The sequence below is a fragment of the Chitinophaga sp. 10T418 genome (assembly GCF_056394125.1).
Genome location: NZ_JBFTHG010000005.1, coordinates 403,699 through 461,369 on the forward strand (window position 1 = coordinate 403,699; position 57,671 = coordinate 461,369).

The window sequence follows — 57,671 nt, forward strand, 5'->3', positions numbered from 1 at the left end:
ATGCCTAATACCGGGATCATTAAATAGTAAAGTGAAGGGCGCATAACAGGAGAATTTTAACTTTATACGCCGAAGCAGGAAAAGGTAACCTTTTCGATTTGTTAAAATCAGCGAGACCTTTATAACATGATGAATAGATGCTTTTTTATTTAGTACCTTTATTATTCATCTTTTTAATCATGCCCGCACTTCCTCAGAAATATCAATCCAGGAAAGCAGAAATTACCGCTACATTTATTGAAGCTGTCAACAAACATATTGATCAGATCATGGATGGCAGCATTGATCAGATGTATCATATTAAAGACTTTGCCAGCCAAATGTTCATTCATCCGGTGCACCTGAGTAATACCATTAAGCTGCATACCAATCATGCACCCTGTTATTTTTTTGAGAAGAGATTGATGGACGAGGCCCGGAAGATGCTGGCGCATTCAACGCTCACAATTACAGATATCGCCGACAAACTGACTTTCGACAATTCTAATTTTACCAAATTCTTCAAACGATTTGAAGGGGTCACGCCTTCGCAATACAGACTGCAACATGCGAAGCCTTCATCAGAAGTAGCGTTGCAGGTAAATAGGTTTTAAGAAGAAAAAATTATTCAGTGGTTTGTTGTCAAACAGATCTCCATCATCGAAATAAAACCCGTTGGTAAATTCTGTTTTTGAATTCAGTTGTATTTTCCCGGAGGCATGTTCTACTATAAAATACACGGGAATGATCACATAATATTTTCCACTCTTACCCGTAAACTTATTCCAGCGTATATCCAGCTCCTGCAAACGAAAGAAGCGTGGTTTCAGATCTCCGGCCACATTAGTGGAACAATCCAGCTTCGTGATTTCACCATGATCAATTTCCGCCTTTAAGGAAAAAGCAAGGCTGGTACCTCCGGTTTTCATGGGGATGAGTGCCGTATCCATAAACCGGCTTAACAGCTGATAAGTGTTGTTGAATGAGGCGGGCTGCTGAGCTTGAGCACTGACAGCGGATAACACAATGATGATGGGGAGGACAATGATATTGAAACAGCTAAATCTCATAGTACCTGTTTTCATATGACATGAAATAACGTTAACGCCTATCCTGTTTACTTATAGTTAAGTTACGATTTCTTATGGCTAAAAAGATCGCAGCCGGATAAAAAACCGGATTTAAAACAGATATAATTGAATGGCATTTCCTTTCATATGGCAGGTAAATATTATCTAAACAACAGGGATGATATCTTAGCCGGTTAAAACGACTAAGATATCATCCATTTTATCAGGCAGTTACCGGTTGCGGCACCGCCTTAATACGCTTACGATGCAGGTAATGGGCCACACCTATTTCGATACAGGGGATAGCAAAAATGAGAAGAAAGGTAATTAATACACCTTTTTGCAGGCCTTTGAGAAAATGATCTACCTGTATCAGGGCAATGTTTACAAACAGCCCACCGTTTATGATGGAAGCGATTTCTGTTTGCATCAGGTCAGCGCTCACCTCTTCATGAAGACCCAGCTTTTCCGTCAATAATTTCCTGATATATTTTTTGATGACGAAAGCAATACCCGCTCCTTTGGTGGTACGAAGCATGAAAGCCGCCAGCTTACCTTGTACACCATCCAGAGAGGCGCGTTGTTCCAGGGTTTTGCCATATACGTCATATATCACTACTCCTACCGTATCTATCAGCTGGTTGGAGGTCAGACCGGCAATGGAAGAAGCGCCCCCCTGCTTGGCACCGAACATGTGCTTTATTGCGCTGTTAGCCTGTTCATCAAAGATAGAAGGTACATGCTTCGCATATACGCCTGCATGCGTTTTAATGTCTTTTCGCACGCTGTTAAAGAAGCCCCACTTAAAACCAAAAAATCCTGCCAGCAGTGGCAACAGGATAAAATAAGTATAGGCGATGAACCGGAGTACTTTATGGGAACGGTCAATCAGGATGTGTTTACGTAATAAAATAACCAATACCAGGGCAACAATAAAAGCTAGCAGTCCAGTGAGAATTGCACCCCATATAAAGGTAGCAGGGTTCGTAAATTCTCCTATCAGGTTGAAATAATTAACAACGGATTTCATGGGCGGTAAAAATTTAGGCTGCAATATAATAGAAAATGTCAGTGTTCTCTATGAAACGTGGGGTATTTATCCGCACCAGGTCTGCTGCGGATAACTATTCACGGCTGCAATACCTCCCATCATCCCTACGGTAAGCGGCAAATTAATTTGGCGGAAATAAAAAAAGTCCTACTTTTACATACCAAATGGTCGGTTTTTTTATGAATGATTCAAAGGAACTTATTCTCACTGCTTCTTTAAAACTCTTTTTACAGAAAAGCTTTAAAGAAGTGACGATGAAAGAGATAGTAACGGAAACAGGGCTGTCGAAAGGTGCATTCTATCACTATTTCAGCAGCAAGGAACAGGTGTTTGAAGAAGTCATTAATTATTTTTATGGAGATGTAATGACCGTGAAATACGCTTCTTTTCCGAAAGACTCACTACGCGATTTTTATAATGAATATATCGCGCATATTGAGCGGCAGATGAAGACGGCCAAATATATGATAGGAGCTGATTTTACAACGAATCACTATATGCTCATTTTCGATGCACTGAAAATCCTGCCAAATTTCAGAGCAGAACACCTGGAGCGGCAAAAAGAGGAACTAAGGGCATGGACCGATATCGTAAAAACATCCAGAAAAAAAGGAGAAATCAAATCTGCCATGACAGACATTCAAATTGCCAGACTGTTTATTTATACCGGTGATGGTATTGGGATTAACGCCATCGTAACTGATTCAATGCATAAAGCAGCAAAAGATATACAGCCTCTTTGGGATGGATTATTTAACGCCATAAAAGCATAATTACGCAGGCTACTGCCATTTGCTGAAAAGCATAGCAGTAGCGGGAAGATGGAAATAGACACATCATCATCCCTCACAACGGAATTGATAACGATTCCATTTTTTTAGGCTTAAAAACATACCGACTGGTCGGAATTATTTCCGTACGGATATCCATGTGCCAACAAATTGCAATCCAGCAGCAATGAATGTCCGGACACCGAAGGTGATAATACCAGGTCTAGTAACAGCGTTATCCAATACCGGCCAACAAGATCATCATTTTTTTCATTTACAAAACAAACCGATCGTTCGGTTTATATTTAACGATCAAACTATTCACATGAAGAAGAAGCCATTAAGACTGCTGATCATTTCCCTGATAGCCGTGGTTGCAGCAGGTACAGGTGTTTATTTCCTGGTAAAATCCAGGTCCTTCACCTCCACAGACAATGCACAACTGGACGGCGACATTGTGACCATCCGTTCCGGTGTAGCCGCCTACATAGATGCCATCCACTTTACCGATAATCAACCGGTGAAAAAGGGTGATACCCTGGTGCTACTGAATACAATAGCCCTGCAAGCCAAAGTACAACAGGCAGTGGCACTGCTGGAAAATGCAGAACAAAACCTCAGCGCCTCAGATCTGAAAGCGCTGGCCAGTAGCCAAAGCGCTAACGCCTCCCTGCAAAATGCAGCCTCCGACAAACAAACCATTGCCGCCGCTGCCGCCAATCTTGAAAAAGCGAACAGAGACCTCGACAGATCTCTCCAATTGCTTAACATCAAAGCCACCACGCAGGAACAACACGAAGCGGTTAAAACCACTCTCCTACTGGCAAAAGCAGATTATGAAAAAGCAATAAACAAGGAACAAAGCACCATGACCACCTCTATCGGTTTGCAAACCCAGGCCAAAGCTGAACATCAGCAAATATCCGCTACCCAGGCACTGGTGAAGCAACGACAGGCTGAACTGAAACTGGCGCAGGAAGAACTCAGCCACGCCTATGTAACCGCTCCCTTTGATGGTTTTGTAACGAAACGCGCTATCAAAGAAGGACAATACATCAGCATCGGACAAACACTCTGCGCGATGATAGATAACCAGCATTTATGGGTGACGGCCAATTTCAAGGAAACAGAGCTACATAAAATCAAAACTGGTCAGCCGGTGGAAATAACGCTGGATGCCTATCCTGATGCTCCTCTCCGTGGCCATGTAGCCTCTTTCAGCGGCGCTACTGGCGCCAAATTTTCGCTGCTGCCTGCGGATAATGCTACCGGCAACTTCATTAAAATCACGCAGCGTTTCCCCATCCGCATCGCCATTGATCACTTTACACAGGATAAAGGCAGTTCCCTTTTTCCCGGCCTGAGTGCCTTCGTGAAGATTAATATCCAATAACATGACTACCACTACTGCACTACCTCCTATCACTTATCCTACCGGCTCCGCCAGATGGATATTGCTGATCACCGCAATTTCCTGTGCCGTACTCGAACTGATTGATACCACTGTGGTCAATGTATCCCTGCGCGAAATCAGTGGTAATATCGGTGCTACCACTACCGAAATAGCCTGGGTCATTACGGCCTATAGTATTGCAAACGTTATCGTGATTCCGCTCTCCGGCATGTTGTCTAATTTGTTTGGCAGAAAATTATACTTCACCTCCTCCGTAGCCCTCTTTACCTTTTCCTCCTTTATGTGCGGCTGCTCCGGCAACCTTTGGATGCTGGTCTTCTGGCGCTTCATACAGGGAATTGGTGGCGGTGGTATATTATCTACCTCCCAAAGTATTATCATGGACGCCTTTCCACCGGAGGAAAGAACTACCGGCCTGGTGATCTTCGGATTGGGCGTCATCCTAGGCCCTTCTTTTGGTCCCATCCTGGGCGGCTACATCACCGATAACTTTTCCTGGCACTGGATCTTTTTCCTGAACGTACCTATTGGTATCCTGGCGGCCAGTCTTTCCTGGAAATTTGTGCAGGACCTTCCCGGCATTACCAAACCAAGAATAGATGTATGGGGGATCCTCTTCCTGACCATCGGCATTGGCTCCCTCCAGTATATCCTGGAAGAAGGCACCACCGCCGACTGGTTTTCCAGTAACGAAATCACCTTCTTTTTCATCCTTTCCATTATTGGCCTGGTGGCCTTTGTAATCCGGGAACTACGCATCGACTACCCCGCCGTAAATCTTCGTCTGTACCGGAATTTCAACCTGGCCATGGGCAGTACCATGAACCTGATTGTAGGTATTATCATGACCGGCACCCTCTTTATTTTCCCCCTCTTTGTACAGGTATCACTGGGCTGGACGGCTACACAAACCGGCGCCTTCATGATTCCGGGTATGCTGGTTACCATTATCGGGATGATCATTGCAAAGAAAACCATGGAAAAAGGTATAAACCCTAAAATCATTATCCTGACGGGATTAGCATGTACCTGCATCTACCTGGTCATGCTGTCATTTTCTTCGCCTGATTCCAATAGCAGCAATTTCTTCTGGCCGTTTATGATACGCGGCGTAGGCGCTGTAATGATGGTGATGCCCGTAATGGGACTCGCCACGGCTGGTCTTAATGGTAAAGACCTCGCGCAGGCGATTGGTTTATCCAATATGTTGCGGCAGCTGGGAGGTGCGCTGGGCGTAGCATTGCTGAACATCTACCTCAGTCATGAAAATGCATTTGTGCGAAACAATATGATCCCGGCTATCAATCCATACAATCCGATAAGCGCCGATTATGTCAATGGTCTTACCCAAAGTATGGCCAGCCAGAGCTATGGACCCGATGAGTCAACACAGCTGGCCTGGCAGCTCACGGATGCCACTTTAAACAAACAACAGCTGCTGGTCAGTTACAATCATGGATTTATGGTGGTCGCATTGATTATGTTGCTGGCGGTCCCCCTTATCCTGATGATCCGGTATAAAAAATCAAATGTCCCTGTTGCGGTAACAGATGCGCATTAACCTGGTGGATTCAGACACCACTTACAAATACAAATCAATGAAACGTTTTTTTCTCATGATACTTTCAGGCATTGCACTCAATGCCGGTGCACAAACAGGCAGCCCTGTCAACGTAAGCCTGCAACAAGCCATCAATATGGGTTTGGCCAACCGCTATGATATACAGGCCAACAAATACAATATCACCCTCGCGGATAATGCCTTGCAGAAAAGCAAAAAAGAATGGTTGCCGGATATCGGCGCAGATGGAAACATCCGGTACAATACCCAACTGCAGGCGACTTTTATTCCACCCGGTTTCGGAGGACTGGATAAAGCGGAGCTGCTGGCACTCGGCGCCAAAAACGCAACCATACTGGGTATTGAGCTGCAGCAACCAATATTACAACCCACGCTTAACACCGACATAAAAATTGCAAGGAATAACTTCGCCCTGCAAAAAGAAAAAAACAGGTCGGATGAAATCAATATCAAAATCCAGATTGCCACCGCCTATTATAATGTATTGCTGAAAGGGTTACAACAACATATTGCCAGCCAGGATGAACAACGCTTCCACGAGTATTATACGCTGGCTGCCGGCAAATATCATCAGGGCGCCCTCATTGAAACAGATTACCTCCGCGCCCAGCTGGACTATGAAAATGCAAAAATCACCACGGTGAGCGCCACCCAGAATTATGCACTCGCCATGAACGGATTGAAATACCAGGTAAACATTCCTGTTACGGACTCGCTAACGTTAACGGATACACTAGGTATCAATGAAACGCCTGCCATACCGGAAAATGACAGCTATCTGAACAGAACAGAGATCAAACAACTGCGGCTGGAACAACAGGATATTCAACTACAGCTACGCAAAGCCCGGCAATTTGCCATTCCATCCATATCGATTATGGCCAACTATTCTCAGCAATATTTATACAACGACTTCAACTATACCCAACATGAATGGTGGAGTCCATTCAGTTATGCCGGTATGAAAATAAGTATTCCTATCTCCGGCAATATTAAAAACCAGCATAACATCCGGAATTATCAACTTAAAACACAACAATCCACTGCTCAGCTGCAACAGCAAACCGCCGATGTGTTGTTCGACATACAACAGGCGTCCACAGAACTGAATAACGCGCTCTTGAATATGCAGACTACCCGCAGGAATTATGATCTCTCTGAAAAAATTTATCAACAACAACAAAAGGAATTTGCGCTGGGAAGTTTTGCCTATAACAACTTACTCGAAACGGAAAGGTCCATCAGCTCAGTAGAACAGCAATATATTAAAACGCAATACGATTACCTGATGGCACAGATCAGGTATAAAAAAGCGATTGGCGGGTATTGATAAGGGGGGTACTATCCGGGAAGAAGGCTTCCCGGATAGTGTTGCATTATAGCTCCAGTGGTGCATCGGGATCACTGATGACTTTCCCGGTGAATTCTTCTATCAACTGTAACGTTTCCGTTGGAGTAACAGCGGTCCCACATCTTGATACGGTGACAGTCACCAACTGTTTTGCCGTTATAAGCGGGTGAGGAAAATCAGCGTCTTCATATTCAATTCCCAGTCGTTCCTCCATAGAAAAAAGGAGATCCACGAATCCTGCGTACCAGTTATTCCTGGCCAGCAGTTCTGTTGTTTTCGCGATTGTTTCCGGCGCATTAATTTTTACAGTCCCACAACGGTCGCATATCACCTCCGGCAGCAGCATGTCTGAAACCTTGCGGTGATGGCGGGCGCCACATTGCGCACAAATATCTAACCAGGGACCCATGAATCAGAATTTAACCGTTTTACCGGTACGTACTGATTCCCTGGCTGCGGTGAGAATACGTACCACAATTACATTATTGGCAGGTGCGTACAAACCGTGATCCGGCATTTTAATACTGCCGTTCAGTACATCGATCAGGTAGCGGAAAGGATCTTCATATACCGGTACATCCGTAGCCGTTATATGCCTGGTAATGGCAGGCGTGCGTTCATTATTACGTTGTACCAGGGTATTTTTATCAGCAGCTATCAGGTATCCTTTATCTCCATATATTTCCATGTCTTTACGGCTGAAGGTCCAGTTCCAGGAGGCTTGTATGGTACATTGCGCATCGCCGTAATCTACCAGGATGGTGGCATCATCTTCTACTTTGGGATATACCAGTGGTTTATAGTGACGGGCGACTGCTGTAACGGATACGGGCAAACGATTTTTCATGAGGTGGGTCATCAGGTTGGCGCCATAGCAGCCAAAATCCATCAGTGCACCACCACCGTTCAATACAGGATCGGTGAGCCACTGCAGGAATTCAGGACCGCAGCCAATTTCTTTGGGTCCCTGGTGCCCGTCATTTATGGTTACTTTTCTTACCTGCCCTGCAAAACTACTATCGTTCAACAGTTGAAACGTTTTAGCTACGGAAGGATACCAACTGGTTTCATAGTCGGTGAGTAGCCGGATATGATACCGGCGTGCCAGCGAGTCCATCCACAGGGCATCTGTTATGGTAGTGGCCAGGGGCTTTTCCACCATCACATGAATATGCCGGGGGGCAGCCGCTTCCACCGCTTCCCTGTGTGCTTTAATAGCGCCAAAGGCCAGCACTGCTGCGGGCTTTACCGCATCCAGCATTTGATCAAGACGGGTATAGAATAAATTTTCGGGAAGATGGTATTGTTTAGCCCGGAGCTTCGCCAATGCGATGTCCGGCTCGTAGATGCCGACAATCTGAATATCACCTTTATCGGGGCGGCCTAATATAAAAGCAGCATGCCCGTGAGATACACCGGCTACGGCTACACGTAGTGGCTGTGCCATGATGCTGCCAAAGACATGCATCAGTAATAGAGTAAGTAAAACAGAACGCATTCCTAAATCTAGGAAATATGTTCTGTTTCTAATAGCACAAATCAGTAAGAAGGTTTCCAGCCTTTGCCTTTCCAGTAATCTATCACCGGCAGATAAGGTCCATACTTATGCTGGGCTGTAGAAAAGGTATCCGCAAAAGGTCCTTTATCATAGTCGATTGCCTTCTCTTCTATATGCGGATAGTCGAAGTTCTTTACATCCGGGCGGTGATGCCTGCTGTCGTCATTTACAAAAGCGGCAATATCCATGGCTTCGGCATCAGAGAGGAAGGGTTTATCCCAGGTAGCCTTATCGTAAGGCATATTGGCTTTTAGCCACTGTGCCTGCTTAATTACGCGGTGCATGCTGGAACCTGGCTGATAGCCATACCGGCCCCATAGCGGTGGATAGGTATAAGTAACTTTATCATTACGCAGCTGCCCCTCTCCTTCGGCGCCATGGCAACGGGCGCAATGTTGTACGTATAATTTTTCGCCACGTTCCGGGCTGGCGGCTACATCCGGCAGGGTGACCTCCAGGTTTTTGACGCCTTTGGAGGGCTTGTCCTTCGGCACAAAGCTATTGATCCACCTGAAATAAGACAGGAAAGCGACCATCTCTTTGCTATCCAGTGGCAGCGGGCGACCGTTGTGCGGACGGGTAACACAGTTGTTGACCCTTTCTGCCAGCGTCAATACATGCCCTTCTCTGGCGCGGTACTGGGGATAATGCTCATGGGATAACATGAGGTTGAAAGAAAATGGTTTGGTACCTCCTTGTTGATGACAGTTGGTACAATTCATTTTATTGCCCAGGTATTTGCCGTTAATACCTTCAGGCCCTATATAGTAGGCGGTATTATACATTAGTTCCTGGCCATACCTGACAGCCTCCCCGTATTTATCGTTGGGTATAGCGGCCGAATCTACCTGGAGTAATACCGCTGTTACTACATTCTCCTTTTTCTCCTCTTTTTCTGCGCTCTTTACATTCGACTGGCAGGAATAAAAAACAATAGCAGCGGTGGCCATGACGAAACCGCCCGTAACAAGTCTCTGTATTTTCTTCATAACTGCAGAGGTATTTATCTTCCTGAAAATTAATTAACAATAAAAGAAGGCAACTGCTCCGGGGAAATAAATTCCGCACGGTAGGGAATAAAATTACAACGCAGGCGCCAGAGTGGCGTCCCTTGCCGGTCTGTAAGCAATACGGTATTCCGTTTGGAACAACATTGCAATATGCTGTTATGGTCTACGAGGTAAGCGCTGCCCATCCTGTCATTGAACAGGTAAGCAGGTATGGGGGAACGAAGGGTGACGGTAGCTGTTTTAGCGCCCTCGTTCAGATGAAAGGCCAGTGTTTGCGATTGTTGACGGGATACTCCATTGTCAAATAACATCAGGTCGTTTTCAGCATTCATATGCACTGCATGACCCATATCGAAAGCGGCGGAATCCGGGAAGCTGAAATCCCCGTTTCGCCCGAACTTCCAGATAACTTTGCCGGTGCGGGCATCCAGTTTCCAGATCTGTCCGTTGTTATAAAAAGAGATCAGGTAATTACCGTCTTTATCATAACTCAGGCTATTGGCATGCATCCAGTCCAGGCGATTACTCATGATATCCTTATCGGCAGCTGGTTCCAGTGCATCAAACACCGTCCACTCCCATAGCTTATGCCCTTTGCGGTCCAGCACCAGGATCCCGTCACTACGTACCGTATCACGCGGGCCGCCTCCCCGTGACGAGAGATCAACCATCCGTTCTACCGTATTTAACAGTACAATATTATTGTCCGGGTTGAGCAGTACTTCATGGTGTGCATTGGCAATAAAATCTGCCTGGCCTTTCTGCAGGTTGCGCAGGGTGTCGCCGTTGAAGGATAACTCCATGATCTGGTTGCCATAGCTGGTCGCATATTCTTTGTTCCCAAGAATGCAGAGTAATGTTTGGTGTGTGGTAAAGTGTGCCGTTTTAAAACCGGTCCCTTTTACCTGGTGATACCACACCACACCACCCCGGGCATTCAACAGGTACAAAACACCTGGTTCATCGCGCTGACTGAGTAATATATACCCTTCTTTAAAACGGGCAGGTATTTTTTCCGGTTGCATACTATCCACACTAAAAGCGTCCTGCAGCCAATAAGGCAATGGTGCTTTTTTATCCGGATGATGGCAGGCAGCGGATGCTATCAGAAAGGCGAGTAAAACGAGGTAATGTTTTTTCATTTGTTGTGTTTAGCGAAGGAGATCGCCTTCGGCGATTGTCTTTGCCAGGATTATACTGATGTTGATGATTTAATTTAGCATTGTGATATTTATAAAACAGGGTCTTCTAAAAAAGGATAGTCAGTTATTTAAGCTAAAAAATCAGTATAATCCTGGTAAAGACAAAATCCGTGGGATCTTACTTCCAAAGCGCGTTCTGTGTTGCTTTGGGATTAGATTTCAATTCACCTGCCGGTATTGGAAAAACAAAGTGTTTCGCCTGGAAAACGTTGGCGCCTTGTTTCTGATGCGCTGTCAGCAAAGCTGCCAGTTGAGGCGCGCTTTTATTCCATCTTCTGATATCATAAACACGGTTTTGTTCAAAGAACAATTCGAGTAGTTTCTGATGATCAATTTCAGCGAGGATTTCAGGTTTACCAGGCAGGTCTGCTGCTGTTTTAACTGCCAGCCCGGCTCTTGCCCTGATTTTGCTGATGTCGTCGATAGCTTTGCCATTATTACCGTTTTGAGCTGCTGCTTCGGCACGCAATAACAGTATTTCCGCAAAACGTACCACGCGGTAGTTAGCAGTAGAAGGCGTAGGGCCCCAATAGTTGTCGGCGTTTGCTACACTACGCCATGCGCTCGTACCTTTCTTAATCAGGAAACGACCGTTGGTAGTGGTATCCAGTGGTGTATCCGGATACAGGCGTACTGTTTTGGAGAGCGCAGACGTCCAGAGCTGGTCAAAGGTTCGTCCATCATACCAGGTCACATCCGCTTCACCCAGTGTGGAATGTTTCCACATCAGGGAAGCATACATTCTTTTATCAAATTTGGTATCAGCACCCGCAGGGCGTTTTTCTTTCACAAACTCCTTTACCAGGTAATTGGAAGGTACATATTTAAACCATCCGCCACCAGCCGGGGGCCCGATAAACTGCGGCAGGTAGTTGTACATCGGCGAATTAGGCGACTCTGTGCTCCAGGCACCGTACTGGTCACCTATGGGAGCAAACGTCCATTCAAACACCGATTCCGTATTATTTTCATTTTTGTCGGTAAAATTATCTTCGTAATTATCCACGAGTGCATAAGCATAGGGAGGTTTGAAAAGCAGGTCGAAAGTGGTCTCTGCTTTTGCATAATCTTCCATAAACATATATGCTTTACCCAGGTAAGCAATGGCGGCGCCACTGGTTACCCTGCCCAGTTCTTTGGGATCACGTTTTTCCGGGAGCCCTGCCTTTGCGTCTGTCAGATCAGCCACTACCTGTTGCCATACTTCCTCCTTCGTACTGCAGGGAGTCGCATAACCATCGGTCGTTTCCAGCGGTGTGGTTCTCAACGGTACCCCGCCCCAGTTGGAAGCCAGGATATAATAAGATAAGCCGCGCAGAAATTTAGCTTCTGCCATGTAGAGGGTTTTCTTCTCCTGACTCATATTGATAGTCCCTATCTTCGACAACAAGAGGTTGGCGCGATGTATACACTGATACGTGTTGCTGAAGATACCGCTCAGATCACCATTATTTTCATCGTTGGAGAAAGTAGCCACCCCCCAGGTGCCGGGTTCTTCTCCAGGCAGCGTGAATACATCATCTCCCAACGCATTAATATCCTGAATGCCCTGGTAGGAACCCCAGTATCCGTAAAGCGAAGAGCGCAATGGGCTGTAAGTGGCACCCAGTGCAGCACTTACGCTGGACTCATCTTTCCAGAAAGTTGCATCAGTAATTTTATTTGGATCGGTTTGCTTCAGAAATTCTTTCTCGTTGCAACCGGCAACTGTTGCCAGTACCAGCGTGAGTGCACTTATATATTTAAATGTTTTCTTCATGTTGCAATGCAATTAAGCGATTAAAATGTAAGATTCAGACCAAACAAAACAGTGCGGGACAGCGGATATACATCCCATGAATTGTCCATACCTCTTGCCAATGCACCACCTCCGATATCCGGATTGTAGCCTTTATATTTTGTGATAGTGAACAGGTTTTCTCCGGAAGCAAATAGTCTTACTTTGTCGATACCCCATTTACCCGTCAAACCTTTAGGCATAGTATATCCAAATTCCAAACGCTTGAAACGCAGGTAGGAACCATCTTCCAGCCATCTTCCACTATTTTCGCGATTGTTATTATTAGGATCAGATAACGTGAAACGTGGGAAGTTGGAATGATTTTCAGGCGTCCATGCATTCAGCACATCTGTAGAAAAATTCGTGACTTCGTTCATTTTATCCATCCACTTTCTTCTTGCATTATAAATTTTATTGCCGGTAACTGCTTCCAGGAAGAGGCTCATATCAAAACCTCTCCAGGAGAGATTAGYAGATAAACCCAGGTTCAGTTTAGGGAACGGGCTACCTAAGTTTTGTTCATCCTGGTTATCGATGATACCATCGTTGTTATAATCTATGTAACGGATATCGCCAGGCTGTGCATTAGGTTGGATCAGTACACCATTTTTACTGTGTGCTGCTACTTCTTCTTTGGAATTAAAGATGCCGTCTGTTTGAATAAGGAAGAAAGCACCAATAGGATAACCTACTTTTGCTCTCGAAATACCACCAAATTCCTGCCTTCCCGAGCCAATGTTGATCGCCGTCATTTCATTGGAAGTATGTGCAAGATTGAATCCGAGGCGATAGTTCAATTCTCCTTTTTTATCAGTGTATTCCAGAGATACTTCGTATCCTTTATTCTCGATGACGCCGGCATTGAGCGTAGGGGAACCGGTTTTGCCCACTGAAAGCGGGAAAGGCACATTTAGTAAAACACCGCTGGTTTTCTTATTGAACACATCAAAAATGACGAACAATTTATTATCGAGGAAGCCTGCGTCTACGCCGACATTAGTAATCTTGGTTTCTTCCCATGACAAATCTATCGGAGAAGCATAGCCGCTGGCAGTAGCACCTGGCCACAATACACCACCCTGTACATAGTTAAGACCGCTGGTAATGCTGTTTTGTGTTAAGTAGTTACCAATTTCCTGGTTACCCAGTACCCCCCAGCTACCACGGAGTTTTAAGGTATTTACAACAGGAGTGATACCAGAGAAGAAATGCTCATTATGTATATTCCATCCGGCAGAGAAAGATGGGAAAGAACCATATTGATAATCTGTTGCAAAGCGGGAAGAACCATCTCGTCTTACGGAAGCGGAAAACAGGTACCTGGAATCATAGGAATACATGATACGGGCAAAGCGGGAAACCATACTGTTGGTGCTGGCAGAACCATCATTTCTCTGGGAGGTAGCCAAGCCTGCGCCCAGAACGGAAGTACCTATTGGCAAATCATCCCGGGATGCGCTGAAGCCTGATGATATGTTCTTCTGTGCAGTATAACCGATCAATGCATCGATGTTGTGTTTACCCAGTTTCTTCGTATAGTTAAGGGTATTTTCCACCAACCAGGAATTATTGGTACTGGTAGATTGTGACAGGTCCGGTAATGGATTAGCGGAGTTACCATCGTCAAATGCGCCTGTATAAGTACGGGAGTTACTTTGTGCTTCGGTAAGCCCTACATTGAATTTATATTTAAGTCCCTCTATCAGCTTTACTTCTACAAAAGCATTCGCCAGCAGGGAAAGGTCTTTGGAAGTATTGTCTATGCTTTCCAGGCGGGCAACAGGATTCGACAGGTTCTTCATAAAAGTTGGCCTTTTGCCATAACCACCCAGACTATTTGCAGCATCGTAAATGGGAACGGTAGCAGGCATCATCAGTGCACTGCCCACAATGCTATGCACAGCATCTCCACCACCAGGGTTGTTGCGGGTAGCTCCTCTCTTGATGATAACTGTTTCACCAACACGCAATCTTCCTTTATTATACTCCGTTTTCACCCTGAAATTAGCAGCGGAATAGTTCGTATTAATGATGGTACCATCTTCTTTCAGGTAACCACCGGATAAGTTATAGGTAAAGTTCTGGGATCCGCCGCTGAAATTTACGTTGGTGCGGGTTAAAAAAGCTTGTCTGAAAATAGCATCCTGCCAGTTGGAGTTAGCACTTTTACTATCGTAAGCGGGAATGCCGGTGATATTGGCGCTCATCAGTTTGGTCCATTGTTCCCCGTTGAGTAAGCTCATTCTTTTGGGCACAGATTGTACACCAAACCAGGTGTCTACTTCCAGTTTGGGCACGGATTCTTTGCGGCCACCTTTCGTGGTAACGAGGACTACGCCGTTTGCGGCGCGGGAACCATAAATACTGGCGGTAGCTGCATCTTTCAATATTTCAATGGATTCCACATCATTGGGGCTTACACCATCAATATTATTTACAAATACACCATCTACAATATACAGGGGGGCGTTGTTACCGAGTGTGCTCATACCACGGATGGTAATGATCATACCTGCACCAGGCGCGCCACTGGAAGATTCAACAGATACACCGGGTACACGGCCCTGGATGGCGGAGCTGATATTCTTTGATACGTTTGCACTGATGTTACCTACTCTCACGGAGGAAACAGCACCGGTTACGTCTTTTCTTTTCTGGGTACCATAACCTACTACTACCAGTTCCTCTGTTTGCACTGCTTTAGGTTTCAGGGCAATATCGAGTGCACCGGCCTGTGAAACAGATTTTTCTACTGTTTCATAACCAATAAAGGAGATGACCAGTACACCACCATTTTCGGGGAGCTGCAGGGTATAATTACCTTTTGCATCTGAGCTGGCTCCTTTGGTGGTGCCTTTCAGCTTTATGGAGGCGCCGGTCAGCGGTTCCTGGGTAATGGCATCGGTGATTTTACCGAATACGGAGATGTTAGCCACGGGTTGCGGAGCCTCTTCGGTTTGTTCCTTCGTTTTTACAGAAAGGATAATAGTATTATCAACAATACTGTAATTGAGCTTTTTATTAAGCAAACATTTGCCCAATACGTATTCCAGGTCAGCCTGTACTACGGCAACAGATACTTTATCTGCCTGCTCCAGCATTTCAGTATTATAAAAAAAGGTATATCCGGTTTGTTTCCGGATTTCCCTGAATACCTTAGACAATGCCACATTGTGCATGTTAAGGGTTAATTTTTGCGAGTAACCGGTTGCACTTACCTGCATAGCCAGTACCAGTAGCAAAAAGGCAGCTAGTTTCATAACTTTCAGCATTTGCGCGAATACCCTACTGTTGGGGTATTTGCCAGCATGTCTAAATAGCATAGATTTGTTAAGTTTTTGGTGAGCGTTAAGCTGTTTACGTCAAATTAAGCGCATAACATGCCCGCCAGACATTTCAGCCGGGAACGTTGCCGCGTTCCCGGTTTTTTTTGCCTGAAGCATTCATTACACGAAGATCCTGGTTGTTACATCCTTATACTGATTGGTGTTATTATTTTACTTCAACGATGATTTCTTTGCCTGCTATTGTATACTGTATCCCGGCTGTTTTTAAAATGTGCAACGCCTGGGATAACGTGGACTGCTTACGTATAGAACCGGTGTAGTGCTTATCCGGCACCGGGCCATTAAATCTTACATTTACATCATACCAGCGTGCCAGCTGTCTCATAACCGTGGTGATATCATCGTCGTCAAATTCGAACATACCTGTTTTCCATGCAATCGTTTTATCTATGTCTGCTTCGCTTACCTCAAACTCCTGACTACCTTTTGGCAGTACAGCCTGTTGGGAAGGAGCCAGCAGCACACTGCTGCCGTTTGTTTGTGCTACTTTAATTTTTCCGGTTACCAGTGTGGTGTTCACTGCATTCTCGTCGTCGTAGGCCATTATATTAAAAGCAGTGCCCAGTACAGCTACTTTCAGTCCATTGTTCAACTGTACATGAAAAGGTTGCGCAGCGTTTTGTGCCACATCAAAATATGCTTCCCCGGTGAGATACACCGTTCTGTCTTTACCGGCAAACTTTGTCGGGAACCGCAGGGAAGAAGCGGCGTTGAGCCATACTTTGGTTCCATCTGGTAATACCAGCTGGAACTCTCCTCCTCTGGGGGTAGACAAAGTATTGAACATAATTTCATTGCTGGAATTACCTGCTACATTATATACTATTTTTCCATTGTCTTTATTAATTTGAGTACCGTCTTTTTCTTTCAGCCCGTTGCCCTGAATGGCATCCAGTTGTACTTCTGTGCCATCGCCCAACAGCAGCTTAGCTTTGGGAGTACCCGGCAATATATCCTGTTGTGCCAATGGTGCAACCGCCGGGGAAGGGGTATGCCGGTTGCCAAACTGATACCAGGCCGCTCCACCCGCTACCAGGAGGAGTATGGCCGCGGCTACGCGCCAGCGGTACAGGTGACGCACCTTATTATTTACAGTAGTGGATTGGTCTATATGATCCTGTAACAGGGACCTGAATCGGTTCACTTCTACGTCCAACCGGCCCTGTTGTCCATTAACAACATCAAATGTCCTGCGGGCCCGGTCAAAAGCAGTACGCTTTTCCGGGTTTTCGGCGATCCATTTCTCCCAGTACAGTATGTCGTGCTCATTGGCTCCCATACAGTAGCGTAAAAAAGAATCATCTAACAGGAAGTCTTCGGCGACGTTAAATTGTTGATCCATTGTTACTGTTAATACTAGGTAGTGTAAGAAACCTGGAATTATTCCCAAGAAAATGGAAACTTTTTTTAAAAAAAGTTTTTTTACTGCAGCAGCCGTATCAATATCAACACCATCAGTTCCACCGACAGACTTTTAAGAGCCGCCCCCAGGGTGTTGTAAGCGGTTTTAGTGGTGATACCTACCCGTTTACTGACTTCTTCCATACTAAGACCATCGAAATAGCGGAGTTGTATTAATTCTTTCTGCCTCGGCGTGAGCGTGGCCATTGCACGCTTTATCTTCTGTTTTACTTCTTCAGAAGTTTGAATAGCGACAATACATTCCTCATAGGAAAGTTCATGGTGTTCGCTGATATCAGCATAAACGTCTGCTGCTTCACTGGATTTTTTAGTCTGGCGGATGCCTGCAAATATTTTGCGGCGCAGGTAAGTAAACAGGTAAGACTTTACGTTACTGACTTCAGGGAGTTTGTGCCGCTGATCCCATATCTCGAGGAACATATCATTGATGGCATCTTTGGTAATTTCCGTATCTCCGCAACTGCGAACGCCGTAGCTCACAAGATTAAAATACAGGCATTTGTACAGGTCTACCAGCGCTTCCTGCCCATTTTCACGGACACGATTCCATAAGAGTACGTGCACTCCTGCCTCGTCTGCCGGGGTTCCGGCAGCAAATTGCCCGCGGAAAAATTTTGGTTGCTCATTGTTCATCTGGCATTAGCTATTACATAAGTGGAATAGGGAAGTTAGCATTCAGCGCTACAGAAAGGGTATTCAGAAACGCTGAATGCCAGCAACTATCAGCTAACTGCTATTTTTATCACTATTTTCTTCACTGGCATCGGTGTACCCACCTTAATATTGGGCATGTGCAGGTCGGTAGGAAAGAAGATGGCAAACATCCCTTTTTCCAGCCGGGAAAAGAACATGGGATTTTCTGCAAACAGCTGGTAGTCGGCTGTTTCATCATATGCCTTTGAGGGCTTTTGCTCCTGCAGGAAATCATGTCCGATGAGCTCCGACCCCGACACTATATACTGAATATCAATATACTTTTTGTGCGACTCCATCTGCTCTGTGGACGCGTCTACAGTATCGTATTCATTTACAATAGCGAAGATGTTGGTCCCATCGATTTCATATTTTCCCTTTTCCAGGGTAGCCAGATCCGTTTGTGCCAGGTATTCAAATGCCTTGATAAATTTGACTCCGAGGCGATAATAAAGATGGGCATTCTGCAGTGTATCCAGTATCATGCGTAATAAAAGATGTATTAATCAAACGGCAAGATACTTTTTTTTCCATTCACCCAATCTTTTGGAGTTTAGGCCCCGTCACGTAATAACTAGTTACGCAACAGGTACGGCTGTACCGCTTTTTCCCAGATGGCATACCCTTGCTTATTCATATGCAGCATATCCTCCAGGAATAATTCCTTGCGGGGAAAACCGTCTTTATCCAGCATTTTTGTGTAGATATCTATGAAGGTGGTATTTTTTTCCTTTGCCAGGAACCTTTTGATCAGGGCGTTGCTTTGCTTAGCCTTCTCAAAAAAAGCAGCTCTGGACGGACTGGGTTTGATAGAAATATAAATCAGTGGTATGGTTGGAAGTTTACTCCTGATTTTAGCATACAATATGCTGAACCGCTGCAACAACGTATCTGCATTGACGTTAGCTGACGGCAAATCGTTTTCACCTACATATATCACTATCTGCCTGGGAGCATACGGAAAAATGATGTCATTGGAATAATACGTCACATCATTTGTTTCGGCGCCACCAAAGCCTCTGTTCAGTACCACATACTTACTGAAATTCCGTTCCAGGTCGTCCCACTTCCGGATGGAAGAGCTACCTACAAACAAGATAGGATGTGGTGGTGGTGCATACATTTTGTCGAATTGCTGAATAGTACGAATATCGTTCTCAAACGGTTGAGGCGATTGCGCCCATAAATGCCCACCGATATGCAGTAATGCCAGCCCTAAAAGAAACAAAAATTTTCTCATAACAATTAAATTATCCAGAAGACGTTAAGTTAATCGAAAAATATTTAATTTGAAACAAACTATGCCATGAACACTCACCCTGTCAACCTTGCCGTTCGTTTTGTACTTGAAATCATTATGCTGATTGTATTGGGTTGCTGGGGCTGGCACCTGGGCACCGATTGGCTGCGTTATGTGCTGGCGGCGGGATTTCCGCTGATAGCGGCAGTACTTTGGGGCAACTTCCGCATTCCCAATGATCCAAAACCGGCGCCAATAGCCATTCCCGGGCCATTAAGACTCCTCCTCGAATGGATATTGTTTGGATTGGCGGTATATGGATTAAGAGCGCTGGGCCGTCCGCAACAAAGTTTGTGGCTGGCGATAGTGGTCATTGTACATTACGCAGTATCCTACGACAGAACCTGGGTCATGCTGAAAAATAAGCCCTATAACGGGTTTGCGGGCAAAAGTATGATGGGAATGAAGCCTTAAAAGTACCACACCATTTCCGGTGCTACACTTACGTTTACCGTGGCGCCTTTTTTGAGCCGGGTATCCGTTGTTTTAATGGTCAGCACTTCTTTTCCCAACGCCACTTCTGCTTCGAGGTAGCTGCCGTAAAAGTTAAGCTCCAGAACCTTACCACTGACCGCATCTTTTTTTGTACGCACGATTTTAAAATCCTCCGGACGGACAAAGATATTTTTACCGTTCAGTGTAATGCCGGGCAACCCTTCCAGTATGGCGGCGTTGCCGGGAGCAATGAGGTTATATTTACCAAATAATCCGGCTACATACTCATTCACCGGCTGATTATAAATTTGTTGAGGAGTTCCTTGCTGTACAATTTCTCCGTCTTTCATGACCAGTATCTCATCTGCCCATGGCAATATATCCTGGGGATCATGCGAAATCAGCATACAGGTAATGCCCAGCCGTTCGCCCATATCACTGATTACATTTTTCAGGATACTTTTATGGATCATATCCAGGTTGGAATATGGTTCATCCAGCAAAAACAGTCTGGGAGAGGATATCAACAGCCTGGCCATGGCGATGCGCTGCTTTTCTCCACCAGACAACTGATCTGTTTTTCTTTTTAAGAGATGTGAAATTTTGCAGACATCATATATTTCCCCGGCTTCTTCGTCAGTGAGTTTATTGGCATATGAGAGAATTTCTTCTACCCGGTAATTATTCCGCAATTCAAAATGCTGTGACAGGTAGGCTGTACCAGGATGCCCTGGTATCAATACTTCCAGCGCTCCTTTTACTCTCTTACCCTCAAATATCACCGTTCCGGAATCAGCCTGCCCCATCCCCCCTACAATTTTCATCAGCGAACTCTTACCGGAACCGGTTTCACCCGCGATAACAATTTTCTGAAACTGCTGTTGTGTAAAGCTGATATCCTTTAGAATATAAGCACCATACTGTTGTTTACTGATATTGGAGACCTCGAGAAAATTCATGCGCGCAAATTAAGTTTTTCTGGGGCAGGATGAAAGCGATTTTTTGCCTTTATTCCCGATTATACTGATTTTATTGATTTACCGGATTTTTGTTTTTAGGACTTTAGTAGATAAAAAGATTTTGGGAGATGATAGCGAATATCCGCTATCATCTCCCAAAATCTTTTAAATCCTATATAATCATCTGAATCAGTATAATCCTGCACAAAGACAAAATCCGCGCTAATCCTTCCACGCATTACGCAGAAAGCGCAGCCAGTTACCGTGCATCACGTTTTCGATATCTGTTGTGCTATAGCCTCTTTTAGCCAGCAAGTCCGGTAATTTCTGCATATCTGCAATGGTTTCCAGGTCGTATGGGCATTGCTCTTTACCAAAGGCGCCATCCAGATCGGTACCAATGCCTACGTGCTGGGCATTGCCGGCAATCTGGCAGATATGATCCATGTGATCGATCATTTTTTCCAGGTTACAGCCCATGGCTTCCGGAGTGGATTGTCCGCGGACCCAACCCGGCACCATCATCCAGGCATCGAGTGCACCACCGATCACCGCGCCTTTCTGAATAAGCACTTTGATCATATCGTCACTGAACTGCCGGTTATGATTCACCAGTGCGCGGCAATTATTATGGCTGGCCCACACGGACCCGTTAAACAGTTCCATGGCGTCCCAGAAGGCGTCATCACAGAGGTGGGTGGCATCCAGGATCATGTTCAGCTGCTCCATTTCTTTGATGAGCTGCCGACCCTGGTCATTCAGGTGACCCGTGGCATCTGTGCCGTTGGCATAACGCCCGGGACCATAATGCGCGGGGCCTATAGCACGCAACCCTTTATTGTAGGCGCGCTCCAGGTATTTTAAATTAATGATGGAATCCGCCCCTTCCAGGCTGAGAATATAACCAATAGGCTTTTTATCATTGGGGGTACCGTCATTCCAGAGCTGTAAATGCTGTTCCAGCCCTTTCCTGTCTTTGATCATGATCAGCTCTCCCACATCTTCCATAGCCTTATACCACGATAGCTGTCCTTGTGTTTGTGCCCATGCCTGTTCCGGCGAGTGCCAGCCAGGCAATGTATTGTCCGGCGCCACATAGCGTCCTATCTGGGTGGCTACCACCAATCCGATATTTCCTTTTCTAAGTTCCGGAAACGCTACTACCCCTTTGGCGCGATCCGGCTTATCTGTTAATCCGGCTTCTCTTGCACGGATGGCGGTTACAGGCTGTTGCAGATCCCTGTTCCACTCCATTGCGTTCATGCTGAGATCCAGATGTGCATCTATTGTAAACATAGTTATTTCATTATTTAGCGTACAATTCTTCCGGACATACCGTTCTTCATCAACTCTTCTACTTCCGCGCGGCTCACAATGGCCCAGTCGCCCGGGATACTTTGCTTGATGGTGCCGCAGGCGGTAGCAAAATCGATGACTTGTTGCGGGAGATAATTATTCAGGAGGCCATATAACATCCCGGCTGTAAAAGCATCGCCCGTACCAATCTGGTCGGTAATATCCGTCAGAGGAAATCCTGTTCCATAATAAAACTGCCCTTCATGTGCCAACGCGCCGGTATACCATAGCTGCTGGTCTTTTACCTGGCGGAAGCTCATCCCCAATGTTTTAAGACGGGGCATTTTTGAGCGCAGGGCAGTATAACACCCCTCAAATCTTTGTTCCAACGGCAATGCAGGGTTAGTGTCAATATCAAAATAGACTTTCACCGCATCCAGGTCGGCTACCGTCACCTCACTATGTTGTAACAGCGCCGGCATGATGGCAGATGGATGTTTACCATATTTCCATAGCTTGGAGCGGTAGTTAAAATCTGACGAGATCATAATACCCGCCCCTAGCGCAGCTTCCAGCGCTTCCGCACAAACTTCCGCCGCACTTTCAGATACTGCTGCCGCTACACCTGACCAATGGAAACAATTACTATGGGCGAAGACATCTTTCCAGTTGATCTGCCCTTTCTGTAACTCCCCATAAGCCGTGCCTGTTCTGTCATAGATCACCCTGGTGGGGCGGATGCTGTTGCCTGGCTCTGTAAAATACAGGCCCAGTTTATCGCCGCCGTACAATATTTTATCAGTGTTTACGCCATGACTTCTCAACTGTTGTATACCGGCTGCTGCCAGGTCATTGTCCGGCACACGGCTGATATAATCTGCCTGCATACCCAATCTGGCCAGCAGTACACATACATTTGCTTCCGCACCTGCATAGTAAGCGGTATATCCGTCTGTTTGCTGAAATCGTTTGCCCCCATTACTGTGCAGCCGCAGCAAAAATTCCCCGAAGGCTGTTACCCGAAGACCCTTGTTACCATCCGGTTTTTGCATCATTTATTTATTTTGATATCTGGATATTCACTGAACTGTTTCAAAAAGTAGTCTTTTTCTGAAACATACCCACTAAATATCCAAATATACAAATCAACCGCTGTCTAGTATAATTCAAACAAAGCTTCTATTTCTACCGGGATATTATCCGGTAAAGAACCAAAGCCTACTGCACTTCTTACCCCTACTCCGTTCTCTTCACCCCAGATGGCTGCAAACAGTTCACTACAACCGTTAATAATATATGGATGACGTTCAAAGTCCGGTGTACAGTTCACCATACCCAATACTTTGATAACACGTTTCACTTTATCCAGGCTCCCCACATGGGTTTTAATGGTGGAGAGCATGGTTAAACCAACCTGTCTTGCCGCCAGCTTACCCTGTTCCATATCCAGTGCATCTCCGATACGGCCAATGATCAGTGATTTATCATGCTGCACAGGACCATGACCGGAGAGATACAGGTATTTACCATCTATAAGAAATGGTTTATAAACACCCAATGGCGCAGGCGCCGGGGGCAATACCAATCCCAGGGCTGCTAATTTCTCTTCTGCATGATTGTTTTCCATAGTTTCTGTTTTAATGTTCTTAATATATGATTTGGTTATGCTGCTTTTTTATTTTTTGGGAGAAGAATACCTTATACGAACCTGTCTAAAATCAGGACACCGAAAAGGCCTGCTGTTCCTACTATCGTTTCCATGACTGACCATGATAACAACGTATGCTTTATACTTAAGTTGAAATACTCTTTAAACATCCAGAATCCCGCATCATTTACATGGGAAAACATCAGGCTCCCGGCGCCAACGGATAATACCATCAGGTTGGGGTTTACATGTCCCTGCAACATCAGTGGGGCGATCATGCCTGCCGCTGTAATACCGGCAATAGTGGCAGAACCTACACAAGCCCTGATGATGGCAGCGGTTAACCAACCCAGTACCAATACCGGAATATGCCAGGATTGCATAGCAGTGGCGATTTCAAGGCTAACCCCACTATCTGCCAGCACCTGTTTCAGCGCGCCTGCACCCGCAATGATCAACAGGATCATGGCGATGTCTTTGATCGCGTCCGCATAAATATTCATGATCTTCTTCACTGGTCTTTGCTGAAAAATACCCAATGAAAACGTGGCGATCAGCAAAGCAAACAACATTACGACCGTGGCATCGCCTGCAAATAATATCCAACGATGAGTGGTCTCATTCCCTCCGCTGAAAAAATGAGCCAGTAAGGTAGTAATTATGAGCAGGAATACCGGCAACAAAGCCGTCATAAAACTATTACTTTTTCCCGGCAGCGGCGTGTCATTAACTTCCTGTTGCTGAAATAAAGTCGATGGCGTGGAGGGTATATTCTTCAGGTACCGCGCGAAAAACGGCCCTGCCAGCAGCAATGCCGGGATCGCCACAGCCAGGCCATACAACAGCGTAAGCCCCATATTGGCATTAAACTGTGTTACCAACGCGGTAGGTGAAGGATGCGGCGGCAGAAACCCATGCGTAATGGATAAAGCTGCCAGTGTAGGCAATCCAATATATACCGCAGGTAATTTATACTGGTACACTACTGAAAAGATCAATGGCACCATCAACACAAAGCCAACGCCATAAAATAATGGAATACCAATGATAAACCCTGCTATCAGCAATGCCCACTGCATATATTTTTCTCCGAATACCTGCATCAGCGAGTTAGCAATCTGCCTCGCAGCACCACTTTCTGCCACCAGTTTACCCAGCATAGCACCCAGCACTATGATGATCAGCAGTCCTCCTACGGTGTCGCCTATACCCTTTTGCAACGAAGCAGGAATCTTATCCGCCGGTATACCCAACAATAAAGCTGCCAGCACGGATACAATCAGAAAGGCAATAAAAGCATTCAGCTTTCCCCAGGTTAGCAAAACAATCAGCACTCCCATGCATAATAACACAATCAAAAAAGACATAGTCAACGAAATAGCTTTTAGCTGTTAGCCATTAGCTTTTAGCTGTTAGCCATTAGCTTTTAGCTGTTACTAAACACAAGGGTAAGATGACATCATCTCCGCTGCATTTACTAACAGCTAAAAACTAATAGCTAAAAGCTTAATCAATATTGATTTCATCCACCAGTAACTGGCTGTTTCCACCCGCGCCGTACTCGCCGGCGGGGATCACTCCTTTATTACGGGCTAACACTTTTACATACCTTGTTTTCACCGGCTTCACTGGCAAACGTATTTCATTGATGCCATTAACCGGGAAAGAAGTAGCAGTGGCCAACGGCGTGAAATGCACACCATCTGCGGACACTTCAAATTCCAGCGCTGTCGGAGGCCACATTTTCTGCCAATGATAATTCAGGCAATTAACCCCTACCCGTTGAATCAATTGTTCACTGCCCAGGTCAATCACGGCTTCGAGGTCACGGTTGCTGAAACCCAGCCACTGCCCGTCGTTATAGCGATTAGATGCTGCAATACCATTTATCAGTAAGCTGGCATCGCCGGTGTATTTTGTATTGGGTGCCTGCTTTAAAGTAATGCGGGCACCGGTGGCTTTATTTATTGAAAACGACTGGTGAAATAGTCTGTTGGTGCGCTGATGCTGTTGATACAAAACTGCTTTGATCGTACTGCTCTTTGTCAATAATATTGGCTTTTGGTAAATACTGCTTTTCGCTCCGGGCATGCTACCATCAGTGGTATAACGAATAATAGCGGTATTATCAGAAGAATGCAGAGAGATATATAGTTGTCCTTTTGCCAGACTGTCTACCGTATAATTGATTTCTTCAAAGTTACCGGCAGCATTGATGTGCAGTTGTTGCAGCAATGGCTGCTGCGTTTTAAGGCGCCTACAAAATTCAGGATAATCCCTCACGGATGGTTGCGACCAGGCTCTTTCTGCCATGGCCAGCATGCGGGGAAAAATCATGTATTGCGTCTGCTGCACTGTATTCAGGTATTCACTCCATACCTGCCCCTGCATACCGGCAATATAAGGCAGCAAAGTGGTGTCGCCGGCGGCACGCAAAGGATCGTAGTCATATACTTCTTCCAGTGGCGTATATCCTCCGGCGGCGGTTTTTTCTTCCGGATACAAAGATTGATAATGATCAAAATACAATTCGTCTTCTGGAGTCATGATCACATGGTGCTGCTGCTTAGCGGCTGTTACTGCTCCTTCCACTCCTCTCCAGCTCATCACGGTAGCGCCGGGCGCGAGGCCCCCCTCCAGTATTTCATCCCAGCCTATTATTTTTCGCCCTTTACTGTTGATGTATTTACCTATTCTCCGGATAAAATAACTTTGTAATTCGTGTTCGTCTGCCAGGTGTTCCTGTTTTATGCGTAGCTGACAGGCAGGGCAATGTGCCCATCTTACCTTCGGGCATTCATCACCACCTATATGGATATACGTAGATGGGAATAATACCATCACTTCATCGAGTACATCCTCCAGGAAGGTGAAAGTGCTGTCGTTGCCTGCACAAAAAACATCATCAAAGATGCCCCAGAACTGTGCCGTTTTATAGGGCCCTTTGGTACATCCCAGCTCAGGATAAGCTGTGAGGGCCGCGAGTGCATGACCAGGCATTTCAATTTCCGGAATCACGTTAATATGTCTCGCGGTGGCATAGGCTACCACTGCTTTTACTTCTTCCGTGGTATAAAATCCGCCATATTTCTTTCCATCAAACTGATGGGGTAATTCTTTTTTGTGTCCTATCATCGTCTGATCGCGCCAGGCGGCTACAGATTGCAGTTTAGGATACTTTTTTATTTCAATCCGCCAGCCCTGATCATCTGTCAGATGCCAGTGAAAGTTGTTGATCTTATACAGTGCCAGCTGATCTATAAACTGTTTGATAAAGTCTACCGAAAAAAAATGACGACTCACATCCAGGTGCATGCCCCGGTAACCGAAGCGGGGATAATCACGTATCACAGCACCCGGCAAAGTCAGTGTAGCAGCACCTTTGCGTTGCCACAACTGCCGTAAGGTGGCAATACCATGTATGATGCCGGTAGCATCGTACGCGGTGATGGTCACCTGCTCTTTTGTAATGTGCAGCAGGTATTCTTCCGGTTGTTTTACCAGAACGGTATCTGTATGCAAAACAATACGGTTGTTCCCATTTTTCAATGGTAATGCCTGGCCGTTGTCCGGCAGCTTGCCTGTCGGCGGCAATGCCTTCCCGGTTTGTTCCAGGAAATATCCCTGCAGCAGCGCGGCGGCGCCTTCATTCCCCGAATCCGCCAGCAGTTGGGTATGCGGGGTAATAAGAAAGCTGTCTGTGTTGTAAGCTGCTGTTACCGGCAAAGGAATCAAGGCTGCCTTTGCGGCAGCCTCTTTCCTTTGTGACATAGTTATGTTACAAACACCTGTCAGAATGAATACAAGCAATAGTCTTTTCATAATTATTTATCCCACCAAACTCTGGTTGTTAATAAATCTGCACCTTGTCTGCTGACAGCTTCACGGTAATGTGCACCATTGATGCCCTGTTCCGCAACTGAATAAGGTAAACGACGGGGAATAGTTCCTCCGGTGGCATTGCCTACATAGTTAACCGGTGTCAGTACAGGGAAACCGGTACGTCTCCAGTTAGCATAAGCTTCCTGTTCGTCCAGGAATAATGCTGCCCAGAATTGCGTATGGATCTGATTCATCTGTGCATCCACCGTACCACCTGCATTAAACGGATGGTCGGTTAGGTATTTATCGATCTTGGTGCCGGATATTACACCTGCCGGGCCAAACAGCGACCAGTTCTTTAATGCAGCCGTTACGCCATCTTTATAGAATTGTGCTTTATCACCGGTAATCCAGCCACGTAAGGCAGCTTCACTGAGTAATAAATTGGTTTCGGCGTTGGTTAATAACAGCAAAGGTGCTGCGTTATTTAAAACAGTCGCCGGATTCGGTTCTGAATAAGTAACAAAATCTGCTGTTTTTTTATCCGTTCCGTTAAGCATTCCTTTCTGGATAGCAGCAGCCGTATCAGGTTTATTATTATTCCACACCACGGATACTACGCCCAACCGGGGGTCATTGTTCGTTTTCAGAAAATCAATCCATGTCTTACTGTATTTACCCCACTCGATGTTATCTGCACCATGGGAGTTCAGGCTGTAATCCTGTCCTACCAGCTCAAAGGCTACCGGGTTGTTATTGTAGATCTGCGGACCATCACTATATGCCAGTACGGCATTGTCTGTTCCGTTCAGGATTACACCGCCGGCAACTGCTTTCTGTACCCAATCCTTCGCCACTACTTTTCCGTCTGTTACTTTGCTGGTACGCATAGCCACTCTCAGCATCACAGAGTAACCGAATTTCTTCCACTGGTCTACATTTCCCTTGAATAAAAGATCCGCGGGACCGAAAGTAGCCTTCGTGGCGTCAAATGCTTTGATGGCTTCATCCAGCTCTTTCAGCATGTCTGCGTAAATATCTGACTGCGCATCATACTTTGGTAAAAACACACTGTTCTTTCCCTGTGTTGCTTCTGAATAGGGTACGTCTCCGTAAAGATCTGTAATGCGCTGCATCAGCAATACTTTCCATATCCGGGTGGCCGATAGTTTATTTACGTTATCGCCGGCAATAGCTGGATCTTTCAGCGCCGTGATAATTTCCTGCAGCGTGAGAATCGCGTTCGTGTAAATATAACGGTAGTAAAAGCTCTGATAAAAGTCATTCACCGCATATTTATCCCCGGCACCTGACCCGCCGATTTCTTTGGCAATGGAAAAGTGCTGCACATAGTTACCACAGTGCAGATACGAAGTGTAGAAATAAGCCCTGTCGTATACCAGGTTACCTTTCAACAGGCTCTGGGTAAAGAGAAAGTTGACGTTAGGCTTGGTGGAAGCATTTGGATTTGTGTTTAACTTTTCAAATCCCTTATCACAGGATGACAGTCCCAATACTGCCCCCAGGAGTAATATAAATTTATATCTGGCAAATCGTTGCATGAGTAATTTTTTAAAGAGTGAACTACAGTTTTACCATCAGGTTGATACCATAACTCCGGGTACGTGGTACACCGAACATTTCAAAACCTTGTGCATTCGAATTGCTGAAGGCAGACTCAGGATCCACATTCGGTGTGTTCTTGTACAGAATGAAAAGATTTCTTGCAACGAACGAAACGGTGGCTGACTGCACTTTCGCAAAGGCCAGTGTGTTCGCTGGAATGTTGTAACTGATGACTACCTGCCTTAATTTAATGAAGCTCGCATCGTACACAAATTTCTCAGAGATATTCTTGAAGTTGTCATAATACTGCTGCAAACCGGTGCTGTAGGTAAACGTTTTTGTAAAAGGCTTATCATCTGTGTCCACACCTGTTACGGTTAATCCGTTATCTCTGCCTGGCAGGGTAATTTTATTCAATCCGAAACGGGTAGCATACAGATTGGTACCGGAATAAACATAGCCACCGAATTTACCATCGATCAGGAAGCTCAGGTTAAACTGTTTGTAGCGGAAGCTATTGGTAATACCACCAGTCCATGGAGAAATACCTGTTCCCAGATCTTTTTGCTCCGTTACTTCGTAGCCGTTGTTTTTATTATAGATGGTCTGACCTTGTGCATTCTTCTTTGCACCGAATCCTTTGATCATGCTGTAAGGCTTGCCTACTTCTGCAAAAAGGAAAGCATAGCTGTTTACCGCCGCATCCAGTTGCAGTTTATCAAGACCATCATTCAGTTTCAGTACTTCGTTCTTATTATAGGCCGCATTAAAGCTCACTTCCCAGGAGAAATCTTTCTTCTTAACAGGTGTACCGGAAAACATCAGTTCAATACCCTTGTTACTCATTTCACCTACGTTCAGGTAAGCAAAGTTGTACCCTGAGCCAGGAGAAATAGCTGCCTGCATAATATCATCAGTTGTTTTACGATTGTACACCGTAATGTCTGCTGACAACCTGTTGTTCAGGAAACGACCTTCCACCCCCAACTCTATAGTAGTAGAGGTAAATGGCTTCAGATCCTGGTTAGGCGCAATCAACAAACCTGAGCCCACACCATTTGTTTGGGTAGGTGTTTGTAATGGCTGACCAAGATGTCCACCACCGGGTACCATGCTGTAGGTTTGGTTCAGTGCATAAGCCAGAGGTGCACCGCCACCTACCTGCGCCCAGGATGATCTTATTTTTGCATAATTTACCCAGGATGGCATTTTCACCGCTTCTGACAGCAGGAAACTGGCGCCCACTGAAGGATAGAAAATGTTATTCTTTTTAGGAGACAACGTAGAGAACCAGTCGTTACGCCCTGTAGCTGAAATGAACAACAGATCTCTGAAAGACAAGTCTACTGATCCGAATACCGAGTTGGTTGCCTGGCGCTGGTTAATATTTTTAACGCTTAAATTTTTCACATTGGACTGGTCATAAAAACCGGGTTCAAAGAAGCCTTTACCGTCAAAAATGATGGCATCAGATTTACCTTTGCGCTGGTTACCACCAGCCATGGCTGTTAAACCAAAGTCCTTGCTCAACTTAGCCTGGTAGTTCAGGGTCAGTTCACTATTCGTTTCTGTGATAGCGGTGCTGGATTGCGCGTAAAATCCATCAGATGCATAGGCAGTACCGGAAGGGACTACACCTACATAACCTGCATTCGTATAGTCATGGTTTACACGGCCACGGATAAACAGGTTATCCAGGATATTATATTTGAGGCTCACATTACCGATAAAGCGGTTGCGGTTATCATTGTTCTCAAATTTGTTGAGAATGAAATAAGGATTACCGGCAAAGTCAGAAGGATTCCATTTTACTTCATTACCATCTTTATCATAGCCTGGATTCATATTGCGGATATCAACCGTGTTGGCCAGCATATAAGTACTCCAGTTCAGGTTACCGGGTGCATCAGATACGCCTGTTCTATTCTCTGCTTTCTCTACATTGTACTGTGCATATGCTTCTACGGTGAGCCTTTTGCTCAGGTTGGAGTTTACGCTGGCTGAAAATATCTTTTTGTTCAGATGCTGATTGGGAACCAGACCATGGTTATTCATGTCTGACAGGGAGGCGCGGAAAGTAGTGCTTTCATTACCACCTGAAAAAGAAACCGTATTGGTAAAGGTGTTACCGGTTCTGTAAAAATTCTTAATGTTATTCTTCTGTGGAGAATAAGGACGACTTACACCATCAAACTGCACCACATTGGTTCCATCCATTTTAGGTCCCCATGACAAGCGACCAGCGCTGATGGCAGATGATTTATCTGCTGGCTTGGCGCCGTTCTGGCCGGAACCATATTCATATTGCCACTCAGGAAGAATAGCAGGTGTTTCTGCGGTAAAGGTGGTGTTGTAATCTACGCCAATACCTTTTTGTTTTACGCCTTTCTTGGTGGTAATCAGGATAACGCCGTTGGCCGCACGGGCGCCATAGAGCGCAGCAGCAGGACCACCTTTCAGTACCGTAATGGATTCTATATCATCCGCGTTAATACCGCCGATACCATCACCACGATCACTGTTCAGACCAATAGCACCGTTGCCGCTGGCAGGAACGCTCTGTGTGGTATTGTCAATAGGCATCCCGTTGATTACATACAGCGGCTGGCTTTCTCCATTCAGTGAACCAGTACCACGGATGGTTACACGGCTGGAGCTACCCGGACCTGCAGCAAGACTGGCAGAGTTTACACCCGCAATTTTTCCGGTCAACGCATCTGCCACATTGATTTCACGTGCCTGGGTAAAATCACTTCCTTTTACTTCCGTAACTGCATAGGCCAGCGCTTTTTTCTCCTTTTTGATACCCAGCGCCGTTACTACCAATTCTCCCAGTGCTTTGGAGGCAAGTTCCAGCTGAATGTTGATTGGTGCTTGTCCGGGCGCTACTTTTACTTCTTTCCTTTCATACCCTATATAACTAACGGCAAGGGTAATATCTGCCGGATGTGTAGCAGGAATGCGTAAGATGAATTTTCCTTCTGCATCAGTAACGGCACCCACTCCTTTGGCTGATAACAGGGAAATAGTGGCGCCAATAATTTGTTGTCCATCCGGACCTTTTACAGTACCGGAAATGGATAATGGCTTGTTGGCAGGTGTCTGAGCTTTACTTCCAAGACAAAACAATAAGCCGATTACAGGCAAAATCAGTTTTGTGAAAGTTGTCAGTTTTATGACATTTTTCATCATGGTGGTTTGGTTGATAGTTCTTTCAAATAATGCGGAAATACTGCTCTAAAATAGACAATACATTCATTTCTGCAAATTATTTGCAAATAATAATTGCAAATTATGCACCCACAAGAAATCATTAAGGCATCAACTATCTGATTATTAATATTTTATTAATTTATAGTTTTTGCAGAAAAATTATTTCTTGTAATAAAAGTGCAAAATCAGGGACGAACCTATATTTTTGCGCTAGTATTATTTTACCCGGCAGTCCGAATCTTTGCAAATGCTGGGATTTTTAACTATCATCACCCTTTGAATCGTCGCAACGCTATGGATAGTACTAACACCCAGGATCAGCTTCCTCCTGTTTCACTCACTAAAAAAGCGAGGAAGCAGTTAATTATACAACAGGTGAACATCCACACCCGTATTACATACACCGAACTGGTGAGCCTGATCAATGTGTCAGAAGATACCATCCGGCGCGATGTAAATGAGCTGGCGGATGACGGGGAAGTAGTGAAGATCAAGGGGGGCGCCATGTCGATCGCCTACCACTATGGTCACGAATCACAGACCTATGCACAGAACAATAAACTGGTGATTGCAGAAAAAACACTGCAGCTACTCTGGAACGATATGATTGTGCTGATTGGTGGTGGTACCACCATCCGGGAGTTCATCAAAAAGATTCCCGCTACCCTGCGCGCTACCTTTATTACGGTGAACGTACTCACCGCAGTAGAGCTACTTGATAAGCCGATGATAAAAACGATTGTGATTGGCGGACAAATATCCGCCTATAGCCAGATGACAGTAAGCGGGGAAGTATTTGAATATCTTTCCAACATCAAAGCAGATCTCTGTATCATTGGTACCAACGCAATAGATCCGGTGAATGGCCTCACGGATTCGGACTGGGAAACCATACAGGTAAAAAAAGCAATGATCAAGGCGACCGATAAAGTAGCCATACTGGCTATTTCGGAGAAACTGAATTCTTCTATGAAGATGAAAATAGCGGACCTGCAGGATATCCATTACCTGATTACTGAACTACCCGCTGATAGTCCTGAGCTGCAGCCTTACAAGGCTAAGAACCTGACGATCTTATAAAAGTAATTGCTCCCTGTAAACAACATTACAGGGAGCAATTATCAACACTTCCATATTATTTCGCCGGCTTCTTATCAAAAAAAGAAGCCGGTTTTATTTTATCATATTCCACTACACCGGTTTGTTTCGCCCAGTCGAAATAAGCGGCAGACAACTCATTCACCACCTGCGTATTTTTTCCTGCCACATCATTGGTTTCTCCACGGTCCTGGTCCAGGTCATATAATTCCCAACGATATTGTGGGTAGATAGATACCAGTTTCCACTTGCCTTTTCTCACCGCTCTGTTCCCTGCGCGTTCCCAGAAAATAGGCGTTTCCCGGTTCAGTGCTACATCATGGAAAAACAATCCGGTCAGGCTTTTGCCCGGTAAGGCATTTGGTTTTACGCCATTATATTTTTCCGGATATTTTACACCCGCTACTTCGTAAAAAGTAGGCGCCAGGTCAATCAGGTGAGCAGTACCTTTCGCGATAGTACCACCTTTGATTTTACCAGGGAACCACGCTATCAGCGGGGAACTGATACCTCCTTCATACATAAAGTTTTTAAACGATCGGAAGGGGCTGTTGGAAACGAAAGACCAGTTTTTGCCCTGTGATTCGAAAGAACCCGCAGTACCTACAGGGCCGGTGTTCCTGGCTGCTTTCGGCCCCCAGTGTGCTACGTCTTCTGCTGGTGCGCCGTTGTCAGAAATAAATATTACGAGGGTATTATCATCTTTCTTCAAAGCCTTCAGCGTGGCCAACACCTTGCCTACGCCCTGGTCCATCCGGTCCACCATGGCGGCATACACTTCCATTTTTGATTTCCAGAGTTGCTTTTCATCCCAGGTAAGACTATTCCATTCCGGCACTTCCTCATCGCGGGGAGCCACCGTTTGACGAGGATCCAGTATGCCCAGTTGTTGCTGTCGTACCAGGCGTTCGCGGCGCAGCGAGTCCCAACCAATATCATATCTCCCTTTATATTTGGCAATATCCTCCGGCAAAGCCTGTAATGGCCAGTGTGGCGCGTTAAAGGCCAGGTATAAGAAGAAAGGTTTGTTGGTTTTGCTTTGCTCTTCCAGGTATTTCACTGCATGACCGGCAATTTCATCGGTGAAATAATAGCTGTTATCTGCCGGATGCAGACGCTGATTATTTTCTACCAGCACCACCGGGTACTGTCCACCACCCAACGGCATAGGCTTCGCATCGAAGTAGTCCGCGCCACCACCTATTACGCCATAGTACTTTTCAAAGCCTCGTTGATTAGGCCAGGAGAGACTATCATTCCCCACATGCCATTTACCGGACATCAGGGTGCTGTAGCCCGCTGTTTTCAGCACCTCTCCCAGTGTCAGCGATTCCTTGTTCAGAAAACCCTGATAGGCAGGCAGGCCGAGGTTTACATCAAAATAGCCGATACCTGCTTTGTGCTGATATTGGCCACTCAATAATGATGCACGGGTAGGTGCACAGATAGAGTTATTATAAAACTCCTTCAGACGCAGCCCTTCATTGGCCAGGCGATCAAGATTTGGCGTATGTATTTCGGAACCGTAAGCGCCGAGATCAGAATATCCCATATCGTCTACGACAATAAGAATGATATTGGGCTTCTTCGTTTGTGCATCTACGTTAGATGCCAGTATGGTAGCTGCCGTTAAAGCAGTGAATAGTTTTTTCATCACAAGTATATTTTGCATTATTTATTGCGCATCGCGGCGTTTACCAGTTGCAGGTTGACTACCACCGGTTGGACCCGCAAATCCTGCAGGACCGGCAGGCTTGATCTTATCATAGTCTACCACGTCATTTTCTTTGGCCCAGTTATCATATGCCGATGCCAGTTCCTTCACCACCTGTGGTTCCTGCGTCGCGAGATTTTTTGTTTCTGCACGGTCTGTTTCTATGTTGTACAGCTCCCATTGTTTGGAGGGCCAGGAAGAAATCAGCTTCCACTTACCTTGTCTTACAGCCCTGTTACCTGCACGTTCCCAGAAGAGTGGCACTTTGCGGCTGATCTCCTGCTGCGCAAACAACAACTGGGTCAAACTTACGCCGGGTAAGGGATTGGTAGTAATATGGTTATAGGTAGATGGATAGGCAGCACCACCTATTTCATAAAATGTAGGCGCCAGGTCTATCAGGTGGGCAGTACCGCGTACGATGCTGCCGGCTTTGATCTTTGCAGGATACCAGGCAATCAGCGGAGAGCTGATGCCACCTTCATAGGCACTCGCTTTGTATGACCTGAACGGCGTGTTAGACACATGCGCCCAACTCTGTTCCTGGTAGTCGTAAGATCCTGCGGTACCAATAGGCCCGGAGCTACGTTGCCTTTTTCTGCCGGTAGGTATAAAACCTCCCTGGGCACCATTATCAGAAATAAAAACGATGAGGGTATTATCGTCTTTCTTCAGCTCTTTTAACTTCGCTAATATTTTGCCGATGCCCTGATCCATGCGATCAATCATTGCAGCGTACACTTCCATTTTCTTTTGCCACAACTGTTGCTCGTCATAGGTCAGACTCCCCCATGCCGGCACTTCCGGATCCGGTGCAATGGTGGCATCGGGACGGATGATACCCAGCTTTTTTTGTCGTGCAATACGTTCATTACGCAACGAATCCCAACCTATCGCATACCGGCCTTTGTACTTTGCGATATCTTCGGGCAACGCCTGCAATGGCCAGTGGGGTGCATTGTAAGCGACATACAAAAAGAACGGATTGTTTCCTTTGCTTTGCTCATCCAGGAATTTCACAGCATGACCGGCAATTTCATCGGTGAGATAATGTCCCGGCTCCAGATTGAAGGAGCGGTTATTTTCTACCAGCGGCACCGGTGGCACTTTATCGGTGTAGTTGCCAATATCAAAGTAGTTGCTGGCGCCGCCTATGAAGCCGAAAAATTTGTCGAAGCCCCGTTGATTAGGCCAGGCAATGCTATCATCGCCCACATGCCATTTACCAGACATCAGGGTGCTGTAGCCGGCTTGTTTCAATACTTCCGCCAATGTAAGTGACTCGCGGTTCAGGTAGCCCTGGTAGGCGGGCAAACCGAGGTTTACATTAAAATAGCCAACACCCGCTTTATGGTTGGATTGTCCCGTGAGCAAGGAAGCACGGGTGGGTGCGCAAATGGAGTTGTTATAAAACTCCTGCAGCCGTAATCCTTCTGCAGCCAGTCTGCTGAGATTGGGCGTTTGTATTTCCGAGCCATACGGCGCAATGTCAGAATATCCCATATCATCTACCATGATCAGGATAATGTTGGGCCGGGAAGCTTGTTTTTGCTGCGCAAAGCTCCAGTAGCTGATACTGAGCAATACGAGGGCGATCATTGTTTTTTTCATCCGTTGGTGTTTTATCTGAAGTGGCAGTGTTAATAGTTTACCCACAATGGATCCTGTTTTAATTTAGGATTCAGGTTTAATTCCCGTTGTGGTGTAGGAAAATGAATATGCCGGGGCGCCGCCAGTGTTTTACCCGCCGCTTTCAGCACTTTTACATAGTAGTCGGGACCTCTTCTCACCAAATCAAACCAGCGCTGGTATTCATATACAAACTCTTTTCTTCTTTCCTGGAAAACGCTGTCCCGGAAATTTGCTACACTCAAACCAGGTGCTGCATCTGACAGGCGGGGAACGCCGGATCGTTGTCTTACGGCATCAATAGCATCATATGCCGCTGCGGAAGGCCCCTGATTCACTTCATTCAGCGCCTCTGCATAAATGAGCAATACTTCCGCATATCTGATGATCGGTAAGTTTTTGGAAGATTCGCCCTGGCTGCCCACTACGGCCGGATCATAGTATTTATTCAGGTGCGGTTCAAAGGTATATAGTTTGCCATCGCTGGGGCTGGTCATCTGCGTAATGAAAGTAACATTTCTGCGCGCATCTCCTTCACCAAAACTTTCGTATAGCCCTCCCTGTTTGTGTAATGCATCGGCATAGTCGCCGTTGATACCAGGTACTTCATTGGGGGCCGATCGACTGGCGAGACTATTACCCTGGTAGGCAGAATTACCCTGAAACTGCGCGGAGAAAATATGCTCTTTTCCGTTCTTCTTTGCCACATTAAATACATCGGCAAAATTCTCAAATAGGCTATACCAATGCAGGTCTATGAGTTCCTTGCTTTTGTCGGCCGCCAGCTGCCAGTCTTTTTTTGTGAGATATACTTTGGCCAGCAGACTCTTTGCGGAACCCGCCGTAGCGCGACCTATGTCGGCAGGACCGTATTCTGATGGTGCAGGTAAATGTTCCGCATCCTGCAGATCCTGGATAATTTGTTTGTATACCGCCTCTTCCGGTGCTTTCTCTACATACAATACATCAGGAGACAATGACGCGGGAGCATGCAGTACCAGTGGCACCGGGCCAAACCATCTCACTAAATTAAAATAATGTAATGCCCTCAGGAACTTCGCCTCATTGATCAAACGTGTTCTAACGGTTTCGGATATACTCTCTTTTCTGATCAATGCAATCTGATCGATGGCGATATTGGAAACGTTGATGGCGTCAAAGCTTTGCTTCCACAGCTGCTCCATCCGATCGTTGGAGGCATCATGAGTGAGACCGGAGAGTGCCCGTACATGCGCGTTGCGGGCGCGTGGTCCGGCTTCATAATCATCTGTCGCCATTTCCATTCCTATCTGTAACAAACTATTGTAAAGCGATTGCCCGGTTTCATATAATTTCCGGTAGGCCGCGGTAACAGCAGCAGTGGCCTCTGCTTCATTCTGATAAAAATTATTGGAGGTAACTACCGATTCCGGTTGCTCATCCAGTTTGGAGCAGGCTGCCCAAACGATGGCCAGTATTGCAATATATATGATGCGTATCTTTTTCATGTGCCCTGATTTTTTTGTGAGCGATAAATATGGATCAGAAAGTAACTCTTGCGCCGGCGCTGATAGTGCGGGATACCGGGTAAATACCTGCATCTGTTCCGGGAGAAACGTTGTTGCCGGAAGTTACTTCCGGATCAAAGCTGGTATACTTTGTCCAGGTGAATAAATTTTGTGCAGATGCAAATACGTTGATAGCGGAAATTTTACCCGTGATCCGTTTAGGCAGCGTGTAACCCAGCGTTACATTTTTCACGCGCAGGAAAGAACCGTCTTCAATAAACCTATCAGAGAAAACCGGCGCGGGATCCAGCTTTGCACGGGGAATCGTTTGACTTGGATTCGTTGGTGTCCAGCGATCCAGCGCGGAAGAGGCAGCCCCTTGCTGACCGTTAAACAATTCCAGTGATTGCCTGTTGGAGTTGAGTATCTTATTACCATAAGCCCCCTGCAGTAATACCGTCAGGTTAAATCCTTTCCACGAGAAATTATTGGTCAGACCGAAAATAAAGTCCGGTTGTGCATTCCCGATGATTGCTCTGTCTGCCGCCGTGGTAAAGCTGCCATCGCCACTGATATCTTTATACAAGCGATCACCAGGTTTAGGTACTGCGTTGCCCGTTAGTTTTCCTTTCTTCGCTTCTTCTCCTGTTTGCAGAATACCATCTGTTACGGTGCCGTAAAAGCTTCCCAATGGCTCCCCTACACGGATAATATAGTTACCGTTGATGTAAGACTGCGCACCATTGCCTATGGTTAACACTTTGTTGCGGTTAACGGATACATTCAGATCAGTACTCCACGTAAACGCACCTACGAAGTTTTTACTGCTGATGCCTATTTCCACCCCTTTATTTTCTACGGTACCAAAGTTTTGCAGGGAGGAGGTTTGCCCGGAAGTCCAGGGTATTTCCACGTTCAGCAGCAGGTTGGTTGTCTTTTTATAATAGCCATCGAGGGTAAGGAGGAGCCGGTTGTCGAGAAAACCGATATCTATGCCGGCATTGTACTGGTATGTTTTTTCCCAGCCCAGTTGATCATTGGCTAAACGGGACGGAGCAAATCCCGTGGCCACATCTTTCCCAAAAAGATAACCAAGGGTATACAGGGTGGCGAGCGACTGGTACTCTCCTATTTCCAGGTTGCCGGTAGTACCAAAGCTGGCCCTGAGTTTCAGGTCACTGATTTTTTTTGCGAGGGGAGCAAAAAAAGATTCGTTGCTCACTCTCCACGAAGCAGCAGCAGAGGGAAAATAACCCCACTTGTTGCCTTTGCCAAACCGGGAAGAACCATCAGAACGGATGCTGGCCGTAAAATAATAGCGGCTGTTATAGTTATAGTTGATACGGGAGAGATAAGAGTGCAGCACCCATGCTGTAGCATCAGAATATGGCCGGGTCAATGTAGATCCGCCCTGCAGGTTATTATACGTCAGGTCATCTGTTACAAATTTCTGTGCACCGGCCCTCGTGATGTCACTTTTAAATTCCTGTTGTGTAAAGCCCACTAATACATCGAACGAATGTTTGTTGATGCTGCGGTTGTAAGAGAGGGTATTTTCATTGAGCCAGGAATAACTGTTATAAGATCCTTTGGCAGCGCTGCCTTTTGTTAACAGTCCTTCATAGATAGACGCCGGTATGTAATTCTTTTCAGTCGTGTTATTTACATCCGTTCCTAGTAATACTTTCAGGTTGAGTCCCTCTATGATGGCATATTCCGCGAAAGCGGTACCCAGCAGGCGGTTGGCAGTAGATTTATTAATCTGTTCCTGTATCGTTGCAATTGGATTCGCGAAAATATTCTCGAAAGGATTTCGTAGTGTATATCCTCCATTGGGATCATAGATAGTAGCCGTAGGCGGCATCTGTAACAGGGAAGTGATAATGCCGGAAGGCGCCACATTCGCATCGGATTTACTGATGGCGAGATGGGCGCTGATCTTCAGTCTTTCATACGGTTGCGCATCTACGTTAGCACGTACACCAATGCGGGAGAAGTCCGTATTCTTTATAATCCCATCCTGATCGAAATAGTTACCGGAAATCAGGTAGCGTGTTTTGGCGTTGCCTCCGCTGACCGACAGATAATGGTTCTGCTGTGCGGCTGTGCGGAAAGCCGCATCCTGCCAGTCGGTGCCGGTACCCAGTTTGTCGATGTCTGCCTGTGAGAGGTACTGGAACTTTCCTTTGGAAGGATCTGTATCATAAAAAGCATCATTTCTGAGTATCGCAAAATCATGGGCATTAAGCACATCTATTTTTTTGCGGAGCGACTGTACACCATAAGTACCTTCATAGGTGACGTTACTTCTGTCGGCCCTGCCTTTGCGGCTGGTGATGATCACCACGCCGTTGGCGCCTCTGGAGCCATAGATGGCTGTTGCAGAGGCATCTTTCAAAATATCTATACTTTCAATATCCGATGGATTGATGCTGGCCAGCGGGTTTACCGGGGTACCTGTGAGAATGCCCGGAGTTGCGGAACTGTTGTAAATGGGGAATCCATCTATCACGTAGAGGGGCTCGTTGCCACCCTGTATGGAGCTACCGCCGCGGATGCGGATACTAACACCTCCACCCGGCTGACCGGAAGTTTGGGTAACCTGTACACCCGCAACTGCGCCTTTCAGTGCCTGGTCTATAGAGCTGACCGGTTGTTTGAGCAGTGGTCCGGAAATAGAAGCAATCGCGCCGGTAAGGTCACTTTTTTTCTGTGTGCCATAACCTACTACTACCACGTCATTCAACTGGCTTTGTACCGGCTCCAGGGGAACTTCTATCTGTGCACCATTGGCAATGATTTCCAGACGGCGGTAACCAATATAGCTGACGATCAGTGTATACGGGAATTTCTGGCCGGTAACAAAAGTAAATCGTCCTGCAGCATCGGTAGAAACACCATGTGTAGTGCCTTTGATGTTCACCACAGCTCCCGGCAGCGGATCATGCGTTTTGGCATCTACTACCAGACCCGTTAAATGAGAGTTGATCAGTGGCGTAGTGCCAGTCTGGGCCAGTATGACGGCAGGAAAAAAAAGTAACAGGAATAACCCGGTCTTTAGCGGGTTCATATTTCGTAAAGCTTGTCGCATTTTTAAACAGCATTTAGTGTGCTGATCAGTACAATGACTACATCAGATAGCAGGAAAGCCTAAACAGTCTTAGTAAAGGGCATAGCACGCCCTATGTCATCTGGTTGAATGAGCAGCATGAATGAATAAGAGAAATAAAGAAGGCGCCGGAAAATGGCTACTACATTGTTCTACAGACGAAACAGCACCTTGTCTCGCCGCTGATAGTGAAGATGTTAGATGTTGACATCTGGCATAATTTAGTTGGTTGAGAATAGTGTTGTTGTCACAGCCACTGTCGCCCGATAATAGTTTTACGTGGTGGTGCTAAAAACTATAAAGGGTTTTCGTTTCTGCTGTAAGTAGTGATAACAGTGCTCCTGCTTTAAACAACGGCGTAAAAGTAAACATAATTTTATTAGTCTACAAATTTTGTAGATTATTAGTTTTTAAACTTCTTTGTTGCAATGCCGTCCAAGATCACGAATAAGCACATTGAATCATGAAAAAGGTCATCATTGCCTTACTGTTGTTAGCAGCAGTAACGGGAACCGGATCTGCAACGTATGCGCAGGTAAGTGTTGGCGTATCCATCCGGGTGGCTCCTCCTCCATTGCAGGTATATACCCAACCACCTTGTCCGTATGACGGATATATCTGGACGCCGGGTTACTGGGCGTATGGACCTGCAGGTTATTATTGGATACCGGGCGTATGGGTGCGGCCACCACGCGTTGGCGTGCTCTGGACCCCTGGTTACTGGGGATTTGTAGGTGGCATTTATAGCTGGCATAGCGGCTACTGGGGTCCTCACGTAGGATTTTATGGCGGCGTTAATTATGGCTATGGCTACGGTGGATCCGGCTTCTACGGCGGTATGTGGCGGGGTAATGCCTACCATTACAATACCGCGTATTCGAATATCAATACCACGGTGATTCATAACACCTACGTTAATAATACCTATATCAACAACAGAACGGTTGTCAACAACCGCAGCAGCTTCAACGGGCCTGGTGGCATTACCGCAAGACCCGGCCGCGAAGAACAGGTAGCCATGCGTGACCACCATATACAAGCTACTTCAGAACAGCTATCGCACGAACAAAGGGCCGGTCTCAACAGAAACCAGGTGGCCGCAGGAAATAACGGACATGTGGGCAACCACCAGGTGAGACAAGGAACTACGTTATCTGACGGGAACCATGGAGGCGGACAGCAAAATCATTTTAATCAACCTGGTAATGCAGCAGCACAAAACCATATTAATAATAATGTCAATCGCAGCAACCATTTTAATAATGCAGGCGGCGAACAAAATCATTTTAATGCAGCCCGGGGAGAAAATCATTTTAACAACGGTGGCGGCAATCACCAGGTAGCGATGCAACACCAGCCACATTTTTCACAGCCTCATATGTCAGGCGGCGGTATGGCCCGTGGCGGCGGTGGACATATGGGTGGCGGCGGTCACGGTGGTGGTGGACATGGAAGACATTGAATACCCTATTCATTTCATCCAATGTAAAAAAGCTGTCTGCAGGGATCACCTGGCAGACGGCTTTTTATGAATACTGATCTCAGATGATGATCACATCACATCCTGCAACAACGCTGATCTTCCACCGTCGAGCAAGTACGTAGTTCCCGCCGCAAAACCACCGTACTCCCCTGCCAGGAAAACGCACCAGGCGCCGGCTTCTTCAGGCGTACCAATCCGTTTCACCGGATGCAGTTGTTCGGTCCGCGTCCGCTCAGCCGCCGGATCCGGGAAAGAAGCAAACCATTGCTGATTGCCCGGCGTATCTATAAATCCAGGCGCCAGTCCTACTACTCTTACAGTCGGCCCCCATTCAATCGCCAGCGCCCTTACCAGCCCCGTTAACGCCGTTTTGGTGACATTATAAGGGAAGCATCCCGGCAACGTAGCATTGGCGTGATTAGAGCTGATAATGATAATGACGCCCTGTCCGCCCACTTCCAGGTAAGGGCGGCAAAGTTTACATAACCGCCAGTGCGCCGACAGGTTCAATTCCATATTTTGCTGCCACTTGTCTTCTGTGCAGTTGGCTGCACCTTCAAAGAAATTGGCGCCGGCATTGGACACGAGTATATCCAGGTGCCCCCAGGCAGCTAATACATTGGCTATCCAGCTGGCCTGTTGTGTAGCATCGGTTACATCTGCCTGTGTGTACATACCATCTGCACCTGCTGCCTGCAGGTCGCTGAGGAAAGTCCGGGCAGCAGGACTATCAGCTGCTTCCAACCCACAGCCTGCCACCTTCGCACCGGCAACGCCCATCATCTGTGCAATGCCCTTCCCTATTCCGGAGGTTACACCGGATACCAGGACTACCTTTCCGGCTAATGATATTTGTAGTGCCATAATTTATTAAACATAAAATCCGGGACGGGGTTGCAAAATGCCCGGATGTTTTTCCATTTCTGCTTCTACCAGGTCTACTCCCAGGCCCGGACGATCTGACAAATGCAGATGCCCGTTACTGATCATGTCTTTGATAGGATGATCAATCACCGTATCTCTCCAGGGCACATCATTAAACATAAACTCCTGCCGGAAGAAATTAGGTACCGAAGCACATACATGCGCGCTGGCGATAGTAGATAAGGGTCCGTTAGGATTATGCGGCGCCAGCAATACATTATATGCTTCCATCATGGTGGCCATCCGTTTCATCTCTGAAGGACCACCACAGCGGGTGATATCAGGCATAATAATATCGCATAGCTGTTTCTCCAACACCTGCCGGATCCCATGACGGGTATAATGCCGCTCTCCCACACAAATGGCTACATTGCCCGGTAGTCGCTCCCTTACAGCTTTCAGCGTATCCGCACTTTCAGGACCTACCGGCTCTTCGTACCAGGTAATATCCAATGCGGCCAGTCGCTGCGCCATTTTCACCGCTACCCTGAAATTCAGCATAGCATGAGTTTCTATCATGATATCGAACTCCGGACCTACCGCATCACGCACGGCCTTGCTCACATCGAAAGCCAGGTCCTGCTGTGCCACGCTGAGGTTCAGATTGGAAGATAAGTCCTCTCCATAAAAATAATTGACGTGGGCGAAAGGGTCAAATTTCAACCCGGTAAAACCGGCTGCTTTTACCTGCAACGCCTGTGCTGCATAATCTTCAGGGGTATGTGCACCACCTGTAAACCAGTAATTGGCATACAGCAAAATATCTTTGCGGAAAGCGCCGCCCAGCAATTCGTAGCAAGGCACACCCAATACTTTCGCTTTCAGATCCAGCAGGGCCATATCAATACCGCTGATAGCACAAAGACTCGCACCATAAGGACCTATCCAGTTCAGGTCGCGGTAAAGTTTAGTCCAGATAAAATCGGTGCGCATAGGGTCCATCCCGATGATGCGCTCCCCTACATGTTTGGCAGCATGATATACAATGGGGCTACCCGGCCAGTTGGTGGCTTCCCCCACACCGGTATAACCTTCATCTGTGTAAATTTTCAGCAGGGTCCAGTTATACTTCACCCCTTCTACCAGCCATACCTTAACATCAGTTATTTTCATGATACTAATCAGTTAATCTATTGTAAATACCAATTCACCTTTAACAAGTGATGGCAGTTTATGTTGCTTATCTGTGAACGGCGAGCCATAAAAAGGTTCAGACCCGTTATTGCTGTAGTCAGCAATGAGCAATTGCAGGTGTGCATCCTGCAGCCAGCTGCGGGCCGACTGATGCCCATCCGATACAATGGTAATCCCGCTACCTGCCGTATCTTTCAGGGAAGCCAGGAGGATATGACGTTTGGTAGAACGAAAATCATTGCTGCCCATTTCGTTGGCATCATCTTTCCATTTACCTGCTGGTACTTTTCCCCAGGGCTCTACGCCATTGATATGCTGCGCCTGCAAAGTAGCACTCCCTTCATTACGGGCAATATCATCTGCCGGATAAACAGAAAAACTTCCTTTACGTGTCCAGCTCAGGTGATCAAAAGTGGCCGGCAACTGTAACAGCATTCCATACTGCCGTGGCAGGGAATCTTCACCCCGGTACTGCATTTCGTAGGTCATGCTTACTTTGTTATCCGGCCGGAAATGATACCGGATCGTTCCTTTTGCAGCTGTATACGTAACGGCTTCTTTGACAACAATCCCGCTGTCGCTCGCTGCTATTTCCAAGGAAGTAGCAAAGAGGGTATACAGCGGATAATTTTTCAGTGGGTAGATATTATTCTGATACGTTTCTCCAGCTACATTGGGCTTACCACCATCTTCACTGTTCATCGGCACCACACTCCATACCGGCCCCTGTGACAAAATAGTATGATCCCCCTTTTTAGCGGATACGATCATACCTGTTAACCGGCTGATTTCAAAGGTATGGTCTCCCTGTTGAATCGTATACGCCTGCTCGTTTTGTGTGTAGCTTAACTTCAAGGGTGCCGTTGCAGGCGCCACCGGTAAAGCTTGCAGCGCTATCCGTTCTTCATTGACTACTTTACCGGCAGGATCTGTAAAAGAAAAATCTACCACTCCGGAAGAAGCACTCACCGGCACCTGCAATACACCTGCGCTATGCGGAACAATGTTGGCAGTTATTTTTACGGCTTGTCCATCTATGCTGCAATGTATATTGGCAGCTGTCAGCGTGGTGAAATCAAAGCGGTTCTCTACATTCAAAAACAATTGTTTCCCCATTACCACCGGCGCCTGCATGTTCGTCACCACTACCGGAGCGTAAGCTTTTCGCATCCCGTAAAACTCCGGCTTTTCTCTTCTCCATGCATCTACCGGCCCCCAGGGACCATAGCCCACGATGCGACCATCCGGCAGGTGAAAGATATCATCTATGCCCGCCCAGATAGCACCACCCAAACAATTGGGATGATGATACATAGAGTCGTACATCCTGGCCAGCGGCGCACCATAAGCGGCTCTGATGCCCGGATCTGTCAGCAGTTCGCGGCGGTTATAGCAGGAAACGTGTGCGTATTCCCCGAATAATACCGGGCGCTTCATCGTGTCTGTTGCTGCCGCACCGTTGATACCCGGATAATGATATACGGCGATATCGGCCTGACTATGTGCATTGTTAAATCCGCCCCAGCACTGATCATGAAAAGTAGTAGGCCGTGTTGGATCTATCGCTTTTACAATGGCATTTACCTGCACAAACAAAGGACTCCAAAGTGATTCATTGGCCAGTGACCAGATGATAATACTGGGGTGATTCCGTTGTGCATTTACTTTTTCTACGTTTGCCCTGATAAAATAAGGCAGGTATTTTTCATCTTTATAATTCCATAATTTCCATATCGGCGAAGCTCCGTGTTGTATCCAGCAGATAGCAGATTCACTTTCCACAAAAAGACCCACTTCATCCGCTGCTGCCAGGAACTCTTCTGATGGCGGATAGTGAGAAGTACGGATATAATTGCAGTTACCTTTCTTAAACAGTTCTGCATCCTGCCGCGATAATTCCGGCGTGATACTACGGCCCAGTAAAGGATGTACGTCATGACGGTTTACGCCATGCAGTTTCACGGGTTTACCATTTACCAGTAAAAGACTACCGCTTACTTTTACTTCGCGGAAACCTACTTTTTGCGTAACAGTTTCCAGCACCTGCCCATCCCGGATAAGGCTTGCCTGTAAAGTATACAGGTAGGGACTTTCAGGGTTCCATATTTGTATACGGCCAACTGGTAATTTCTGCGGCTGATATAGCGCCAGTGTTTTCTCCAGTACCGTTTTACCGCTGGCATCCGTTAAGCGATAGTGCATATTCCCATTGGCAGTGGTGGTCTGCATATCCATATCCAGGGTACCATTCGTATAATCTTTGCTCAGGCGGGTAGTGATATCCAGTCTTTTTATATTCGCAACAGGCAACACAAATAAAGTAGCTTTTCGTAAGATGCCTCCCACAGTGTGCACTGCATACTGCGAAACGCATCCCAGTTTATCCGATACCGTTAGTGCCTGTACCTGTACTTCCAGCCGGTTGTCACCAGCTTGCAGAGCGTCCGTAATATCTGCTTCAAAAGGAACAAAGCCCCCTTCGTGTGCTGTGATTACTTTCCCGTTTACCAATACTCTCCCCCAGGAGCTGATGCCATCAAACCGGATCATGACACGGTTACCCTGCCAGTCGGCCGGCACCTGAAAATTCCTTCGGTATATCGCTGTATCACCTTCATTCAACTGAAATCCCTGCATCACCCACTCTCCGGGCACTGCTATGGGTGCAGCAGTACCTGCTACGCCGTTTGAAAACGACCAGTTTCCATTGAGCGATAACAACGGCGCCGTTACTCCTTTTACGGTAGTGGGTCGTGGCGACAACCGGGGTATCTCAAATTTAGCCACCTCAGTTTGTGCCCACGCCGACAGACTTAACAATAACCAGGATCCAAATAGAACACCTTTCTTTATCACTGTTTTGTTTTTAAACATTCACATAATACCATACTTCGCAAAAGCCGCAGTGGCAGACATCCCATTTTCTATCCTGTTCTGCACCGTTTTTTCTCCCCGCGCTTTTTCCAGTGCCAGACGGAACACTTCCGTGGCGGCGTCCTGCGGTACAATACAAACGCCGTCTAAATCCCCCACCACGATATCACCCGGACGTATAATAACGCCATTCATTTCAATGGGCACCCGGAAATCCATTACTTTCCCGCGCGGACCCTGATCCTGCGCGTAACGACCGTAAGAAAATACAGGAAATTGTAATTGTAAGATGCCCCGTGTATCGCGGGAATAGCCGTTTACAACGGCACCGGCAGCACCCAGCTTCATAGCGCGGATACTCATCAGTTCTCCCCATAAAGCATAGGTAGGCGATGAACCGGAGCAAATGTATACTTCATTTTTTTTCAGGTCATCGAGTGCCTGCAACATCAATCCAAAGGGTTGTTGCAATACTGCATTATGCACACTCTGTTCTCCGGAAATCATATCCGCTTCCAGTACCGGCATTGCCCGTCCAACTACCACCATAGCGGCGTCCAGCGGTTGGATCTGTGGTGGTAAAAACTGCCGTAGCAGACCAATTTTATCCATTACATCACCAACTACTGCGGTAAACAGTTCCGCCTTTATCAGTGAAAAAAGCTCATCGTCATTTTTCCATTTATCCATGGCTATTCAGGTTACCTTTAAATGACTCAAAGATATTTCTCCTTTACCCGGGATCATCCAACTAATTTAATCAACATCACAACTTTTTTAACCCAAAATAGCTTCAAATATCTTTTTTGATATTAATAAAATTTCGAAACGACTACTCTTTCCCTGTAGATGCTCTCATAGATTTGCGGTACTGGCTGGGGTTCTCTCCTTTAATGCTCCGGAAGAATTTATTAAAGTTGGTGAGATTCTGATAACCACTTTCATAGCAGATCTCTCCTATGCTAAGATTGTCTTCCAGTAAAAGTTTACAGGCATGACCTATTCTTATTTCATTGATAAAACGGGTCAGCGACTTACCCGTATGTTTCTTAAAATAACGGCAGAAAGCAGGTGGCGTCATATTCGCCAATGCAGCTACTTCCTGCAGGGAAATATCTCCCGAAAAATTATTCATCAGGTACTGGTATACCACGTTAATACGGGCCGTGTCTTTGGGCTGAAAGGAATTTTCGAACTGCATACTGCTCAGGTATTCAAATTCCGCGGAGTCGGTAAGCAGCTCCAGTATCTTCATAAAGTCCAGCAGTTTACCCAGCCCTTTACGCCGGGTGATCCCGGCGAGCAGCTTTACCACTTCCCGTTGTGTATTCCCTTTGAAACGCACGCCCCGCTCCGCTCTTTCTACCAAACGCTTTACAGGCGCAATAATTTCTTCTTCTTCCGACAGCTGCTGTAGGAAGTTAGCCGGAAAGTAGACCACTATTGACTTCACGCTTCCCTTTACCGGCGTCTCCTGGAAGGTGGCATCATTCAGCCAGATATGCGGCAGATTAGGTCCCATCAGCACCAGGTCACCAGGTAAGAAATGATCAATATGATCTCCTACAATCCTTTGCCCATGACTTTCCTGTATCCATACCAACTCACATAACTCGTGGAAATGAAACGGAGATTGCAGATAATCGGTGCTGATTTTTTTAATATGAATCGTCTTCGTAGCGGGTGTTCCCACTTCAATAAACTGCGCTTTCATACATTGAAATTAAGGGATATCTCAGATATTCAAACTGATTTCACCTTTATTAACATATAACTATAACTACATGGTTAAAATAGTTTCGAAAGCGGTTAATCCAGCTGGAGGTAATGGCAAGGGTTGTAGTCAACTTTGTTTTTGTGTTAAAGGCACGGTTACACAACCGGATGGCAGTTATTCTTTACAGGCGCCTATTAACGCCGGTGCTATCTTAATTTCCAGAGCAGTAGGATATGATGAAATTGCGGAGGCAAATGATACCGGATGTGTAGCATAAAGAAAACGATGTGCTATTTGAGTCATTGGGGTGATGCCACCGGCATCTTCCGGGGACTGGCAGATGCCTATGAAATGAAAAACGGTAAAACTATTGTTACTAAATAAAAAAAGTATCCGGCGCTGTAGAGCCGGATACTTAACCTTCCATTACCTGGCAATGAAAACCGGTTTCATTTACCAGCATCATTACTTTTCCCGGCTGGAAATTGTCTCCTTCTACCCTCAACACTTTATCACGATCTTCCAGGTCAAAATTTATTTTACTATCCGGGAAATTCTCTAACAGCAGCGCTACAATTTCTTTCGCAGCAGCTACCCTTTTAACGTTTGTTACAAAAACTTCTACCATTCTGTAAAAAATTTAAATTACATATAGTTAATACCGGGATACCCCAATAGTCGCCGCCACAAAGCGATTTGACCTATACAGTTTGCTTCCCTGTAAATGGAGAACGTTACCATTTCCCATAGTGGAAAAGACATTTTCATTTCCGGAAAACTCAGCATACTATCCAGTTGTTCATCTGTTGCTTTCACCAGGGCGGCCCTTAATATGGGGGTAATTTTTTCCCAATCCTTCTGATATACATCCAGTGATGGGTAGGTAACATCATCCTTTATGCCCTGATTTTGCTTAAACAGGTTATCGGAGGATGATTTTATATCCACCTTAAAAAAGCCAGCCAGATCAAATCGTTGTTGAACCAGGCTACCAGCGAGCCAGGCCACGTGATTAGCAGCTGTGTCCAGACGCTTGTGCGCATCTGAATCAGATAATCCAAACAGTGCCTTAGGGTAAAGACCTGTTTGCAGATCAAACAGTGAAAGAATGCCCAGCATCCTGTTGCTTGCAGTTTCCATATTATTTTTATTTTTGGTATTCAAACTCCTTGTAAGATAGCAGATAATCCCCTGAATGAAAGATGCTGATAAAGCCAATCTTAGGGGGTATTTGCGACAAAAACGTTATGTTTGAGTAGTTAATTCAAAACTGAAAACCATATGATCAAGATAGGGATCCTGCTTATGCGCCACTACAAGCTACTAAGCCTTGCGGCGATTACAGATGTGCTCGAAACCGTCAATAAGATTTACCATAAAAACGGGCAATCAACACCATTTATCATCAGTCTTGTTTACACCGCAGATACCGTACATCTGGCAGCCGCTTTCCCCGATTATCTTTCAGAAGAAATAGGTGTTGCCACTACTTTTAACCTGGTGCTCATCCCTTCTTTTACTACAGATGACCTGAAACAGTCTATTGTTGCCAACAGGGAATATCTGCCATGGTTAAAACAACAATATAAAAGCGGTGCAGAATTAGCCAGCTTCTGTACAGGCGCATTTTTACTGGGCGCATCCGGTTTACTGGATGGAAAAATTGCGACTACACATGTAGATGCCTGCAAAGATTTTACGGCAGCATTCCCGGCGGTAAACCTGCTATCAGATAAAACCGTTACCCACGATTCCGGCATCTACACCAGTGGTGGTGCTACATCTACCTTCCACCTGTTATTACATTTGCTGGAAATACATTGTGGCATCGAGATCGCAGTGAGAACAGCCAAAATATTTGCCATTGATATGGGCAGGGACAAACAATCCTATTTCAGTACCTTCCAGCCTACCCGTAATCATCACGACGACCTGGTGGCCTCTGCCCAGCAAAAAATTGAAACCAGCTATCAGGACGTTGGTACCATCGAGGAAATGATCAAAGACATTCCTTCCAGCCGCAGAAATATTGTCAGACGATTTAAACAGGTAACCGGTGTAACACCTATTGAATACCTGCAGCTCACCCGTATTGAAGCCGCCAAAAAATTGCTCGAACAAACCGGACAGCAAATGATGGAGGTAATCTTCAATTCAGGTTATAACGACCCCAAAGCATTCAGAAAGGTCTTCCGCAAAACCGTGGGAATGACACCTTCTGAATACCGGGAGAAGTTTAATGCAGCGAGATAAGACTAGTGTCTGTCCCAGAAAAACGGTGGTTCAATATCCAGGGTGCGGAGATATACATATGCTTGTCCGCGGTGATGAATTTCATTATCAATAAAATACAAAAGGAGACTGATCACGGTGCCGTCATACTGGCCAAACGCCTTCATTTGTCTTTGAAAATCCTGCGTGGCTATTTTAGGCCAGTATTCGTTGATCTGCTCTGTTACCACATCCCATAACTGTAATAACCCTTCTTTGGTGGTTGGCTTGGTTAAACCGGTATGCTCCAGCAATTCGTCCATGGTTTTCCAGTCGCCATCAGTAGCAAAGCCATGCACGCCGGCAGAAGCAATGCCCAATACTTCCATCGCTAGTACGGACAAAGGACGCATTCCACCTACACTGTAAGTAAACAGCTTATCAGCCGGATATTTCTCAATCAACCTGCGGGTCAGATCCCGGTGTCCCTGCCAGTGCGCCAGGAGTTGCTGTGGATTCAGAATTACTTGAGTTGCAGGTGCAGTTGCCGTTAATGTGTTGTTTTCCATAAAACTGTATTTTTATTTGTTTACAGTACAAAGAAAACAAGGGGGTGTGACAACCCTATGTCAGCAGGGTTCGAAAAAATATTTTTTTGTCGAAGGGGAAGGCCTTCGGCCGCTGTCGCAGGCGCCCCCCTTTACTCACCAGCCGAAATACGATTTCGCATTACCATAGCAGATATTCTGTATGATCGCCCCTACCTCTTCTATGTCATCCGGCATTTCGCCGCGTTCTATTTCTTCTCCGAAGAGGTCACAGAGCAGGCGCCGGAAATATTCGTGGCGTGGATAAGAGAGAAAGCTGCGGGAATCTGTCAGCATACCTACAAAGCGGGAAATGAGGCCCATGTTCGACAAGGCATTCAGTTGCCTGGTCATGCCTTCCTTCTGATCCAGGAACCACCAGGCGGCGCCAAATTGTACTTTGCCGGCTATGGAACCATCATTGAAGTTGCCGGTCATGGTGGCCATGAGTTCATTATCTGCCGGATTCAGGTTATAGATGATCGTCTTTGTGAGCTTATCCTGGCTATCCAATCTGTCGAGAAATTTTGCCAACGCACGCGCCTGCGAAAAATCACCAATAGAGTCCCAGCCAGTATCGGGGCCCAGCAGGCGCATCATGCGGGAATTATTATTCCGTAATGCACCCAGATGGTATTGCTGCACCCACCCTGTTTCCCAGTCCATAATAGCCAGTTCTAACAGCAGCGCAGATTTAAACTGCCTTATTTCTGCCAATGTCAACGCTCTGCGGGCACGTATTTTCAGAAAGATCTGCCTGATGCCTGTCTCTGTAAAATCCTCCGCATATATTTCCTCGATGCCATGATCAGATACTTTACAGCCATGAGCAGCAAAGAAATCATGCCGGTCTTTTAACACCTGCAGCAAATCATCATATGTATGGATGTTGCAGTTGCCTGCCTGTTCCAGTTTTTGCAGGTAGGCATTGTATACCTCCGGATCATCTGCATTCATGGCCTGATCCGGCCGGAAAGCCGGGATCACGGGTATTTCAAAGCCGTCCTGTTTTATTTGCCGGTGGTATTGCAGGTCATCAGCCGGATCATCGGTGGTACAGATCAGTGCCACATTCCTGCTTCTTAAAAGGTTACGCACACTGTATTCCGGTGTTTGCAACAGTTGATTACAGGTGTCATAAATATGTGCCGCGGATGCGGGATTCAGTATTTCTGAAATACCGAAGTAACGCTGTAACTCCAGGTGTGTCCAGTGATACAGGGGATTGCGCAACGTTTGTGGCACCGTGGCAGCCCATTTTTCGAACTTCTCCCAGTCGGTATTATTACCGGTACAATAGCTTTCCGGCACACCATTGGTCCGCATGGCACGCCATTTATAGTGATCTCCGTATAACCATGCCTGTGTGATATTCTGAAAACGTGTATCTGCCGCAATCTGCGAGGGTGGCAGGTGACAATGGTAGTCAATCACCGGCATATCCTTGGCGTAATGATGATATAATTTTTCCGCAGCATCGCTATTCAGGAGAAAATTTTCATCCATGAACTTTTTCCTCATCAATAATATGTTTTAAGCATTACAATGACACTCCTCTTTTCCAGGGAATAAAATCATCCTGACCGTTTATCACGGATTTTGCGGTAATGGTTCCGCTGGCCGCCTGTATAACGTAATCGAGTATACGTTCTCCCGCTGCGGTAATGCTTTCCTCTCCATCTATAATAGTACCGGTATTAATATCGATGATATCCTGCATACGCTGATACAACTTTGTGTTGCTCGACAGTTTAATTACTGGTGCAATCGGGTTCCCGGTGGGCGTTCCCAGTCCTGTTGTAAACAATACTATATTGGCGCCGCTGCCTACTTCCGCGGTGGTGGACTCCACATCATTACCCGGTGTGCATAGTAAATTGAGCCCTGCCTGTTGTACTTTTTCCGGATAATCCAATACTGCTACTACTGGTGAGGTACCACCTTTTTTAGCGGCGCCTGCAGATTTAATGGCATCTGTAATGAGGCCATCTTTAATATTTCCGGGAGATGGATTCATATCAAATCCGGAGCCTGCTTCTTCTGCGCGTTGCTGGTATGTGCGCATGAGCTGAATAAAGCGGGATGCATCTTCCACATGACAGCAACGATCGCTCATCTCCTGCTCTACCCCACATAACTCCGGAAATTCGGCCAGCACAACGGAACCGCCTAAAGCTACCAGCAAATCAGAAGTATAACCGATGGCGGGATTAGCGGAGATGCCGGAGAATCCATCGGAGCCGCCGCACTCCAGTCCTATACAAAGCTTGCTTAATAGAGCCGGTCGTCGCGTACATTGATTGGCCACCATTAGTCCTGCGAAAGTCTGACGGATAGCTTGTGTGATCAACAGACTTTCTGCACCGGTTTGTTGCTGATCCAATATATAAAGTGGTTTCGAAAACGCCGGATCGCGTTTGTTAATTTCCTCCTGTAGCATGCTGATTTGTGCATTCTGGCAACCCAGACTCAATACCGTAGCACCGGCAACGTTAGCATGTGTAATATATCCTGCCAACAAACCACAAAGTGTTTGTGCATCCTGCCGGATGCCACCACAGCCACCATCATGGGTCAGGAATTTGATGCCATCCACATTTTCAAAAAGACGGGCATTTTCCTGGCTGCCGTCCTGCTCTGTATATACTGTTTCCAGGATACCCGCTGCATCCGCACCGGCTTGTTGTTGCGCCACCAGGGAGCGTGTAAAGGCAGCGTATTTCGCCGGACGACTGTAACCCAGTTCTGTTAACAGGGCTTCTCTCAATACTTCTATATTCCTGTTTTCACAAAATACCAATGGTATTACCAGCCAGTAATTAGCCGTACCTACACTACCATCCCGCCGGTGATATCCCATGAATGTTTTCTGCTGCCATCGGGAGATATCAGGCGCCTGCCATGCTGTTCTCCGCTGTGCAGCCAGTGTATATCCGTTGGCAGCGTGGTGTACATTTTCCACCGCTATCCTGCTGCCTGCGGTAATGGCCGTCTGCGCACGCCCTACCAGTACCCCATACATGATCAGGGCATCTCCTTTATCAAAAGAACTGGCGGCAAATTTATGTTTGGCAGGGATCCTTTCCTGCATCGTATATACGGCACCGTTATACTCTACCGTATCATCCTTATCCAGATCCTGTAGCGCTACCAACACATTGTCATGCGGATGCACCTTTAATACTTTCTGCTTCATACCTGTTTTCTTAAAAAATCTATGATATCGTTATTTCTGCTGCAATGCGGTCCAGATAGGTAGCTGGTCCTTCGGCAAGTAATGCCTTCAGCATCACCGTCACCAGTTGTTCAAAACCGGGAATAGTGGTGAGATCATGGCCCCAGACCGCTTTGTTGCCGAGCGTATTTTTCACAACTGTTTCCGGTGAATGTAATTGCCATTGTTCCTGGTACCAGCCGGCGTATTCATCGGAGATGCTATAAGTAGTGTCTCCGCGCATAAACAGCAGGTGTGCTGCAAAGCCCAGTGAAATCAATGCCGGTACCTGTGCGGTACGTTCGTAATAATGTAACAATACCGGCAATACCCGCATCTTCAATTTAGACGTATACTGGCTGCATATACTCAACCAGCGATGGTCTATGTAAGGATTACGGAAACGGTCCAGTACAGCCCCGGCAAAACGGATTGCGGCATCATGACGTATATGCTGGTCCGTTATCGCAGGAATAATTTCCTGCATCATCAGGGCTTCTATATACGCAGCCATGGACTCGTGGTTCATAGCGGTTTTCACTGTATCCAAACCAGCCAGGAAAGCCAGTCCGCAGCTAAGCGTATGGGCACCGTTGAGCAGCCGCAACTTTAGTTCCCTGAATAGGTTGATGTCCGGTGACAATACCACGCCAGCATCTACTTCATGGAAAGACAATACCTGCTTCACCCTTTCACTGCTGGTTTCAATCGCCCATAGCCGGTACACCTCTGTCATGATCATCAGGTCATCTTCATATGCCAAGGTGAGATCTGAAGCCCCCGGCACAATACAGTCTACCAGTGAATTACAAAAGTCGTTGCTATTATGCAGCCAGTCCGTAAAAGCAGTATCCAGTTCATTGAAGACGCATAACTGCAACAGGATTTCTTTCAGCCGGCTGCCATTATCCGGTATCAGCTCCGTAGGAATGATCACCATGCCCTTCCTTTCATCTCCGTTGAAATGGAGATAGCGCCGATGCAGAAAAGCCAGCAGCTTGGCGGGGAAAGAAGTTGGTGGTGCGGCATGGATACTTTCCTCCACATATATAATTCCTACTTCAGTCGTATTGGAAATAACCACCTGCATCTGCGGGTTCGCTGCACATGCCAGGATCTGTTCCCATTGAGAAGCAGCATTCAATACCCTGCTGATAGAGGCGTTGATGATATTAACAGCTACCTTGCGGCCACCGTCAATACCCCGTATACACTGCGTGTATAGGTTATCCTGCTCATCAAAAGCAGAGGTACTACCTTTGCCGGTCGATTTCACCACTACAATCCTTCCGTTGAAACGGCCCTCCTGATTGGCTTTATCAATGAAAGCATCGGGCAAACCTCTCAGTAACACCCCTGTACCAAACTGCAGCACTTTTTCCGGCAGATCGAAGCAACTGTTTAAAGGCAGCTGCAATGCATCATTTTCGTGTAGCCTTGATAGTGCTTTTCTCGATAGTTTCATACCATTATTTTTTATTCATCATTTCCATTTCGTTGGCGGCTAACAGGTACGCACCTACGCCTTTGGGATCATTGTCGATTACCTTTTCACTGAGATAATATTCGTAGCTGCCATCACGATAAGGTTCGCCTCCAAGTCCTGCTACGCTGACGGTACCACCGAGGGTGATATCTCCCTCTTTATTTTTCCGGATAAACTGTTTCAGGATGCCAGCATAGCCTTTTACAGCCACCTGCCTGTAAGCATCCGGGAGATAACCTAAGCGTATACCTTTCGCCAACGCATATACGAACATGCAGGAGGCGGATGCTTCTACGTAATTACCTTTACTACCTGCTCTGTCCAGTACCTGGAACCAGCAACCGGTTCCGGCATCCTGGTATTTCTTCACGGCGGCGGCGGTACGATTTAAGATAGCGATCAGGCTGTCCTTGCCGGGATCTCCTTCCGGGAAATATTCCAGCGCATCTACGAGCGCCATGGCATACCAGCCCATAGCTCTGCCCCAGAAATGTGGTGACTGCCCCGTTCTTTTATTGGCCCAGCGCTGTTCCCGC

47 protein-coding genes (2 of these 47 only partly in view) are annotated in these 57,671 nt (G+C 46.3%); 10 read left to right on the plus strand and 37 right to left on the minus strand.

Annotated elements, in window-relative coordinates; all coding sequences use genetic code 11:
• A protein-coding gene (locus tag AC1DCV_RS16865; RefSeq protein WP_477024228.1) for a DUF4349 domain-containing protein crosses the window boundary here: on the minus strand, window positions 1–44 show its start. 895 nt of this gene lie to the left of the window's left edge; 44 of the gene's 939 nt are visible here — the first part of the coding sequence; its start codon is at window positions 42–44; its stop codon lies beyond the left edge, outside the window.
• A 135-nt stretch (window positions 45–179) separates the two neighbouring features.
• Here AC1DCV_RS16865 and AC1DCV_RS16870 point away from each other — a divergent pair, with 135 nt between their 5' ends.
• On the plus strand, window positions 180–593 hold the full coding sequence (locus tag AC1DCV_RS16870; protein WP_477024229.1) for a helix-turn-helix domain-containing protein: 414 nt from the start codon (window positions 180–182) through the stop codon (window positions 591–593).
• Here the strand turns inward: AC1DCV_RS16870 and AC1DCV_RS16875 are convergent.
• Together AC1DCV_RS16875 and AC1DCV_RS16880 are read right to left on the minus strand one after the other, a co-directional pair.
• Window positions 561–1,049, minus strand: coding sequence for a hypothetical protein (locus tag AC1DCV_RS16875; RefSeq protein WP_477024230.1), 489 nt, complete (start codon window positions 1,047–1,049; stop codon window positions 561–563). The two genes, AC1DCV_RS16870 and AC1DCV_RS16875, sit on opposite strands and share 33 nt — an antisense overlap.
• 223 nt (window positions 1,050–1,272) lie before the next feature.
• Window positions 1,273–2,079: a hypothetical protein gene (locus tag AC1DCV_RS16880; RefSeq protein ID WP_477024231.1), complete on the minus strand. Its 807-nt coding sequence runs from the start codon at window positions 2,077–2,079 to the stop codon at window positions 1,273–1,275.
• 200 nt (window positions 2,080–2,279) lie between these two features.
• Between AC1DCV_RS16880 and AC1DCV_RS16885 the strand changes: the two genes are divergently transcribed.
• The 4 genes from AC1DCV_RS16885 to AC1DCV_RS16900 all read left to right on the plus strand — a co-directional run bounded on the left by AC1DCV_RS16885 (window position 2,280) and on the right by AC1DCV_RS16900 (window position 7,196).
• A complete protein-coding gene (locus AC1DCV_RS16885) occupies window positions 2,280–2,873 on the plus strand; it encodes a TetR/AcrR family transcriptional regulator (protein ID WP_477024232.1) in 594 nt (197 codons plus the stop codon).
• Between the two features lie 322 nt (window positions 2,874–3,195).
• Window positions 3,196–4,263 carry an HlyD family secretion protein gene (locus AC1DCV_RS16890; RefSeq protein WP_477024233.1) on the plus strand — a complete coding sequence of 356 codons (1,068 nt, stop codon included), beginning with the start codon at window positions 3,196–3,198 and terminating at the stop codon, window positions 4,261–4,263.
• Window position 4,264: 1 nt separating this feature from the next.
• Complete coding sequence (locus AC1DCV_RS16895) at window positions 4,265–5,845, plus strand: DHA2 family efflux MFS transporter permease subunit (protein WP_477024234.1); 1,581 nt, start codon at window positions 4,265–4,267, stop codon at window positions 5,843–5,845.
• A gap of 37 nt (window positions 5,846–5,882) precedes the next feature.
• Complete coding sequence (locus tag AC1DCV_RS16900; RefSeq protein ID WP_477024235.1) at window positions 5,883–7,196, plus strand: TolC family protein; 1,314 nt, start codon at window positions 5,883–5,885, stop codon at window positions 7,194–7,196.
• Window positions 7,197–7,242: 46 nt separating this feature from the next.
• Here the strand turns inward: AC1DCV_RS16900 and AC1DCV_RS16905 are convergent, their stop codons facing one another.
• The 10 genes from AC1DCV_RS16905 to AC1DCV_RS16950 all read right to left on the minus strand — a co-directional run bounded on the left by AC1DCV_RS16905 (window position 7,243) and on the right by AC1DCV_RS16950 (window position 19,469).
• Window positions 7,243–7,626: a hypothetical protein gene (locus AC1DCV_RS16905; protein ID WP_477024236.1), complete on the minus strand. Its 384-nt coding sequence runs from the start codon at window positions 7,624–7,626 to the stop codon at window positions 7,243–7,245.
• Between the two features lie 3 nt (window positions 7,627–7,629).
• On the minus strand, window positions 7,630–8,685 hold the full coding sequence (locus AC1DCV_RS16910; protein ID WP_477024237.1) for a Gfo/Idh/MocA family protein: 1,056 nt from the start codon (window positions 8,683–8,685) through the stop codon (window positions 7,630–7,632).
• A 71-nt stretch (window positions 8,686–8,756) separates the two neighbouring features.
• Entirely contained in the window at window positions 8,757–9,764 is a 1,008-nt protein-coding gene (locus tag AC1DCV_RS16915; RefSeq protein ID WP_477024238.1) for a c-type cytochrome, read from the minus strand.
• Between the two features lie 29 nt (window positions 9,765–9,793).
• Window positions 9,794–10,927 carry an aryl-sulfate sulfotransferase gene (locus tag AC1DCV_RS16920; protein WP_477024239.1) on the minus strand — a complete coding sequence of 378 codons (1,134 nt, stop codon included), beginning with the start codon at window positions 10,925–10,927 and terminating at the stop codon, window positions 9,794–9,796.
• A gap of 178 nt (window positions 10,928–11,105) precedes the next feature.
• Window positions 11,106–12,746: a RagB/SusD family nutrient uptake outer membrane protein gene (locus AC1DCV_RS16925; protein ID WP_477024240.1), complete on the minus strand. Its 1,641-nt coding sequence runs from the start codon at window positions 12,744–12,746 to the stop codon at window positions 11,106–11,108.
• Between the two features lie 20 nt (window positions 12,747–12,766).
• Window positions 12,767–16,027, minus strand: coding sequence for a TonB-dependent receptor (locus AC1DCV_RS16930; RefSeq protein ID WP_477024241.1), 3,261 nt, complete (start codon window positions 16,025–16,027; stop codon window positions 12,767–12,769).
• 232 nt (window positions 16,028–16,259) lie between these two features.
• Window positions 16,260–17,456, minus strand: coding sequence for a FecR family protein (locus AC1DCV_RS16935; protein ID WP_477024242.1), 1,197 nt, complete (start codon window positions 17,454–17,456; stop codon window positions 16,260–16,262).
• Between the two features lie 80 nt (window positions 17,457–17,536).
• A complete protein-coding gene (locus AC1DCV_RS16940) occupies window positions 17,537–18,169 on the minus strand; it encodes an RNA polymerase sigma factor (protein WP_477024243.1) in 633 nt (210 codons plus the stop codon).
• Between the two features lie 89 nt (window positions 18,170–18,258).
• Window positions 18,259–18,714, minus strand: a complete 456-nt coding sequence (locus tag AC1DCV_RS16945; protein WP_477024244.1) for a NanQ anomerase/TabA/YiaL family protein — start codon at window positions 18,712–18,714, stop codon at window positions 18,259–18,261.
• 89 nt (window positions 18,715–18,803) lie between these two features.
• Window positions 18,804–19,469: a GDSL-type esterase/lipase family protein gene (locus tag AC1DCV_RS16950; protein ID WP_477024245.1), complete on the minus strand. Its 666-nt coding sequence runs from the start codon at window positions 19,467–19,469 to the stop codon at window positions 18,804–18,806.
• Between the two features lie 66 nt (window positions 19,470–19,535).
• Here AC1DCV_RS16950 and AC1DCV_RS16955 point away from each other — a divergent pair, with 66 nt between their 5' ends.
• Window positions 19,536–19,943 (plus strand): YrdB family protein, encoded by a 408-nt coding sequence (locus AC1DCV_RS16955; protein WP_477024246.1) that lies wholly within the window; start codon window positions 19,536–19,538, stop codon window positions 19,941–19,943.
• Here the strand turns inward: AC1DCV_RS16955 and AC1DCV_RS16960 are convergent.
• The 8 genes from AC1DCV_RS16960 to AC1DCV_RS16995 form a co-directional block, all read right to left on the minus strand.
• Window positions 19,940–20,923: an ABC transporter ATP-binding protein gene (locus tag AC1DCV_RS16960; RefSeq protein WP_477024247.1), complete on the minus strand. Its 984-nt coding sequence runs from the start codon at window positions 20,921–20,923 to the stop codon at window positions 19,940–19,942. The genes AC1DCV_RS16955 and AC1DCV_RS16960 overlap by 4 nt on opposite strands.
• A gap of 222 nt (window positions 20,924–21,145) precedes the next feature.
• Window positions 21,146–22,219, minus strand: coding sequence for a dipeptidase (locus AC1DCV_RS16965; RefSeq protein ID WP_477024248.1), 1,074 nt, complete (start codon window positions 22,217–22,219; stop codon window positions 21,146–21,148).
• 14 nt (window positions 22,220–22,233) lie between these two features.
• Window positions 22,234–23,274, minus strand: a complete 1,041-nt coding sequence (locus AC1DCV_RS16970) for a PfkB family carbohydrate kinase (RefSeq protein WP_477024249.1) — start codon at window positions 23,272–23,274, stop codon at window positions 22,234–22,236.
• Between the two features lie 101 nt (window positions 23,275–23,375).
• Window positions 23,376–23,846: a RidA family protein gene (locus AC1DCV_RS16975; RefSeq protein ID WP_441576100.1), complete on the minus strand. Its 471-nt coding sequence runs from the start codon at window positions 23,844–23,846 to the stop codon at window positions 23,376–23,378.
• A 71-nt stretch (window positions 23,847–23,917) separates the two neighbouring features.
• The gene (locus AC1DCV_RS16980) at window positions 23,918–25,234 is read right to left on the minus strand and encodes a gluconate:H+ symporter (protein ID WP_477024250.1); all 1,317 of its coding nucleotides are present in this window, start codon (window positions 25,232–25,234) and stop codon (window positions 23,918–23,920) included.
• 139 nt (window positions 25,235–25,373) lie between these two features.
• Window positions 25,374–27,689, minus strand: a complete 2,316-nt coding sequence (locus tag AC1DCV_RS16985) for a glycoside hydrolase family 20 protein (RefSeq protein ID WP_477024251.1) — start codon at window positions 27,687–27,689, stop codon at window positions 25,374–25,376.
• 2 nt (window positions 27,690–27,691) lie between these two features.
• Window positions 27,692–29,251 carry a SusD/RagB family nutrient-binding outer membrane lipoprotein gene (locus AC1DCV_RS16990; RefSeq protein WP_477024252.1) on the minus strand — a complete coding sequence of 520 codons (1,560 nt, stop codon included), beginning with the start codon at window positions 29,249–29,251 and terminating at the stop codon, window positions 27,692–27,694.
• Window positions 29,252–29,273: 22 nt separating this feature from the next.
• Entirely contained in the window at window positions 29,274–32,447 is a 3,174-nt protein-coding gene (locus tag AC1DCV_RS16995; RefSeq protein WP_477024253.1) for a SusC/RagA family TonB-linked outer membrane protein, read from the minus strand.
• Between the two features lie 315 nt (window positions 32,448–32,762).
• Between AC1DCV_RS16995 and AC1DCV_RS17000 the strand changes: the two genes are divergently transcribed.
• Window positions 32,763–33,548, plus strand: a complete 786-nt coding sequence (locus tag AC1DCV_RS17000) for a DeoR/GlpR family DNA-binding transcription regulator (RefSeq protein WP_477024254.1) — start codon at window positions 32,763–32,765, stop codon at window positions 33,546–33,548.
• A gap of 55 nt (window positions 33,549–33,603) precedes the next feature.
• On the opposite strand, the gene AC1DCV_RS17005 is transcribed toward AC1DCV_RS17000, so the two are convergent.
• Genes AC1DCV_RS17005 through AC1DCV_RS17020 form a run of 4 tightly spaced genes read right to left on the minus strand, consistent with a single transcriptional unit; the run spans window position 33,604 to window position 41,466 of the window.
• Window positions 33,604–35,220, minus strand: coding sequence for an arylsulfatase (locus AC1DCV_RS17005; RefSeq protein ID WP_477024255.1), 1,617 nt, complete (start codon window positions 35,218–35,220; stop codon window positions 33,604–33,606).
• A 21-nt stretch (window positions 35,221–35,241) separates the two neighbouring features.
• Window positions 35,242–36,891: an arylsulfatase gene (locus AC1DCV_RS17010; RefSeq protein WP_477024256.1), complete on the minus strand. Its 1,650-nt coding sequence runs from the start codon at window positions 36,889–36,891 to the stop codon at window positions 35,242–35,244.
• A 29-nt stretch (window positions 36,892–36,920) separates the two neighbouring features.
• The gene (locus AC1DCV_RS17015; RefSeq protein ID WP_477024257.1) at window positions 36,921–38,396 is read right to left on the minus strand and encodes a RagB/SusD family nutrient uptake outer membrane protein; all 1,476 of its coding nucleotides are present in this window, start codon (window positions 38,394–38,396) and stop codon (window positions 36,921–36,923) included.
• Between the two features lie 34 nt (window positions 38,397–38,430).
• Window positions 38,431–41,466, minus strand: coding sequence for a SusC/RagA family TonB-linked outer membrane protein (locus AC1DCV_RS17020; RefSeq protein WP_477024258.1), 3,036 nt, complete (start codon window positions 41,464–41,466; stop codon window positions 38,431–38,433).
• A 502-nt stretch (window positions 41,467–41,968) separates the two neighbouring features.
• Here AC1DCV_RS17020 and AC1DCV_RS17025 point away from each other — a divergent pair.
• Entirely contained in the window at window positions 41,969–42,967 is a 999-nt protein-coding gene (locus AC1DCV_RS17025) for a YXWGXW repeat-containing protein (protein ID WP_477024259.1), read from the plus strand.
• Between the two features lie 90 nt (window positions 42,968–43,057).
• Here the strand turns inward: AC1DCV_RS17025 and AC1DCV_RS17030 are convergent, their stop codons facing one another.
• The 5 genes from AC1DCV_RS17030 to AC1DCV_RS17050 form a co-directional block, all read right to left on the minus strand.
• Window positions 43,058–43,852, minus strand: a complete 795-nt coding sequence (locus tag AC1DCV_RS17030) for an SDR family oxidoreductase (RefSeq protein WP_477024260.1) — start codon at window positions 43,850–43,852, stop codon at window positions 43,058–43,060.
• A gap of 6 nt (window positions 43,853–43,858) precedes the next feature.
• Entirely contained in the window at window positions 43,859–45,025 is a 1,167-nt protein-coding gene (locus tag AC1DCV_RS17035) for a mandelate racemase/muconate lactonizing enzyme family protein (RefSeq protein WP_441576092.1), read from the minus strand.
• A 12-nt stretch (window positions 45,026–45,037) separates the two neighbouring features.
• Window positions 45,038–47,902 carry a glycoside hydrolase family 2 TIM barrel-domain containing protein gene (locus AC1DCV_RS17040; protein WP_477024261.1) on the minus strand — a complete coding sequence of 955 codons (2,865 nt, stop codon included), beginning with the start codon at window positions 47,900–47,902 and terminating at the stop codon, window positions 45,038–45,040.
• Between the two features lie 18 nt (window positions 47,903–47,920).
• Window positions 47,921–48,610 (minus strand): RraA family protein, encoded by a 690-nt coding sequence (locus AC1DCV_RS17045; RefSeq protein ID WP_477024262.1) that lies wholly within the window; start codon window positions 48,608–48,610, stop codon window positions 47,921–47,923.
• Between the two features lie 142 nt (window positions 48,611–48,752).
• Window positions 48,753–49,634 carry an AraC family transcriptional regulator gene (locus AC1DCV_RS17050; RefSeq protein WP_477024263.1) on the minus strand — a complete coding sequence of 294 codons (882 nt, stop codon included), beginning with the start codon at window positions 49,632–49,634 and terminating at the stop codon, window positions 48,753–48,755.
• A 70-nt stretch (window positions 49,635–49,704) separates the two neighbouring features.
• Between AC1DCV_RS17050 and AC1DCV_RS17055 the strand changes: the two genes are divergently transcribed.
• Window positions 49,705–49,914: a hypothetical protein gene (locus AC1DCV_RS17055; RefSeq protein WP_477024264.1), complete on the plus strand. Its 210-nt coding sequence runs from the start codon at window positions 49,705–49,707 to the stop codon at window positions 49,912–49,914.
• 138 nt (window positions 49,915–50,052) lie between these two features.
• Here AC1DCV_RS17055 and AC1DCV_RS17060 read toward each other — a convergent pair whose 3' ends face one another.
• Window positions 50,053–50,265 (minus strand): hypothetical protein, encoded by a 213-nt coding sequence (locus tag AC1DCV_RS17060; protein WP_441576086.1) that lies wholly within the window; start codon window positions 50,263–50,265, stop codon window positions 50,053–50,055.
• Window positions 50,266–50,282: 17 nt separating this feature from the next.
• The gene (locus AC1DCV_RS17065) at window positions 50,283–50,777 is read right to left on the minus strand and encodes a DinB family protein (protein WP_477024265.1); all 495 of its coding nucleotides are present in this window, start codon (window positions 50,775–50,777) and stop codon (window positions 50,283–50,285) included.
• A 141-nt stretch (window positions 50,778–50,918) separates the two neighbouring features.
• Here AC1DCV_RS17065 and AC1DCV_RS17070 point away from each other — a divergent pair, with 141 nt between their 5' ends.
• Window positions 50,919–51,890 (plus strand): GlxA family transcriptional regulator, encoded by a 972-nt coding sequence (locus AC1DCV_RS17070; protein WP_477024266.1) that lies wholly within the window; start codon window positions 50,919–50,921, stop codon window positions 51,888–51,890.
• A 2-nt stretch (window positions 51,891–51,892) separates the two neighbouring features.
• Here the strand turns inward: AC1DCV_RS17070 and AC1DCV_RS17075 are convergent, their stop codons facing one another.
• The 5 genes from AC1DCV_RS17075 to AC1DCV_RS17095 all read right to left on the minus strand — a co-directional run.
• Window positions 51,893–52,417: a DinB family protein gene (locus AC1DCV_RS17075; RefSeq protein WP_477024267.1), complete on the minus strand. Its 525-nt coding sequence runs from the start codon at window positions 52,415–52,417 to the stop codon at window positions 51,893–51,895.
• Between the two features lie 135 nt (window positions 52,418–52,552).
• Window positions 52,553–53,956: a glucuronate isomerase gene (gene uxaC, locus AC1DCV_RS17080; protein WP_477024268.1), complete on the minus strand. Its 1,404-nt coding sequence runs from the start codon at window positions 53,954–53,956 to the stop codon at window positions 52,553–52,555.
• A gap of 19 nt (window positions 53,957–53,975) precedes the next feature.
• Window positions 53,976–55,631, minus strand: coding sequence for a UxaA family hydrolase (locus tag AC1DCV_RS17085; RefSeq protein ID WP_477024269.1), 1,656 nt, complete (start codon window positions 55,629–55,631; stop codon window positions 53,976–53,978).
• A 19-nt stretch (window positions 55,632–55,650) separates the two neighbouring features.
• Window positions 55,651–57,114: a tagaturonate reductase gene (locus AC1DCV_RS17090; protein ID WP_477024270.1), complete on the minus strand. Its 1,464-nt coding sequence runs from the start codon at window positions 57,112–57,114 to the stop codon at window positions 55,651–55,653.
• A gap of 4 nt (window positions 57,115–57,118) precedes the next feature.
• Window positions 57,119–57,671, minus strand: partial view of a glycoside hydrolase family 88/105 protein gene (locus AC1DCV_RS17095; RefSeq protein ID WP_477024271.1) — the end only. Its footprint extends 626 nt past the window's final position; 553 of the gene's 1,179 nt are visible here — the last part of the coding sequence; its start codon lies beyond the right edge, outside the window — the gene reads right to left on this strand; it ends in the stop codon at window positions 57,119–57,121.

Bases quoted from the DNA above. Each gene is read 5' to 3' on its own strand.
- AC1DCV_RS16870 (WP_477024229.1), top strand. From the start codon at position 180: ATGCCCGCACTTCCTCAGAAATATCAATCCAGGAAAGCAGAAATTACC.
- AC1DCV_RS16875 (WP_477024230.1), bottom strand. From the start codon at position 1,049: ATGAGATTTAGCTGTTTCAATATCATTGTCCTCCCCATCATCATTGTG.
- AC1DCV_RS16880 (WP_477024231.1), bottom strand. From the start codon at position 2,079: ATGAAATCCGTTGTTAATTATTTCAACCTGATAGGAGAATTTACGAAC.
- AC1DCV_RS16885 (WP_477024232.1), top strand. From the start codon at position 2,280: ATGAATGATTCAAAGGAACTTATTCTCACTGCTTCTTTAAAACTCTTT.
- AC1DCV_RS16890 (WP_477024233.1), top strand. From the start codon at position 3,196: ATGAAGAAGAAGCCATTAAGACTGCTGATCATTTCCCTGATAGCCGTG.
- AC1DCV_RS16895 (WP_477024234.1), top strand. From the start codon at position 4,265: ATGACTACCACTACTGCACTACCTCCTATCACTTATCCTACCGGCTCC.
- AC1DCV_RS16900 (WP_477024235.1), top strand. From the start codon at position 5,883: ATGAAACGTTTTTTTCTCATGATACTTTCAGGCATTGCACTCAATGCC.
- AC1DCV_RS16905 (WP_477024236.1), bottom strand. From the start codon at position 7,626: ATGGGTCCCTGGTTAGATATTTGTGCGCAATGTGGCGCCCGCCATCAC.
- AC1DCV_RS16910 (WP_477024237.1), bottom strand. From the start codon at position 8,685: ATGCATGTCTTTGGCAGCATCATGGCACAGCCACTACGTGTAGCCGTA.
- AC1DCV_RS16915 (WP_477024238.1), bottom strand. From the start codon at position 9,764: ATGAAGAAAATACAGAGACTTGTTACGGGCGGTTTCGTCATGGCCACC.
- AC1DCV_RS16920 (WP_477024239.1), bottom strand. From the start codon at position 10,927: ATGAAAAAACATTACCTCGTTTTACTCGCCTTTCTGATAGCATCCGCT.
- AC1DCV_RS16925 (WP_477024240.1), bottom strand. From the start codon at position 12,746: ATGAAGAAAACATTTAAATATATAAGTGCACTCACGCTGGTACTGGCA.
- AC1DCV_RS16935 (WP_477024242.1), bottom strand. From the start codon at position 17,456: ATGGATCAACAATTTAACGTCGCCGAAGACTTCCTGTTAGATGATTCT.
- AC1DCV_RS16940 (WP_477024243.1), bottom strand. From the start codon at position 18,169: ATGAACAATGAGCAACCAAAATTTTTCCGCGGGCAATTTGCTGCCGGA.
- AC1DCV_RS16945 (WP_477024244.1), bottom strand. From the start codon at position 18,714: ATGATACTGGATACACTGCAGAATGCCCATCTTTATTATCGCCTCGGA.
- AC1DCV_RS16950 (WP_477024245.1), bottom strand. From the start codon at position 19,469: ATGAGAAAATTTTTGTTTCTTTTAGGGCTGGCATTACTGCATATCGGT.
- AC1DCV_RS16955 (WP_477024246.1), top strand. From the start codon at position 19,536: ATGAACACTCACCCTGTCAACCTTGCCGTTCGTTTTGTACTTGAAATC.
- AC1DCV_RS16960 (WP_477024247.1), bottom strand. From the start codon at position 20,923: ATGAATTTTCTCGAGGTCTCCAATATCAGTAAACAACAGTATGGTGCT.
- AC1DCV_RS16965 (WP_477024248.1), bottom strand. From the start codon at position 22,219: ATGTTTACAATAGATGCACATCTGGATCTCAGCATGAACGCAATGGAG.
- AC1DCV_RS16970 (WP_477024249.1), bottom strand. From the start codon at position 23,274: ATGATGCAAAAACCGGATGGTAACAAGGGTCTTCGGGTAACAGCCTTC.
- AC1DCV_RS16975 (WP_441576100.1), bottom strand. From the start codon at position 23,846: ATGGAAAACAATCATGCAGAAGAGAAATTAGCAGCCCTGGGATTGGTA.
- AC1DCV_RS16980 (WP_477024250.1), bottom strand. From the start codon at position 25,234: ATGTCTTTTTTGATTGTGTTATTATGCATGGGAGTGCTGATTGTTTTG.
- AC1DCV_RS16985 (WP_477024251.1), bottom strand. From the start codon at position 27,689: ATGAAAAGACTATTGCTTGTATTCATTCTGACAGGTGTTTGTAACATA.
- AC1DCV_RS16990 (WP_477024252.1), bottom strand. From the start codon at position 29,251: ATGCAACGATTTGCCAGATATAAATTTATATTACTCCTGGGGGCAGTA.
- AC1DCV_RS16995 (WP_477024253.1), bottom strand. From the start codon at position 32,447: ATGATGAAAAATGTCATAAAACTGACAACTTTCACAAAACTGATTTTG.
- AC1DCV_RS17000 (WP_477024254.1), top strand. From the start codon at position 32,763: ATGGATAGTACTAACACCCAGGATCAGCTTCCTCCTGTTTCACTCACT.
- AC1DCV_RS17005 (WP_477024255.1), bottom strand. From the start codon at position 35,220: ATGAAAAAACTATTCACTGCTTTAACGGCAGCTACCATACTGGCATCT.
- AC1DCV_RS17010 (WP_477024256.1), bottom strand. From the start codon at position 36,891: ATGAAAAAAACAATGATCGCCCTCGTATTGCTCAGTATCAGCTACTGG.
- AC1DCV_RS17015 (WP_477024257.1), bottom strand. From the start codon at position 38,396: ATGAAAAAGATACGCATCATATATATTGCAATACTGGCCATCGTTTGG.
- AC1DCV_RS17020 (WP_477024258.1), bottom strand. From the start codon at position 41,466: ATGAACCCGCTAAAGACCGGGTTATTCCTGTTACTTTTTTTTCCTGCC.
- AC1DCV_RS17025 (WP_477024259.1), top strand. From the start codon at position 41,969: ATGAAAAAGGTCATCATTGCCTTACTGTTGTTAGCAGCAGTAACGGGA.
- AC1DCV_RS17030 (WP_477024260.1), bottom strand. From the start codon at position 43,852: ATGGCACTACAAATATCATTAGCCGGAAAGGTAGTCCTGGTATCCGGT.
- AC1DCV_RS17035 (WP_441576092.1), bottom strand. From the start codon at position 45,025: ATGAAAATAACTGATGTTAAGGTATGGCTGGTAGAAGGGGTGAAGTAT.
- AC1DCV_RS17045 (WP_477024262.1), bottom strand. From the start codon at position 48,610: ATGGATAAATGGAAAAATGACGATGAGCTTTTTTCACTGATAAAGGCG.
- AC1DCV_RS17050 (WP_477024263.1), bottom strand. From the start codon at position 49,634: ATGAAAGCGCAGTTTATTGAAGTGGGAACACCCGCTACGAAGACGATT.
- AC1DCV_RS17055 (WP_477024264.1), top strand. From the start codon at position 49,705: ATGGTTAAAATAGTTTCGAAAGCGGTTAATCCAGCTGGAGGTAATGGC.
- AC1DCV_RS17060 (WP_441576086.1), bottom strand. From the start codon at position 50,265: ATGGTAGAAGTTTTTGTAACAAACGTTAAAAGGGTAGCTGCTGCGAAA.
- AC1DCV_RS17065 (WP_477024265.1), bottom strand. From the start codon at position 50,777: ATGGAAACTGCAAGCAACAGGATGCTGGGCATTCTTTCACTGTTTGAT.
- AC1DCV_RS17070 (WP_477024266.1), top strand. From the start codon at position 50,919: ATGATCAAGATAGGGATCCTGCTTATGCGCCACTACAAGCTACTAAGC.
- AC1DCV_RS17075 (WP_477024267.1), bottom strand. From the start codon at position 52,417: ATGGAAAACAACACATTAACGGCAACTGCACCTGCAACTCAAGTAATT.
- uxaC (WP_477024268.1), bottom strand. From the start codon at position 53,956: ATGAGGAAAAAGTTCATGGATGAAAATTTTCTCCTGAATAGCGATGCT.
- AC1DCV_RS17085 (WP_477024269.1), bottom strand. From the start codon at position 55,631: ATGAAGCAGAAAGTATTAAAGGTGCATCCGCATGACAATGTGTTGGTA.
- AC1DCV_RS17090 (WP_477024270.1), bottom strand. From the start codon at position 57,114: ATGAAACTATCGAGAAAAGCACTATCAAGGCTACACGAAAATGATGCA.